Annotated in this window: 33 protein-coding genes (1 of these 33 running past the window's edge); 6 read left to right on the top strand and 27 right to left on the bottom strand. The window is 35.0% G+C overall.

All coding sequences use genetic code 11. The features are described 5' to 3' along the window. Nucleotides 1-1,611, top strand: partial view of a glycoside hydrolase family 2 protein gene (locus SD960_RS22035; RefSeq protein ID WP_318806008.1) — the 3' portion only. It extends 1,245 nt beyond the left edge of the window; only the last 1,611 of its 2,856 coding nucleotides appear in the window; the start codon falls outside the window, past its left edge; it ends in the stop codon at nucleotides 1,609-1,611. Nucleotides 1,612-1,913: 302 nt separating this feature from the next. Here the strand turns inward: SD960_RS22035 and SD960_RS22030 are convergent, their stop codons facing one another. The 7 genes from SD960_RS22030 to SD960_RS22000 form a co-directional block, all read right to left on the bottom strand. Further along, nucleotides 1,914-3,251, bottom strand: coding sequence for a glycoside hydrolase family 88 protein (locus SD960_RS22030; RefSeq protein WP_318806007.1), 1,338 nt, complete (start codon nucleotides 3,249-3,251; stop codon nucleotides 1,914-1,916). Between the two features lie 200 nt (nucleotides 3,252-3,451). Further along, the gene (rhaM, locus tag SD960_RS22025; RefSeq protein ID WP_318806006.1) at nucleotides 3,452-3,781 is read right to left on the bottom strand and encodes an L-rhamnose mutarotase; all 330 of its coding nucleotides are present in this window, start codon (nucleotides 3,779-3,781) and stop codon (nucleotides 3,452-3,454) included. Nucleotides 3,782-3,945: 164 nt separating this feature from the next. After that, nucleotides 3,946-5,889 (bottom strand): RagB/SusD family nutrient uptake outer membrane protein, encoded by a 1,944-nt coding sequence (locus SD960_RS22020; RefSeq protein ID WP_318806005.1) that lies wholly within the window; start codon nucleotides 5,887-5,889, stop codon nucleotides 3,946-3,948. A 19-nt stretch (nucleotides 5,890-5,908) separates the two neighbouring features. Beyond that, nucleotides 5,909-9,046 carry a TonB-dependent receptor gene (locus SD960_RS22015; RefSeq protein WP_318806004.1) on the bottom strand — a complete coding sequence of 1,046 codons (3,138 nt, stop codon included), beginning with the start codon at nucleotides 9,044-9,046 and terminating at the stop codon, nucleotides 5,909-5,911. 349 nt (nucleotides 9,047-9,395) lie between these two features. Then, complete coding sequence (locus SD960_RS22010) at nucleotides 9,396-11,246, bottom strand: rhamnogalacturonan lyase (RefSeq protein ID WP_318806003.1); 1,851 nt, start codon at nucleotides 11,244-11,246, stop codon at nucleotides 9,396-9,398. Nucleotides 11,247-11,485: 239 nt separating this feature from the next. Then, the gene (locus tag SD960_RS22005) at nucleotides 11,486-13,609 is read right to left on the bottom strand and encodes a hypothetical protein (RefSeq protein ID WP_318806002.1); all 2,124 of its coding nucleotides are present in this window, start codon (nucleotides 13,607-13,609) and stop codon (nucleotides 11,486-11,488) included. Nucleotides 13,610-14,554: 945 nt separating this feature from the next. Further along, nucleotides 14,555-17,971 carry a DUF4450 domain-containing protein gene (locus SD960_RS22000; RefSeq protein WP_318806001.1) on the bottom strand — a complete coding sequence of 1,139 codons (3,417 nt, stop codon included), beginning with the start codon at nucleotides 17,969-17,971 and terminating at the stop codon, nucleotides 14,555-14,557. Between the two features lie 190 nt (nucleotides 17,972-18,161). On the opposite strand from SD960_RS22000, the gene SD960_RS21995 reads away from it, so the two are divergent. Beyond that, nucleotides 18,162-18,311 carry a hypothetical protein gene (locus SD960_RS21995; protein ID WP_318806000.1) on the top strand — a complete coding sequence of 50 codons (150 nt, stop codon included), beginning with the start codon at nucleotides 18,162-18,164 and terminating at the stop codon, nucleotides 18,309-18,311. 167 nt (nucleotides 18,312-18,478) lie between these two features. Beyond that, the gene (locus SD960_RS21990) at nucleotides 18,479-19,867 is read left to right on the top strand and encodes a rhamnogalacturonan acetylesterase (protein WP_318805999.1); all 1,389 of its coding nucleotides are present in this window, start codon (nucleotides 18,479-18,481) and stop codon (nucleotides 19,865-19,867) included. 318 nt (nucleotides 19,868-20,185) lie between these two features. Here the strand turns inward: SD960_RS21990 and SD960_RS21985 are convergent, their stop codons facing one another. The 7 genes from SD960_RS21985 to SD960_RS21955 form a co-directional block, all read right to left on the bottom strand. Beyond that, complete coding sequence (locus tag SD960_RS21985) at nucleotides 20,186-20,362, bottom strand: histone H1 (protein ID WP_042566514.1); 177 nt, start codon at nucleotides 20,360-20,362, stop codon at nucleotides 20,186-20,188. Nucleotides 20,363-20,648: 286 nt separating this feature from the next. Continuing rightward, nucleotides 20,649-21,977 (bottom strand): glycoside hydrolase family 28 protein, encoded by a 1,329-nt coding sequence (locus tag SD960_RS21980; protein ID WP_318805998.1) that lies wholly within the window; start codon nucleotides 21,975-21,977, stop codon nucleotides 20,649-20,651. A 130-nt stretch (nucleotides 21,978-22,107) separates the two neighbouring features. Continuing rightward, a complete protein-coding gene (locus SD960_RS21975; RefSeq protein WP_318805997.1) occupies nucleotides 22,108-23,391 on the bottom strand; it encodes a DUF4861 domain-containing protein in 1,284 nt (427 codons plus the stop codon). 239 nt (nucleotides 23,392-23,630) lie between these two features. Further along, nucleotides 23,631-24,701, bottom strand: a complete 1,071-nt coding sequence (locus tag SD960_RS21970; protein ID WP_318805996.1) for a glycoside hydrolase family protein — start codon at nucleotides 24,699-24,701, stop codon at nucleotides 23,631-23,633. 179 nt (nucleotides 24,702-24,880) lie between these two features. Beyond that, nucleotides 24,881-26,413 carry a sialate O-acetylesterase gene (locus SD960_RS21965; RefSeq protein ID WP_318805995.1) on the bottom strand — a complete coding sequence of 511 codons (1,533 nt, stop codon included), beginning with the start codon at nucleotides 26,411-26,413 and terminating at the stop codon, nucleotides 24,881-24,883. 170 nt (nucleotides 26,414-26,583) lie between these two features. Further along, nucleotides 26,584-28,119, bottom strand: a complete 1,536-nt coding sequence (locus tag SD960_RS21960; protein ID WP_318805994.1) for a RagB/SusD family nutrient uptake outer membrane protein — start codon at nucleotides 28,117-28,119, stop codon at nucleotides 26,584-26,586. A 6-nt stretch (nucleotides 28,120-28,125) separates the two neighbouring features. Continuing rightward, nucleotides 28,126-31,269: a TonB-dependent receptor gene (locus tag SD960_RS21955; protein ID WP_318805993.1), complete on the bottom strand. Its 3,144-nt coding sequence runs from the start codon at nucleotides 31,267-31,269 to the stop codon at nucleotides 28,126-28,128. Nucleotides 31,270-31,628: 359 nt separating this feature from the next. Between SD960_RS21955 and SD960_RS21950 the strand changes: the two genes are divergently transcribed. Then, complete coding sequence (locus SD960_RS21950) at nucleotides 31,629-34,430, top strand: glycosyl hydrolase (protein WP_318805992.1); 2,802 nt, start codon at nucleotides 31,629-31,631, stop codon at nucleotides 34,428-34,430. A 15-nt stretch (nucleotides 34,431-34,445) separates the two neighbouring features. Beyond that, on the top strand, nucleotides 34,446-35,570 hold the full coding sequence (locus SD960_RS21945) for a glycoside hydrolase family 88 protein (RefSeq protein ID WP_318805991.1): 1,125 nt from the start codon (nucleotides 34,446-34,448) through the stop codon (nucleotides 35,568-35,570). Nucleotides 35,571-35,626: 56 nt separating this feature from the next. On the opposite strand, the gene SD960_RS21940 is transcribed toward SD960_RS21945, so the two are convergent. From SD960_RS21940 to SD960_RS21880, 13 genes are all read right to left on the bottom strand, one after another. Continuing rightward, nucleotides 35,627-36,079 carry a hypothetical protein gene (locus tag SD960_RS21940; protein WP_318805990.1) on the bottom strand — a complete coding sequence of 151 codons (453 nt, stop codon included), beginning with the start codon at nucleotides 36,077-36,079 and terminating at the stop codon, nucleotides 35,627-35,629. Nucleotides 36,080-36,775: 696 nt separating this feature from the next. Beyond that, nucleotides 36,776-37,693 (bottom strand): type IX secretion system membrane protein PorP/SprF, encoded by a 918-nt coding sequence (locus SD960_RS21935; RefSeq protein ID WP_318805989.1) that lies wholly within the window; start codon nucleotides 37,691-37,693, stop codon nucleotides 36,776-36,778. A gap of 907 nt (nucleotides 37,694-38,600) precedes the next feature. Next, nucleotides 38,601-39,344 carry a rhamnogalacturonan acetylesterase gene (locus tag SD960_RS21930; protein WP_318805988.1) on the bottom strand — a complete coding sequence of 248 codons (744 nt, stop codon included), beginning with the start codon at nucleotides 39,342-39,344 and terminating at the stop codon, nucleotides 38,601-38,603. Between the two features lie 98 nt (nucleotides 39,345-39,442). Next, on the bottom strand, nucleotides 39,443-40,792 hold the full coding sequence (locus SD960_RS21925; protein WP_318805987.1) for a glycoside hydrolase family 28 protein: 1,350 nt from the start codon (nucleotides 40,790-40,792) through the stop codon (nucleotides 39,443-39,445). Between the two features lie 128 nt (nucleotides 40,793-40,920). Continuing rightward, nucleotides 40,921-42,930 carry a pectate lyase gene (gene pelA / locus SD960_RS21920; RefSeq protein WP_318805986.1) on the bottom strand — a complete coding sequence of 670 codons (2,010 nt, stop codon included), beginning with the start codon at nucleotides 42,928-42,930 and terminating at the stop codon, nucleotides 40,921-40,923. Nucleotides 42,931-43,192: 262 nt separating this feature from the next. Continuing rightward, complete coding sequence (locus SD960_RS21915) at nucleotides 43,193-44,791, bottom strand: glycoside hydrolase 43 family protein (RefSeq protein ID WP_318805985.1); 1,599 nt, start codon at nucleotides 44,789-44,791, stop codon at nucleotides 43,193-43,195. A gap of 230 nt (nucleotides 44,792-45,021) precedes the next feature. Continuing rightward, the gene (locus SD960_RS21910) at nucleotides 45,022-46,248 is read right to left on the bottom strand and encodes a glycoside hydrolase family 88 protein (protein WP_318805984.1); all 1,227 of its coding nucleotides are present in this window, start codon (nucleotides 46,246-46,248) and stop codon (nucleotides 45,022-45,024) included. 22 nt (nucleotides 46,249-46,270) lie between these two features. Continuing rightward, nucleotides 46,271-47,485, bottom strand: coding sequence for a glycoside hydrolase family 88 protein (locus SD960_RS21905; protein WP_318805983.1), 1,215 nt, complete (start codon nucleotides 47,483-47,485; stop codon nucleotides 46,271-46,273). Nucleotides 47,486-47,504: 19 nt separating this feature from the next. Further along, nucleotides 47,505-48,746, bottom strand: a complete 1,242-nt coding sequence (locus SD960_RS21900) for a glycoside hydrolase family 88 protein (protein ID WP_318805982.1) — start codon at nucleotides 48,744-48,746, stop codon at nucleotides 47,505-47,507. 13 nt (nucleotides 48,747-48,759) lie between these two features. After that, a complete protein-coding gene (locus tag SD960_RS21895; RefSeq protein ID WP_318805981.1) occupies nucleotides 48,760-49,695 on the bottom strand; it encodes an alpha/beta hydrolase in 936 nt (311 codons plus the stop codon). Between the two features lie 101 nt (nucleotides 49,696-49,796). Next, on the bottom strand, nucleotides 49,797-51,488 hold the full coding sequence (locus SD960_RS21890) for a RagB/SusD family nutrient uptake outer membrane protein (RefSeq protein WP_318805980.1): 1,692 nt from the start codon (nucleotides 51,486-51,488) through the stop codon (nucleotides 49,797-49,799). An 11-nt stretch (nucleotides 51,489-51,499) separates the two neighbouring features. Next, entirely contained in the window at nucleotides 51,500-54,604 is a 3,105-nt protein-coding gene (locus SD960_RS21885; protein WP_318805979.1) for a TonB-dependent receptor, read from the bottom strand. A gap of 33 nt (nucleotides 54,605-54,637) precedes the next feature. Next, nucleotides 54,638-56,080 (bottom strand): glycoside hydrolase family 28 protein, encoded by a 1,443-nt coding sequence (locus tag SD960_RS21880; RefSeq protein ID WP_318805978.1) that lies wholly within the window; start codon nucleotides 56,078-56,080, stop codon nucleotides 54,638-54,640. A gap of 288 nt (nucleotides 56,081-56,368) precedes the next feature. Here SD960_RS21880 and SD960_RS21875 point away from each other — a divergent pair, with 288 nt between their 5' ends. Then, nucleotides 56,369-57,397, top strand: coding sequence for a LacI family DNA-binding transcriptional regulator (locus SD960_RS21875; protein ID WP_318805977.1), 1,029 nt, complete (start codon nucleotides 56,369-56,371; stop codon nucleotides 57,395-57,397). Nucleotides 57,398-57,671 lie beyond the last annotated feature (274 nt).

Below are 57,671 nucleotides of genomic sequence, written 5' to 3'. Positions count from 1 at the left end.
TGGAATTATGATGTCGATAAAGTTTTTGCAGAAAATGATCCGCAGAAAAGAATTGTGATTCATCCGTGGGCCGATTTTAATGGCTGGGACACGCACCACTACCCGACTTATTTAACGGGAATGCATCGTTTTAATGCGGGTGAAAATGTATTTTTTCCAACGGAATTTATGCACGGAACTTACGACAATGGTCACGGAGCGGCTCTGGAAGATTTTTGGAATCGGTATAAAGAAAGTCCGCTTTTTGCAGGCGGATTTATGTGGGCGATGCTCGACGAAGCCGTAAAACGCTCTGACTGGACGGGAGATGTAAAATTTGATTCAAAAGGTTCGCTTGCCGCAGATGGAATTCTGGGACCTCATCGCGAAAGAGAAGGAAGTTATTATACAGTAAAAGAAGTCTGGGCGCCGATTCAGTTTTTGCCAAAACAGGTCACATCAGCTTTTGACGGTTCATTTTTAATTTCGAATGATTATCTTTTTAGTAATTTGAATTCCTGCAAAATGGAATTTAAAGTTTTAAAATCAGAAAATAATGTTCTTTATTCTGATGGAACTTCAAAGGAAATTGGTTCAGGAAAAATTGAAATTCCAAGTATTGACCCGGGTGAAACGCGTAAAATTCAATTTGCTGTTCCGAATAATTTTGCTGATGGTGATGTTTTGTCTATCTCTGCTTTCGATCAATTCAATAAAGAAATTTATACCTGGACATGGCCAATTCACAAAGCAAAATATTATGCTGCTAAATTTTTAGCGGTTCAAAATACCAAGACAAAATCAACAGTTACAAAAACAGGAAATGAAATTATTTTAAAAGGAAATGATGTCACGATTAGTTTGGATGCTTTGACGGGCGAAATCTCTTCAATAAAAAATAAAACTTCAATAATTCCGCTTACAAATGGCCCGAGACCAATTGGTATGAAAGCGAAATTAAAAGATTTACAGATTTCGCAGGAAGGTGAAAAAGCCATTTGTACCGTAAATTATTCCGGCGGTTTATCTTCCATAAAATGGATTATGGAGCCTGACGGAAGATTCAAAATGGAATTAATCGCCTTGAAAGATGCTTCTGGCGGAGAAGGTTTTGACGGTGCTTTTTTTGAAGATAAAATCAGCGCTTTCGGTATCACGTTTAGTTTTCCTGAAAAAGAAGTTACAGGTATTAAATGGTTTGGAAGAGGCCCTTATCACGTCTGGAAAAACAGAATTAAAGGAACAACATACGGCATTTGGGAAAAAGCCTATAACAACACCATAACGGGCGAAAGTTTCGAGAATTTAATTTATCCTGAATTTAAAGGTTATCACGCTAATGTCTTGGCCGCTAATCTAAAAGCGGGAACCTCATCGTTTAAAGTGTTCAGCGAATCTGATAATTTATTTCTGAGATTATTTACGCCTGATTTGCCTAAAAATGGTTTTCAGGGAAGTTATCCGCAGCCGCCATTTCCGGATGGTGATATTTCGTTTATGTATGAAATTCCTGCGATGCGCGATTTCAAACCTTTAGAACAACAAGGTCCACAAAGTCAGCCCACTAATATTCGTATTAAAAGTGGTGATGATGGAATTAAAATGAATTTATGGTTTGATTTTAGGGGGTAAGGCTCGAAGGTTTTTGCCACGAAGGCACTAAGGCGCAAAGGTTTTGATTTAAACTTTTGTCTATAAACTAAAGTTTACACAAAGGTTTTTTCGCAATTTGTCATTTCGACGCAGGAGAAATCTTCGCAAGTAATTCCGCAACGAGAATCCAATCTTTGTCGAGCTTCTCGCGAAGATTTCTCCTGCGTCGAAATGACAAAACAATACGCTTAAAATCATTACTTTAAAAAAAAACTTTTCGTCTTAATGCCTTCGTAGCAAAAATAAACTTTGCGCCTTAGTGCCTTCGTGGCAAAAAAAACTTAGTGCCTTTGTGGCAAAACCTGTATAGAACTATCATTAATCTCAAACCGCGTATTTTTCAAAAGCAAAATCATTTCGGCTCCAGCCAATAAAACAGGACCGTAACCATGCGCGGCGTAGAGATTTACCGGACGATAATAATAAAAAGCAGGATCAAAACCCATACCGGTTCCTACGCAGGTTCCCTCTACCTGCCCTTTTGCATTTACTTTTGAGACTACTGCATTCCACGCTAAAACAACTGCGGGCGTGTAAGCCAGTTTGTCGACATAACCGCGATTAATGGCTCTGGCAATGGCGTAAGTGTATATGGCTGTCGCCGAAGTTTCTAAATAGGTATCATTTCTATCTAATAATTGATGCCAAAAACCGGTTCCGTCCTGATATTGCAATAAACCTGCAATGTGTTTTTGAAGCTGTGCCAAAACTTGCGGATATCCGGGATGATTTTTCGGTAAAACTTCTAATAATTCTACCATTGTCATCACCGCCCAGCCATTGGCTCTGGCCCAATGAAACTCAGGATGAACCTGCATAGATTCTACCCAACCATGCATATAAATTCCTTTTTGAGAATTGAACATTCTTTGAGAAAACTGATTGACCTGCTTTACGGCATCATCATAATATTTTACATCGCCTGTATAACTGCCCATTTGCGCAAGCGCGGGTACGCTCATAAACATGTCATCTAACCAAAGTGTATTGTCCTGAGGTCGGTTTCTGGCGAGTGTTCCATCTTTTAGTCGGAATTCTTTTTCGCTTATGTATTTGATAAAATTATTTATTACGGGATCGACATTGGCATTAATTCCTGCTTTTTTGGCTTTTATAAATGCGGCACACAAAGCGCCCGCATCGTCTAAAGCTCTTGGATTTAAAACCGTATGTACGGGAGAATCTTTTAGATTTTCGGGTTTATAATTCTCCACGACATCTGCAATGAGTTTTATGCGTTTATTGGTATAATCTGCATATTGTTTATTTCCTGTTGCTTCGGTTGCTAAAAGCATTCCTGCGTAGGTTACGCCCCATTCGTAACTTGTTAACCTGAAAGCGCCGGGAGAAAATTTGATTTTTCCTTTGGCTTTTTTTAAATCTTTTACTTCTGAATTATCACTTTCATTTACAACTTTTGAAGCTGTATTTTCTTCGAGAAAAATATAAACTCTGTTTAATACATTTTCGATATTATTTTTCTCGGGAATCACGTATGGCGTTACATAATCGGGCTGCATTAAATGCAATGGCGCTGTGGCATCTGTTGTTTGGGCATTTATCGAAAAACATATTCCGAAAGTAAAAAATATTATTATTTTGGCTGGTTTATACTTCATAATTGTAGTTTGTTAAAATCCGTTGGATGTAATTATTTTAACACATAGAAACATAGATTCTCTTTGCGAAAAAAGGCATTTCACTTGTTTAAACAAACATAGTTATGTGTGGAAAATCTTGATTTTCTTTAAATCCTTTTTATTAATATTTTATTCTATGTTTCTATGTGTTGATTTTTTTTGTCATAGATTAATACGAACTAATCTAAATGAAAAACTTCTTTTAATGAAACGGCAACTGGCGAATTATCCGGATTGGTTTCCATAATATCAGCCATATAGGCCCACCATGTTTTTACTATGGGATGATTGGGCAAATACTGCTGATCAAAGTCGGGACTAATTTTTTGGACTGCAAAAAGTATCAGGGTCTCTTCATCTAAAAAAATACTATAATCCTGAATTCCCGTTTCTGAAAGTAATTTTGCTAATTCCGGCCAAATTTCGTCATGCCTTTTTTTATATTCTGCTTCAAAACCTGACTTTAATTTCATTTTAAAAGCGTTTCGAATTGTTGCGTTGTTTAGCATATTCTACTGTTTTGAGAGGTTAATTTCAAACACGAATTTCACTAATTTGCACAAATCTGGATGGTAAACTTAATTTTTGAAATTAATTTCACGAACCAATAATTAGTGGCAATTTGTGAAATTCGTGTTTGAAATCTGTGTTTGAAATTCATATTCAATAAATCTTAATAACCCGGATTCTGCATGGCATCTTTTTCTGAGGCGGTCAACGGTCTTCCGTTTGTATAAACTCCGTCAAGGAAAGTTTGTGGAATAGGACGCAGATGATGGAAATCCTGAATGTTTGGATTCGCTTCAATATTATAGGCTTTTGCTCTGGCTACTAAAGTTTTGGTTCTGCTTAAATCTTCCCAACGGTGGAATTCTCCGCAAAGTTCTCTGGTGCGTTCATTCAGTATTAAACATAACATTCGGTCGTAATCACCTGCATATCCTAACTTCGAAATTACAGCCTGATCTTCTAAAGGCAAAGCTCCAATACTGGTAATTGCCAAACTTGTAGCAGCTGTTGAAACAGGAATGTTATTTGATTCATAATAAGAATTTTCAGGAACAAAAGAAATAGGAATTCCCGCCTGACCTGTGGTTGTGTATGCTGCAGAACCATCTGTGTAAGCAGCACGATTTTCTCCCGCTTTGTATTGGGCACGAGTCCTTACGGCGTTGATATAAGGTAATGCATCCGAAAATGTAGCGCCACCTATTTGTGCCAAACGTATTTTTGCTTCTGCAGCCTGCAAATAGGTTTCTGCAGAACGCGCTAAAATAATATCACGCGAACCCTTTGTGTTACTCAAATCGATTCTGTTTCCATCTAAATGTTTGCTTAAGGACGGAAATCTTACATCGGCCATCAAACCAATATTATCTGCGGCATAGGCTACATAAACACTCGGAATTGTTTTTCCGGTTTTTACATCAACTATGGCATCTGTATTTTTAGTTTTTGCAAAACGGGTGTCACCTGCATTATTAACGATATACATGATTCCTAAATCACCGTTGTTATAATAAGTCCCGGATTTGTTATTGACAATACTTTTGGTCTGGAAACTTTTCCAGAAACGGGAATCGTTTACATGATCGTAAACATCATATACAAAATAAGTTGGCGCTAAACGGCTAAAAGGTCTTCCTCCTGCAAGATTACGTCGCATTTGCGGCAGCTGATCATAAGTGGAAAGAAAATGCAAATGCTGTTGATTTCCTCCTGTCGTTAAGGTGCTGGCATTAAATTGTGCTGATAAAATTAACTCAGGAAGTTTTTCATTTGCTCCATCTGCAACAGTATAATTCCATAACTCCACAAAATTTGAAGCCAATGGATGGTGTGCAATTACTTCATCTGATAAGGCTACCACTTGTTGTAAATCTGCGAGTTTTGTGGCTGAATTCCAGGTGTCATTTATTTCGCTGGCACGTGTTAAATAGGCTTTTGCCAAATAATGTGCTGCGGCATCTTTTGTAATTTTTGCCGGAGCGCCTGCATTACTCAATAAGTTATAGGCTTGTGTAAAATCTGCAATTACCTGTTCTAAAACTTGTTGTGGCGTAGCTCTGGTAAATTCTAATTCAACTGTAGAACTTGTGGTTAATTTTAACGGAACACCTCCATATTGATTTACTAATTTTAAATAATTAAAAGCTCTTAAAAAATAGCCTTCGCCTAAAGCTGTTTTTTTAATCGCATCGTTCGTTGATGCAATGGCTATTGAAGATTCAATTAACTGATTGGCATTTCCGATTCCGATATATAAATTATCCCAATTGGTATTGGCAGCAATTGTATTTGCATTTGATACAGTTACAAATGCCTTAAATCCTGAAGAATACGAATTCCAGATCCAGTTGGATGGATCTCCTCCTGCATGAAATTCATCTGTTCCTGATTCTGTTGCCGTAAGCGGAACTTCGGTTGCAAATTCTGCAGCAAATACCTGATAATAAGTTCCAATTGCCAAAGCCTGAATTCCGGCTTCGGTTTTATAATAATCCTGAGTATATGCTGTAGTTAATTCTTCGTCAAGAAAATCTTTGTTGCATGAACTGCTTAAAAGTAAAACAGTAACAAGCATCAAACTGATATATTGTTTTTTATAATTTTTCATAATGATTTTTTTAGTTTAATTAGAATTCTACATTTAAACCTAAAGTCACACCTCTGTTTGAAGCTGTTGTCTGCGTATCCAGATCTGTCCATTTCACTTTGGAGAAAATCATTCCCGGATTTGTCGCCTGACAGTATAATTTCATTTTAGAAATTCCCAGTTTTTGTATTAAATCCTTATCAAAATGGTAGCCTAAAGAAATGTTTCTCATTTTTAAAAATGCTCCGTTTCGATACCCCAAAACAGGAAAATAAGGGTCTCCTGTTCCGGCAGAATAAATTGGTTTTTGATACTCGGCATTTGTATTATTATCAGTGTAATAATTAATGGCTCGCTGACTTCCTTTTGCGCCTTCGTTTTCTCCTAAAGTATCATACAAATAGCCGATTCGACCATACACAAAAAAGGATAATTCGACATTTTTGTACACGAAAGTATTGGTTAAACCCACAATATATTTTGGATCTTTTGAACCAATGATAACGCGGTCATTATTGGCATCAATTTTATAATCTCCATTTTGATCAACAGGTCTGGCATTTCCAAATGAAAAAATATTGGAACCCGCTGCCGTATTAAATTTTGCCATTTCTACTGCATCTTCGGGTTTCCAGATTCCGTTTGACGCAAAACCGTAAATTACATTTTGCGATTCTCCAATAAATAAATTGTTGTTGATATCATCAAATTTTCCATTTTGAAGCGATACAATTTTACTTTGCTGATACGATCCGCTAAAATTAGAACTCCATTCAAAATCTTTTAAGCTTATGTTTATGGTGTTTAAAGTAAGTTCGACTCCGTTTCCTTCTGTTTCACCAACATTTTGATACGTATCTTTTACACCAAGAACAGTTGGAACGCTGCTTTTTAATAACAAATCTGTGGTTTTGCTGGTATAATAATCCAAGGCGCCAGAAATTCTGTTATTAAACATAGAAAAATCGATCCCGTAATTAAACTGCGAAGTCTGCTCCCAGCCCAATTGTAAATTTCCAAAAGAAGTATTATTTGTAACACCGGATCCGTTTGGATAAACGATTCCTATCAAAGGCGGCTGCGTTGCATAAGCAGGAACTGCAGCATTACCGGTAACACCAAAACCTACTCTCATTTTTAATTGATTAAGCCATGTTACATTTTCCAGAAATTTTTCTTTGTTGATCACCCACGCTACAGAAGCACTCGGAAAAAAGGCCCATCTTTTGTCTGGAGCCAATTGCGAAGCCCCGTCAAAACGACCAGAAGCTGTTAGCAAATATTTGTCGTCATAGCCATAATTTACTCTTCCCATATACGACAGTAAACCTGTATCTGTTAAACCGGAAGAATAACCTGCAAGTGTAACATTAGCAGGATTTAAGGCATTCCATTTGTTGGCAGGATTTTTTATATCATTCGCAGACATTGAACTTTGCTCATTGTGATATTCTGTCTGGCTCATTAACAAAGTGGCTCCAAAATTATGATTGCCAACTGTTTTGTTGTAAAAAATCAGATTGTCCAGCGTATACGAAATTGATCTTTCATTGTATAAAGAAGCAAAACTTGTTCCGGATCGAATGGCCGATTTTCCATCTAAATAAACGCCATCGCGATAAGACGTAATATCGGGACCAAAATTAATTCGGTATTTTAAACCATCCAGTTTAGACGAAAAAGCACCAAAATCAAACTGTGCATATAAGCTACCAAAAGCACGTAATGAAACACGCTGATCCTGCGAATATTTATCTTCATCAACAGGAGTTCTTATTGTAGAATCTCCTCCGGGATTATCGATTCGTACTCCGTTATTGTCATACGGCACCGCGTATGGAAGATTGGTACGGGCTGTAGCATAAATTCCGGTAGTAGTTGTAACGGCAGTTCTCCCCACGTTTGATTGCCCATATTCATTAACACCATAACTTGTGTTAAGGCTTACTCCCATCTGGAACCATTTTGTTGGCGTAATGTCAACACTTGCTGTACCACTGTAACGAACATAGCCTTGTCCTTTTAATGTTCCGGTATTATTGAGATATCCAAAAGAACCGTAGGCTTTCATTTTTTCAGTTCCGCCGCTTACGCCAATGGTATGCTGTTGTGTAATTCCGGTTCGGGTTACAAATTTTGTCCAGTCTGTCGTTCCAACTTTTGAGCCATCCCAGGTTGCGGTTAAATTGCCTTCGGCATCTCTCCATCCTTTTTCAATATTGGCCCACGCAGAAGGATCGGCGGAAGCCAGAAAAATTAATTTGTCATTTTCAATTGTTGGCGCATCTCCTTTTGGAAAAGCACCGGGATTGGAATAATACCTTCCCCAACGTCGAAATTCGATATATTCGGCCGAATTCATCATGGGTGCATTTTCATGAATGGTTTCGAACATGATCGAAGTATCATAATTTAAAGTAAATCTTCCGTTTTTTCCTTTTTTGGTCGTTACGATAATAACTCCGTTTGCGCCACGTGAACCATAAATAGCTGTTGCCGAAGCATCTTTTAAGACATCAATCGTTTCAATATCCGTAGGGTTCAAAAAATCGATTCCACCAGAATTCGGATCCACACTAATTTTCCCCGTACTTGAATCGGTAATCAATCTTGAATTTAACGGAATTCCGTCTACAACATACAGCGGAGCATTGGATGCAGAAATAGAACGTGCGCCACGAATAGTAACCGTACCAACCGTACCCGGGCGTTCATTTGTGGTAATATCTACTCCGGCTGCTTTTCCTTGCATTGCCTGTACAGCATTTACAACAGGCCTTGAAGCGATTTCCTCAGCGCCTACACTCACAATAGACCCTGTAAGATCCTTTTTCTTTTTTACACCATAACCAACGACAACAACTTCTTCGAGAGAATTATCCTCTTCCTTAAGGGCAACATTGTAAACATTTGAATTTCCAACAGTGATTTCCTGTTTTTTAAAACCAATAAAACTGTAAACAAGAACGGCACCCGATGCAACACTTATGGAATAACTTCCATCCATATCTGTACTTACGCCATTCGGGGTTCCTTTAATGAGGACATTAACTCCCGGAACAGGCAATCCAGTTCCGTCTGTAATTGTACCTTTAACTACTTTGTTCTGTGCAAAAGCTGATGCATGAAGGAGTGCAATCAAAGCTATAGCCAGCAGAAAACTTAATTTGTTTTTCATAAAAGTTAATTTGGTTAATTAATAGTTAGCTACTCAAATTTATCCAGAAGTAATTTTCTTACCATCCTGTAGTATCCTGTTAGTTTTCAGTATATTACAATAAATATTTAAGTTTATTTTAACCCAAAAAGTCTTCAACTAACTGATTGTCAATAGCAAACAAATCACTCAACCCTTTAATTATGAATATAAAACCAAAACAATAATTTTATTATATATATGACATTTTTACAAACAAATAATTATTAAATAAAAATCCGATCATATAAAATGATAATTATTTGATATTTCAAAAATCATTATTTCTTAACTGCCAAAAAAAAGTCCCGATTTAAATCGGGACTCATTTTTATTTCTTTAACGGAACTAAAACAATATTAGGTTTTGGTGCAGGTTTCATGCCTTTTCCCATATAAAAACTCGTATGCGGCGGCTGGTTGTAACCCACATTTTGCCACGCAATACTCAACCTGTATTGTGGATCGTGCATTAAAGTATATTGCCTGATTTGGGTTGGAATTGTGGTCGAATAAATTCGTAATTCTTTATTGTCTTCAGATCTCAAAATCAGTTCTTCCCGCCAATCTCCCAAAATATCTGCAGAAAGCGCCGGAGTCGATTTTGTCCCGTTGTTGGAAGCCGCGCCCGTTGCTGTAAATAATCTGCCAACATTATACTTATCGATATAATTTGAATTCAACAATTCTCTCGAAGAATCTCCATCCCAATAAATTAAAAAATTAGTTGATGTTGGCGCTTTTCCAATCGGTTTGCCTTTTATATCATGTAAATCCGGAGATCCAGACCACCAGCATTGCGCTCCTTTTCGGGTTGGGTCAATATTATCAGCCACGCCACGGCCCACATCTTCATTTGGTGAATCAGTAAACAAAACTTTGCCATCTGCAGCAGCGAATAAAGTGACGCCCGGGCCTGTTGTTCCGTTTTCAATTTCATGAATTCCAAATGCTTCTAAACCCGGAATATCAGGATCAAGATCAGAAACATGCAACGCATCACCGTGTCTAAAACCTGTTGTGTACAAACCTTTTCCATTGTCATCAACGCACATTGCTCCGTAGATAATTTCATCTTTTCCGTCGTTATCAACATCAGCAACCGTAAGTCCGTGATTTCCCATTCCGGAATAAGGATTTTCGGCATCTTTACTGTCAAAAACCCATCTCGAAGTGAGTTTGTTATTTTTAAAATCCCAGGCCGCCAAAACCGTTCTTCCGTAATAACCTCGGCACATCACAACGCTCGGATGAATACCATCTAAATAAGCAACACAAGCCGTAAAGCGATCCATTCTGTTTCCTTTTGTATCGTTTCCTCCGCTGCCGCCTCTTCCGCCCCAGCCTGCGAGATCACCTCTTTCTGCAATGTAATCAACCGTTGTAATCAGTTTTCCGGTTCTTCCATTAAAAACCGAAAGATATTCAGCGCCTTTTAAAATTTTTCCATAAGTGGGCGATTTTTCATCCCGATCAACCCAATCTTTTGATGCATCGCCTACTATATTATTTGCACTATCAGTTGTTCCGTCGGCCGTTTTGCAAACCAATTCAGAAATTCCATCGCCATCCAAATCATAAACCATAAACTGTGTATAATGTGCGCCTTCGCGGATGTTCTTTCCTAAATTGATTTGCCACAAAAATTTCCCATCCAAAGTATATGCCTGAAATATAGGCGGATCTGTAATTCCGGTATGCGAGTTATCATGCGCTTTTCCCGTCATGTGTACAATCAAATCATATCGTCCGTCGCCGTCTAAATCTCCCACCGAAAGGTCATTCGGAATATAACCTTCAACCGGTTTCAAAACAATCGACAAATACTCTTTCTCAGGACTTGCTGCCGGAATTGTAAAGCTTCCTTTTGCAGCCGTCTCTTTTCCTTTTAAAACCGTTTTTACAAACCAGGTATTTTCTTCTTTAGAATTTGCCTTTTCATCAACAAAATTCGTAGCTCCTAATATTGGCTTTTCATTCAGTTTGATTGCTTTTTTTGTTCCGCTTTTTCGGTATAAATTAAATGCCAGATCCTCAGGATCAGTTCCCAAAACGCGCCAGCCTATAAAAAACTGATTGTTGCTTTTTACTGCGATTACGCCACGGTCAAGGTTTTCCATTTGTCTTTGGGCAAATACCGAACCTGATGAAAGTAATAACAAGAATAGAATTGTGTTTTTCATAATTAGTTTTTTTTTTGTTGGATTGTAATGGAACGCGGATGACGCGGGTTAGGCAGATTGTCGCTGATTTTTTTGTTTTCTTTCGCTGTATTGTCATTTCGACAGAGGAGAAATCACATAACGTAACCACACAGTTCGTTGCTCTCTGGGTGCAATTTCTCGTTCCTCGAAATGACAAAACAATAAAAAAATCCGCGTTAACCCGTTTAAATCTGCGTCATCCGTGTGCCATTTCTCGATCAAAACATTTTCTTAAATCCTTCGCTCTTCACTTTCCAGGTTCCATCCTTAGGGAATCCAGGATTTTCTTCAATCGATCCGTCCCAACCGGCGCACATCATGGCGACTGCGGTTAATAATCCTCCGTTTCCGGGAAGGTATAATGTTAGTCTTTCTGCCTGATAATTATGTCCGTTTTTTAAGTACGTATTTGTTGTTACATTCATAAAAAGGGCATCAATCGCTTTCTCCGGCATTTGCAAACGAGCTGCAGACATTGCCGTCATGGGGAAATCCCATCCCCACGTTTTATCCCACGACCATGTTTTCCAAACCAAATCAAATGTATTTTTCATGATTTTTTTATCTAAAAGAGAGGTTTCAGGAAGCATTCCGAAAGTTCCCAATACAGATGGATGATCGGTTTTAAATTCCGGATTTGTGTAGGAGTCTGTCGCGCTTTCCGTAGCCAGATAAACCTGATCTGAAACGGGTAATTTTGATAATTTAGCCAAAACAGTTTCCCATTTTTCGGGTACTTTCTGATTGAGTTTTTTCTTCCATGCAATTGCTGTTTTTAAGGCCCAATTCCAATATGCCAATTCATAAGTTGGATTAAAAGTTTCCATCGCCTTAAAGCGTTCTTGCGCCGGAATTACACCCGGTCCCAAAACATAGCGATCATTTTTAGCATCATAGTTAGCAAACGAAGCCATAAAATCTGCCGTTGCAAAAACGCGTTCGCTATACAAATTCAAGGTTTTATTCGTTGGATTTGCTCTGTATATTAATTCGGCATAAGTAATAAAATGCGGCTGTTGCCAAATCAAAAATGAACCCACAGACGACGGACTTTCATTTCCATCAGGATCAGTCATTTTTTGCCATCTTGCACCTTCAAAACCTTGCCTTTTGGCTATGTTTTTTGCCTTATCAAAAACCTTTTGATACCATGGCAGGCTTTTTTCTAATAGTTCCGGTCTGTTCCAAAGTGCAAAATGAACGCCATGCCACCAATGCATTTCTAAATGCGGTTTTCCGTACCAACTGTTATATGTTAATCCTGTTTCCTGTGGCGGCACTTTTCCTGTACATTGCACTTTGGTAAGATATTGCGATAGAATAACCCGTCTTTCTAATTCATTGGCACGCTTATCTGTACTTCCCGAAAAATCTACAGCTGCACCACTTTTCCAGAATTGTTCCCAGCCTTTTATACTGCTGTTTTCAATTTCTGCGAAAGAAGAATTTGCTGCTTTTTTTTCTGCTAAAGCAAAAAGACAGCTCAATTCTAAAACATTTGTATTCGAAGCTTCCACTACAAAATAATGATCCGAAGTTTTTTTAATCTGCGCATTTCCTTTCCACATCAAATTAACGTCGTACGAAATGCTGTCCATTACGTGCGTTACAACAGCTTCATTTTTAGACTTTTCTACAAGATTACTTTTATAATCCTGTTTTCCTTCCCATTGTGTTCCCATATCAGCCCAATCTCCGGTTGGAAACGGAATTCTTAAACTAATTTTCAGGCGTTTCTGCTGCAGTAAATCTGATTTCACTTTTACACCAATCGCATCTTTTTCCTGATGAGAAGCTGTTAAAACTGTTACCGGAATTCCTTCCACTTCAAAATAACTTTCGATTGCACCCGTCCATAAATTCAGTTTTTGAGTGATCGATTTGATATCTTCGGGTTTTGCAGGACTTCCATCTTTTTTGGTGATTTCAAAACCTAAATTTCCTAATTGTAACAAATGCGGATTTTGACGAAACCAATTCACCGCTTCAACTCTTCTCGAAGGTTCTTTGATCTGAACGGTATATGAAATATCTCTCCCGTATTGTTTATAATCTCGTAAAGTTTCAGAAAACTTATAACCTTTTGTGTTCTTATAACTATCCCAACCCCACTCTGACTGCGTTCCTAACGGAATTCCGTTTTGATATTTTTTTGGGAAAGTCTGTAAACCTGTGGCGTCTACCGTAAATGCAAAAGCACCGTTTCCAACTGTTAGCGAAGCCAAAGTATCGATTGCCGTAATTTGCACGTTATGTCTTGTTACCAATGCTTTTCTGTCTATTTTTTGGGCAAACAGCGAAGTGGAAAATAGAAATAGAGTAATTAATTGATATTTTTTCATAGTTATGATTAGTTTTATGGTATAGTTTTGTCATTTCGACGGAGGAGAAATCACACTCGAAACTCTACAAAGATTGGCAACTTCTTTACGGAGTTTCTTGCGGAGATCCCTCGTTCCTGGGGGATGACAAGATTGTGGTTACATTATTTTGTGTAGTCCCTACGGGACAAATTGTTTGCGGGTATCTTTTTTTTCTACCAACATGTAGCTCCTAATGGAGCATTTATTTTCGTAACGTAAGCTTTGTCAAAGTTTTAAAGTTTGACATACATTATCTAATTAATAATTTATATATCGTCCCTCTGGGACTTTAATTCCTGTGCGTAAAATGTTTCTATAAATATATTGCTCCTCTGGAGCGTTTTACATTATCTAATTAATAATCTATATATCGTCCCTCTGGGACTTTAATTCCTGTGCATAAAATGTTTCTATAAATATATTGTTCCTCTGGAGCGTTTTACATTATCCAATTAATAATCTATATATCGTCCCTCTGGGACTTTAATACCTGCGCATAAAATGTTTCTATAAATATATTGCTCCTCTGGAGCGTTTTACATTATCCAATTAATAATTTATATATCGTCCCTCTGGGACTTTAATTCCTGTGGGTAAAATGTTTCTATAAATATATTGCTCCTCTGGAGCGTTTTACATTATCCAATTAATAATCTATATATCGTCCCTCTGGGACTTTAATTCCTGTGCATAAAATGTTCCTATAAATATATTGCTCCTCTGGAGCGTTTTACATTATCTAATTAATAATCTATATATCGTCCCTCTGGGACTTTAATTCCTGTGCATAAAATGTTTCTATAAATATATTGCTCCTCTGGAGCTTTTTTCATCACCACCTAAGCTTTGTAAAAGTTTAAAACTTTGACAAAGCTCGCCACGCATTATCTAATTATCTCATTGACACATTCTCTAATTAAAAAATTATCTAATTAAACTCAAACTCATCAAACCAATCACAACATCATTGGCGATAGTTCTCAAAGTCAGGCTTTTTAATGTCTTATTTTTATCCAAAGGCAAATCTAAAATTGTTCCTGCGCCTCCCTCAACTCCGTAATTTGAGAAACCTTTTATGGTTTTGAAATCCTTAAAATCTCTTGTAATTTCTCCTGTTTTTAAATAAATTCTCGGTGGTTTTGGAGCATCTGTTGTAAACGCCAATCCGTCGATAAAATAATCCTGTTCTATTGGCCACCAGTTTTCAGGATTTTTTAATTCTAAAACATCCGAAGTTCCATCGGTATAATTTATTTTTATTTCTCCGTTTACAATTCGGCTTTGCATGGGGTTTGTCGTTCCCGCCATCATGAAATAAGCATGAGAAGCTTTTCCGTCAAGCGGAATAGCAATACTTTCGGGAAAATTATCCCACATCGAAGTGAAGATTATATTTTTTTGATTTTCATCAGAAGGCGTTTGAAACGGAATCCCGTTTGGAGTTGTAATTTGTCCGTTTGCTTTTGCTTTTTCACGCAATCCGCTATCATCAATTTTTACCGAGACATTTGGATAACACCAATTTCCAATCCCTTGTTTTGGTAATTGCAATGTTACCGTTTTTGGTCTTGGCGAAAGATATTCATAATTAAAAATATCAGTTACTTTTGAATTGAAAAATGACGAAAGCGGAATCGTTTCTATACGCGCGGATTTATGCACAGGAATATCCCAATTTGTTTCTGTTTTATTAAGTTCCTCAGATTTAATATTCAAATCAATAGGTTCCCACCAAAAGAATTCACCTTGTTTTAATTTCACGAAAAAACTCTTATTTCCTTCTCCGTTTAAGGTCGCATGAAGCATTTTTTCTTTATTCGATATTTCTCCCAAAACAGATTGCGGGTCATAAACAGAAACGATTTGAGATTTAAAAACAATCATGTTCAAATTTTCTCCCGAAGTGTAAAATGTTTTGTGACGCATTTGCTCTATAGTGCCTCCGCGCCAGGTAACAACAATATCATGAACTTTAGCGTACGCTGTTTCTATACTGATTTTCGGATTTCCAATACTTTGAGAAATAGCTCTATAACTTGCTATTTTACCATTTACCATAATGCTTTGAATGTTTTCGAAAGGTGCATTTAAAACCAAATTCAGATTCATTTGAGTCGGAAAACGATTCTCTATATGATAGGTTTCTTTTTTATTTTCTCTTCTAAAAGAAAAAGTAATATCCGGAATCTCTAAAGAAGCTTCATTCCATTTTGAAGGAAAACCGGGTTTAATAGTTAAAACCCCTTTTAGGGCATCAGGCTGAATTCCGTAAAGACCTTCGACTAAAGTTCGTGACGCCATGCCAATTGGATCTGCAAAATCGCGGTATAATTCTCCACGAATTGCATCCTGATACAACAATTGCTCAAAACCTCCGGGAGACGCCCCCAGATACATACTTTCTATCAAAACACTTTCCCACATTTTGTAAGCTTCTTCACTTTTTCCACCTTGCCAAAAAGCCAATGAAGTATGCAATTGTTCAGCCAGCGCCACATTATTTATTGACCATGTATAAGGCTGCCAATTGGTTGTACTTATTACATACAAATCTTTTTTATCCAATCCTTCTGCTGAAATTGGAATATGCGGAATTTGTTTATCGACATAATTCAGCATCTGATAACTTTCAAAAGGATTTGATAATTCGGAATCGATTGTATGATAAATACTCCAGATTCCGGGCACATCGTGTAATAATCTATTTCCTAGCGCGTCTTTATACTCGGCAAAAATCCCTTTTTTGGGAATCCAAAGCTGATCGTTTGTAGCTTTTAAAATCTTGTCGGCTTCATTAAAAAATGGCTTTGTATCCGCCTTTATAATTTTAGCAACTTCGGCAACTGTTTTATTCGCATAATAATTATATGCCGAAGAATGAATCACGCCTCCACCGCTGTATTGTAACGCATCGCTCGCCCATATAGATGCGTATGCATCATAAAGTCCATCATTATCGGGATCAAAATTTCGTTTTTCCCAGTTTAAATGTCTTTGAATTGTGGGCCACATTTCTTTCATAAAAGCAACGTCTCCCGTCCATTTAAAATGACGCAACATCTGATCAATAAAAACCAGATTCATATCATAATGATGCGCCAAAGTATTTTTATTTGGATTACGGCTAATGTAACCGCTGCTAAACATCGAAGTTCCGATTTCCTCTTTTTGACGCGCCAGATTTTTTTCTTCATCAAAAACAACCGGACCGCTTTCTGGCATTATTACCTGCGAATTACTGTAGCTTGTAAAATGCGTTTTTGCCCTATCATGCCAACCCAAAGGATCTGCTGTATAAGCGCCACGCCACGCATTGAGATACATTCTCCACGCAATCGCACCATGAAGATAAGCCGGACTTTCCCAAATTCCGTCGGCTGCAATTGAAAGTGCTGAACCTAGTGTATTTATATAAGGATCAGGAGTTGAGACTTTAACCCTATTCGCTAAAAGTTGTGTTTCGACAACTGATTTTTCGTAAAGTGCTGCTATTGATTTTTGGGTAAAATGATCTTTTGAATCTTCTGATAAAAATAAAAAATATTGTGCTTTTTCATCAATTGAGTTTCTCTTTCCTGTAATAACGGGCAATAATTCTGCAGTAGAATTAAACAATTCCAGGGGAGAATTTTGATTGTTCGCATTGGCTAAATGCATTTGAGATTCAGGAAAAAATCCGGTTATATTTTTATTATTTCCTGTTTTTTGTTTGTTGCTTTCTGAACCATATTCCAACAAAAATGAATCTTTTTTTAAAGTGTATTTATTATTGATACAATATTCGGGTTTTAAATAAAAAACAGATTCCGGATCGGCACCAATATCACCGTCACGACTGAACTTTTTGCCTGTTGCACCGCCAAATTCCCAAATTAAATTGGTACTCTTTGACACATTTTTACCGTATATTTTTACAATAAAACCTTCTTTTTCTTTTAAAGCAACGACATCAATAAACAATTTTCCGGATCCTAAAACCAGATCCTGAATTTGATATTGCATGATTCCAAAAACATATTGTGTTTCAATTTTTGAAGCTTCGGCAATCCATTTATTCTCTTTTCCGTTTACTAAGCCAAACTTTAAATTTCCGCCCATTCCGGGCATATACATTGCAAATTCCGGCAAATCTCCTGTTTCTACCCTAAATCCTGTATTGGAGCCATAAAGTGCTCTATTGAATTTTCGTGTACCATTTTTAAGCACAAAACTATTTCCGTCCGGCACATAATGTATTTTTCGGGACGTTTGTTTTTCCTGACTAAATAATAGCGCAGAACATAACAAAAATGTGCAAATCAAAATTGAAGTGTAATGTATTTTAGTAATGGTAAGCTTCATGCACGATTGGGTGTTACTTATAATAATCATCAACTAAATCTAAATTATTTGATAATATAACTGCAATTTCTTTGTTTTTTTATATTTTACCATCCTGTACCTACCTGATTTTTATAATTTAATAATTTATAATTCGATAATATTTTAACATCATAGCACAGGATAGTATATAAAAATGGAATAGTTAGTTTTGAAATGGTTGCAGGTTGCAGGTTGCAGGTTGCAGGTTGCAGGTTGCAGGTTTCAGGTTTCAGGTTTCAGGTTTCAGGTTTCAGGTTTCAGGTTTCAGGTTTCAGGTTTCAGGTTTCAGGTTTCAGGTTTCAGGTTTCAGGTTTACTAGCTTTGTCAAAGTTTTAAACTTTGACAAAGCTTGGGCTTCACATTATCTAATTATCTAATTGACAAATTATCTCATTCATGAAATCAATTAAAATATTTTCTGTCCTTTCTCTCGCTTTATTATTTTTCAATTTTTCATCAAATCAAGACTCCAAACCAACTGTGTTTATGGTCGGAGATTCTACCGTAAAAAACGGTAAAGGCGACGGAACTGGCGGACTTTGGGGTTGGGGAGATTTTATTGGTCAGTTTTTGGATACTACAAAAGTTAGTGTAGAAAATCACGCCTTGGGCGGAACAAGCAGCAGAACTTTTCAGGATAAAGGTTTATGGACGCCGGTTTTAAACAAATTAAAAAAAGGCGATTATGTTTTGATTCAGTTTGGACATAATGACGACGGACCAATAAATGATAGTCTTCGCGCACGCGGAACGATTAAAGGCATTGGAATTGAAACACAGGAAATTGATAATATCCTGACCAAAAAACACGAAACCGTGCATACTTACGGCTGGTATATTCAGAAAATAGTTAGCGAAGCAAAATCAAAAGGGGCGATTCCGATAATTTGTTCGCCAATTCCAAGAAACGACTGGAAGGACGGAAAAGTTCCTCGTAACAATACATCGTACGGATTATGGGCAAAACAAATTGCCGAAAAAGAAAAAGTTACTTTTATTGATTTGAATAATAAAATGGCTTTGGAAATGGAAAAATTGGGTGAAGCAAAAGTAACGGGAACTTATTTCTATAAAAAAGATCATACGCATACCTCGGCAAAAGGTGCTGTACTTTCGGCTTCTGTTATTATTAATGAATTAAGGGAAAGTAAAAATTCCCTGAAAAATTATATTTTGAAAGAGACTAAGATTGTGTTTCCTCCAAAGAAAAAAGTTTTCTTAATTGGAGATTCTACCATGGCAAATAATAAAGATGAAAATGCTGTAGGCTGGGGCGTCACTTTTCCTACATTTTGCGATACCACAAGAGTTGAAGTGATTAATAAAGCACGAGGCGGACGAAGCACAAGAACTTTTGACCATGAAGGCCTTTGGAATGATGTTAAAAACCAATTACAGCCCGGAAATTTTGTCCTGATTCAGTTTGGTCATAATGATGCAGGAGCTGTTGATAAGGAAAAATTGAGAGGTTCTTTAAAAGGAAATGGAAATGAAACTCAGGAAGTTGCTCTGCCAGACGGATCAAAGGAAATCGTTCATACTTTTGGCTGGTATATGGAGAAATTTATTCGCGAAGCCAAAGAAAAAGGTGCGATTGTAATTGTATTAAGTCAAACTCCAAGAAACGAATGGCCAAACAATAAAGTTGAAAGAAGAACAGAAACTTATGGAAAGTGGTCGAAAGAAGCGGCTGATAAGGAAGGTGTTCTTTATATCGATTTAAATGAAATCGTAGCACTAAAATACGAAGCGTTAGGAAAAGAAAAAGTAAAAGCCTTTTTCCCAAAAGATCACACGCACACTGGCTTTGAAGGTGCAAAATTAAATGCGCAAACCGTTGCAGAAAGTATTAAAAAGTTAGGTTATGAGTTTTGAGTTAGGTTATGGGTCAACATTAATGTTGTAGAGAAACATTAAAAATTTTACTTCCTGATTATTTTTTAACGCAGAGATCGCAAAGGTTTTTCGCAAAGTTCACTAAGATTTAAGTTGTGTTACACAATTTAAGTCCCCAAAGCTTTGTTTCCCGAGGCTTCGGGATGTTTTTTTACCAACTTTAGTATAGTTTTCATTATTGCTCAGAGTTATGCTCATTTACGCCTAACCCCTAACCTATAACTTTTAACAAGTAACTTAAAAAAGAAAACCTCGTTTAATTGCTTAAACGAGGTTTTATCTTTTGTTCAAAAAAGATTATTTTTTTGATTCTTCGATAGAAACTTTTCTGAATTCTTTTAAAAGTTTTTCAATTTCTAAAGTTGCTTTACGAGCTCTAGGTCCAGCAGCTTTAACTCCTTTTTCAGTTAATGATTCAGCCTCTGCTTTGAATGTGTCGATTTCGGCGTTGATTTTTACTAATAGATCTTTCATGCTTATACTTGTTAAATTAAGGCGCAAAAATAAAAGTTTGCTTGAAAGATAACGCAACTTTAGTGTTAAAATTATCACTCATTTTATCCCCAAAGTTAATATTTCATTAACCGATCTTCTTCATGATTCATAATCAAATCATTACGGAAATAACTTTTTGAAAAAAATTTCACCTTATCACTTAGTAATCACGGCATAATAGCAATTTTCAGACAATTTTATTATTGCAAAATCAGCAGAAAAAGCCATTACAAGCGTAAACTCTTACAACTTGTGGCTCTGCAAATTAATCAATTAGCTGTTTGTTTATGTAAACATTTTTAAAAGTAACTCCGTTGATTAAACTTTTGTCTATATCCGTTTTTACGGTTTCAATCTTTAAGTTTTCGAAAGTAAAATTGGATAAACGAACATTTGGATCATTTTCAACTCCGTAAAAAGTCTCACATTTTAAGGTGATATTTTTTAAGGTGATATTGTCTCCGTAAGAAAGCGGAATATCTTTTCGTCCTTTTAAATCAAAAAATTGTTTCCAGGCAAAAACCGCCAGACCAGTTTTTGCTTCTCCTTTAATATCTTCCACTCTAATATATTCATATCGCTGTGGTGTATCGGGACGCATTTTAAGCCATAACATTCTTGATGCGCCATCTATTTTACAATTGCGCATAATTACATTTCGGTTATGAATTGACTCGCTTCCGTTTGTTAGGGAAGAATGACAAAATCCGAAATTACAGTCTTCTATGATTATATTCGCATTGGGTCCGTTGTTTTTATCCTGATCTGCATACGGTCCTTTTCCGCCCTTTAAAGCAATTGCATCATCGTTTACAGACATATAACAGCTTTTTACTAAAAAATTAGTGCAAATATCAATATCAATAGCGTCTGTACTTGGTGCTTTTACGCCAACATGCGGTGAAAATATATACAAATCCAGCATTTTTACATTATTGCATTTGTAAAAATGATTGGTCCAAAAACCCGAATTAATAAGTTTTACATCTTGCAATTGTACGTTGTTTGAATTCCATACAAAAACTAATCTTGGTCTTGAAACTTCAAGATTGGTACATTTTGGATTTTCTTTTCGTCTTTGCCAGAATGCTTCCCAATATTTTTTACCGTTTCCGTTGATGGTTCCTTTTCCCGAAATTGAGAAATTATCAACTCCGTAAGCGTTTACCAAAGCCGGAAAATAATCCAGATTTTGTCCTTCCATTCTCGATGGCATTATCGGAAAATCAGCAATATTATCTGAGCCTTTTAAAACTCCTCCTTCTGAAACGTACAAAGCTGTTTTTGGTTTAAAAAACAAAGCTCCGCTTAAATAAACGCCATTCGGAATCACAATTACGCCTCCGCCATTTGCCGCGGCTTTGTCAATTACTTTTTGAATTGCTGTGGTTTGCATTTTGGTGCTGTCTTTGCTTACGCCGAAATCTGTGATGGTGTATTGTTTCCCTAAATCTTTTAGCTGCAGTTTGGTATAATCTTTAAACCAGTTTGTGATTGGTGATCCGTCGGGGAATTTGTCGTTTGTATAATTTTGAGATAATGACACTTGCGTGAAAGCGAGAATGAAGATTATCAGGGTTAGGATTTTTTTCATTTTTTTGGTTTGGTGTTAGTTTAGTTATTTTTTTGTCTTTGCGAGGAACGAAGCAATCCCACTTGCTGGATCAACTTTGTGTCTTTTGTTCGTGAGGTTGCTTCGTTCCTCGCAATGACATCCTTTGTACTTACTTTACCTCAACTTTAATCTTTGCCGAAAGCTGCTTCGCTAAATCCGTAACATAGCTAGTAAAATAAGCTGAATCTTTAAAGTTTTTATCGGCACTTAGTTCCCATCCGGCGATTGGGTAATAACTAATTTGCTGATTATTTTTTACGTTTAATTTTATTAGAAAGGAATCTGTTAATTGTCCGTTTTTTGGTGCTTCGATATATCCTTTATAAACATCTTTCGGAATAATTACGGCCGTTCCCAAAATCCATTGGCGATCGTAGGTTAATTTATCGTGTTGAATAAAACACACAAAATCTCCTGAATCGATTACTTGCAATGGGTTTTTATTGTTTAGGTTAGAAAGTGTTATAAGCAACATTTCGTTTCCTTTTAAACCATTTAAAGAAACTGTGTTTTTGTAACCGTACATTCCCGGCCAGATCGAAGAAGTTTCTTGTGCGTCGTAATTATTTCCATCTATTTTCCAGTTGTGGTAATTATAGCTTAAAACGGAGTTCACCGCACCTTCGCTCACGATTTTGAAAGTCGTTTTTTCAATATTATTTACTGTATCGTTGGCAATAATCCCGAGTCTGTTGATTTTATCGTCTTTTAATAAAGCAAAACCGCCTAATCCTGCCGAATTTCCAACGGGAAAAATATCTCTTCCCCAATCGTACATCACATGATAATTGTCTTCAACGGCACCTTTGCTGTTTACACCAACATCTTCCGGAGTAATTCCCGGTAATTTTTTTCCAAAAACATCTTTAGAATTTCTTCCATCCAAATAATGTCTAAAGCCTACTTTGTCGTTTTCCCAGCTTGGCCCGTCGGTTTGGTATTTTTGATACCCTAATTTTTTATGTACCTGATTTGCCATCAAAACTTCTTGTGTGTCAGGATGAACCGGTAAATCTTTTCCGTCTCTTTTTCCAAAACGAACGCTTGTTTTTATTGGGAATTTGGGATCTGTTTTCGACCATTTTAACTCTACCATTTTGCTTTCGTTTGGAGAAAAATCAGCAACTAAAAATAATTCATCCCATTGTCCGTCTCCATCAAGATCATTTACCTGAGCCGGAATTGTATCTTTTTTATAAATTAAAATTGGATACTGACTTGCTTCATCTTTAATGGAAAGCTGATTTCTTTTAATTGAAATTGCTTTTTGAGACAATGCTGTTTTTGAAGAATTCTTTAAAACAATTTTGTTTCCGGTTGTTTTTTGCTGTGCATTACTGCTTGCAAAAATCAATGCTGTTAATGCGATTGGGAAATATAATCTAGTTTTCATTGTTTGTTTTTTTTCTGTTTGTTTGTGATAACAATTTACTTATTTTAAACTGTTGGGTGTGATTTTTTAACACATAGAAACATAGAATTATTGAACTCGAAAAAGGCGTTTCACTTGTAACAACAAACATAGCTATGTGTGAGAAACGAGTTTCTTTTGATTTACTTTTTCAAAATCATAAAATCTATGTTTCTATGTGTTTAATTAAATTTTTATGTATTATAGCCAACATATTCATTTTATACTATTTTAAAAATAAAAGCCGAAGCTGTTTCGTATTTTCCTCCCTGAGAAGCAGTAAACAAATAGGTTGCTTTTCCGTTTTGAAATAATAATTGCGGACGTTCTACACGGCCGTATCGGTTTAAATGTTTAGGTGCTTCGGGCTGTTTTATATATTTATCTAATGGCTGATAGGCTATTGAAGGATCGCTCCAGTGAATGCCATCATCAGAATCCATATAGAGCCCGTGATCAATGCCAAAAACACCCATATCTCTGGCTAACATTTTAAATTTCTTGTTTTCGTACCATACAAAAGCATCTTCGCATTGCTGGTTGTTTCCTAGTTTAGAAAAATCAATTAGCGGATTGTTTTCATATTTAACATAGGGTCCTTCTAAAGATTTTGAAATGGCCAATCCGTATTTTCTGTTTCCTTTGATTTGGAATTTTGGATGCACATAATTTTCTGTATCCAATGATTTATAATACAGCCAATATTCGCCGTTTGGATGTTTTAAAAAGGATGGGTTTGTGGTTAAAAGATCGTCCCATTCTCCTTTTTCTCCCGGCAATAATAAAGGTTTATCCGGTCTTTTCCAAGGGCCATAAAGTGAATCTGAAATGGCTAAACCAATGCGTTTGGTATCCATTTTTCCGTTTGAATTTCCCATAAAAAACAAGGCATATTTTCCATCTACAAAATGAATACTTGGGTTATGGCAGGTTGTGGCGTCCCAAAATCCTTCTCCACGCGGTGCCAAAATGGTACTTATATATTCGTATGGCCCTTCGGGTTTGTCGGCAACGGCGTGTGCAATTTCTGAACTGTTGATCCAGCCGCTCATTCCTTTTGATTTTTTCCACCTTGAAAAAAACACATGGATTTTTCCATCGGGACCTTCAATCGGGCTGTTGCACCAAACATAATAATCTTCAAATTCGAGTGCGCGCCCAACCGGACGAAGCTTTTTTTCAAAATCTGAAAGTTTGGGATCAGCTGAAAAAGTATTGCTTCTAACGGGAAATGGCAAACATAAAGCCATTAACGCGAGGGAATTTCCGATTATGAATTTTCTTCTGTTCATTTTTAGATTTCAGATTTTAGACTTTAGATTTTAGATTCAATACTATTTGGTATATGCATTTTGTCATTCCGAGGAACCAGGAATCGCACTAGAAACTCCGCAATCAAAATCGCCAATCTTTGTCGATTTGCGCGTGTGATCCCTCGTTCCTCGGGATGACAAACTTCGTGCTTACTTTCTTATTTCTTCTCAACTTTATCAACCCAATCATCTGTTCTGAAAGGCGATGCAGGTAAATTTTCATTATTGAACAAATTGGGTTCGGGAACTGCTTTCCAAGCAAAACGAACGGCTGCGGGATTTTTTACTTTTGATGAAGAAACTACAATTGTTTTTCCGTCAATTTTGGCATCGGCGGGATAAAAAATTCGATCTTCTCCGGCAATTTCAAATTCTTTTAGCGTTTCTCCTTCCTTCTTTAAACCCGAATCAGCATTATCAAAAAACAATTGAACTTTTTGTTTCTTGATTTTCATAGTATTGTAAATGGGTCCTGAATAGACCAATTTATTTTCGTTGTAGGTTTTGGCACGAGCCAATAAAGCAAGGCGATGTCCAACGGTTTGTTTGTCTATTGGGTGAATATTGTTTGCATCACCAACATCTGTGGTAACCACCATTCCGCTATTTGGTATCGTTTTTAAGGATAATAATTGTGCTTCGCGAATGTCGGGAGTTTGTCCTTTGTGAGGTGTAATTTGTACATAATAAAAAGGGAAATCGCCTTGTTTCCAATCGTCTCGCCAGTTTTTTACCATTGCCGGAAAAAGTGTTCGGTATAAATTTGCCTGACCGGAATTGCTTTCGCCCTGATACCAGATTACGCCTTTCATCGTATAATTTATGAGTGGATATAACATCGCATTATAAAGCACATAAGAAGTTTTATTGGCTTCTTTTTTCGGCTTTTTTAATTCTGGTTTTGGAGCATTTGCAGCACTTGCAATTTGTTGGTTTATGGAAGCTAAATAATAGGCTTCGAGTTTTTCCTGATACAATTTTTCGTTCTTGGCGTCTTGCTGTAAAATCGGCAAAAATGAAATGTTATTTTCTAACACATTTTGAGACGTCCAGGCTTCTGCTTTTGTTCCTCCCCACGAAGTTGAAATTAATCCGATTGGTACGTTTAGTTTTTGATACAATTCTCTTCCGAAAAAATAGGCAACGGCAGAAAATGTATTGATACTTTCCGGCGAACATGGTTTCCATGAACCCATTACATCGTCTAAAGGTTTTGGCGAGGCATTCGTTAAAACCGTAAACAATCTGATATTGGGATAAGAAGCATTTTTAATTTCTTCCTGATAATTTTTAACTCCGGTTTTCCAGGTTCCTTCTTCTTTTCCTACGGGAAAATACATATTTGATTGTCCGGAGCAAATCCAGACTTCGCCAATTAAAATATTGTTTAATACAATTTTATTATTTGCGTTTATGGTAATTGTATAACCTTTTTCGCTTGCGCCTGGTGTATCAACGGTGACTTTCCAATTTCCATCGGCATTTGCTGCCGTTTCTATTGCCGCATCTGACCATCCTAACTGAATATTTATTTTTTCGTTTGGCGATGCCCATCCCCATAAATTAACTTTTGCGTTTTGCTGCAAAACCATATTATCACTTACTAAAGCGGGTAGTTTGACCTGAGCTGTAAGGGAGAATTTTGCGCTAAATATCAATAAAAATAAAAGAAGCTTTTTTAAGTAAATCATTGGCATTGCGTTATTAAATCCTGAACTTTAAATTTAAAATAATTAAACACAAAAAGCATCCTGTGCTTTCCTGTTTATTTAGTATTAGAAAAATGCAAAAAAGCTGTCAAAAGAGACAGCTTTTTTCAAAAAAAACAAAATATAAAAAAAAAATTGGGGGCAAAGTTTTTTTAGTCGTAACCAATATTCTGGTCATAAAGTCCCGGAACGGCAAGTATTTCAGATAACGGAATTGGGTAAATTAGCGCATTTTTATCTATTGTTCTTATTTTTCCATCTGTATCTTCAACCGCTTTCCATGCATTCATTATTTCAACTGCTTTACCAGATCTGATTAAATCGAACCATCTGTTTCCTTCAGAGAAAAATTCTTTTCTTCTTTCTGCAAACAATTCATCTAAGGTAATATTTGCAGCATTTGCCGCTACTCCTGCTCTTGTTCTAACCTGGTTTACAATGTCATCAACATCGGCCTGTGAGCCTCCGCCACCATGAAGTGTACATTCGGCCATCATCATTAATACATCTGTGTAGCGAATCACCATAAAATCTACGCCCCAGTCTTCGCGACCGTTTCCGTATCTTGTCGGATCAATATATTTTTTGAAAACCGGTAGCGTATAACTTCCTTTGTATGTTCCTGAAGCCACTGTATAACTTGTAGCTATACCAAAAGTTTTTCTTTTATCGGTTGCTGCAAACATGTTTAAGAACTCGGTTGAAATTTCTTTGGCTTCCAATGATCCCTGTGCTGATAAATTGAAAGAAGCAAAATAAGGTTCATAACCTAGTTCGACCATAAAATTACCTCCTACACTAAGTGGTAAACTTTGAGTGTACGGAATAGTTAAAACATTTTCTTTGTTTGCATTTCCTTCTACTTTAAAAATAGCTTCATAATCTGCTCCAAAAACGTATAAACCACTTGTTTTTATATCATTTAATTGCTGATAAGCTTTATCCCATTCGTTTAAGCCTAGTGTAGCGCCGTCAATTCCGTAGGTTGGACTTGAGCGTGTCATGTAAACAAGGCCTAATAATGCTTTTGCTCCAAATTTAGAAACTCTTCCGTAGTTTGCAGCATCGTATGATGGAGGAAGATCAGGTATTGCCTGCTCAAGGTCTGAGATTATAAAATCATACACTTCTGTAACCGGAGTTCTTGGTATTTTAGCAGCTTCAGGAGCTGTCATTGTTCTTTCGATTAAAGGAACACGACCAAACCATCTGATTAAATCAAAATAACAAAATGCTCTTAGAAAACGGGCTTCGGCAGCCATTGCTGCTTTATCAGCAGGATTGGTGAAAATCTGATCTCCCTTTTCTGCGATTTTTTCCAGTAACTGATTTGCTTTATTGATCGCGTTATAATTGCTTGTATACGCTTCTTTTATGTATGAATTAGAACTAATGTTGGTATAAAAACTATTAATTCCTTCCCACTCTCTTGATGCGGTTGTAGTGGCATACAAATTATCAGATCTGGTTTCACTTAAATTCAATACCCTGTTGGCATAACCGTAAGTTCCGGCGCCATGAAAAGCTACAGAATAAGTGGCGTTTCTGGCCTGAGCGAAATCGCCCGGAGTAGCATAAAAATTCTCTATTGTTCCCTGAGACAAAGGCAACTGAGTCAATTCATCTTCGCAAGAGGCAAAAGCAAATAATGCCAAAGCGCTTGCAGCTAAATAAATATATTTTTTCATTTTCTTTTAATTAAAATTAATGTTAAGACCTAAAACAAGTGACTTTGCAAGAGGTGCTCCTCCATAATCTACCGGTACAGAAAAATCACTATTTGAACTTGCAGATGTATTTACGGCTTCAGGGTTGAAACCCACTTTGTACTTGTTCCAGTTGAACCAGTTTTCTGCGGTAATATAAAGTCTTGCATTGTCGATTCTGCTAAGGCTTTTTACAGCTTCTCTTAAGTTAAATCCTACCGAAATACTTCTGATACTTACATAATCTGATTTATACATCCAGTCAGAGTTCGCCTGATACCCAAACGAAGTTCTCCAGTTTCCTCTTACAGCCGGATCAACGTCTAAAGAATTTTCTACAGATCCCATTCCTGTACGGTCAATAGCTCTTCCTGTTAATCCGTAAACTGATCCTCCATTTTGACCTTGTACCAAAATATTCAAATCAATATCTTTATATTTAAAAGTATTGGTGATTCCCCAAGTGTATTTTGGTGTTGGATTCCCTAAATCTACACGATCTTCTGAGTTGATTTTTTTATCTCCGTTTTGGTCAATATATCTCGGATCTCCCAAAACTAGTTTGTTTCCTCCAATTGTAGTTCCGCCTCCATCAATATCCGCCTGCGTTACTACACCATTTTGCTGTAATCCGAAAATCGTATACATTGGTTTACCCACTTCTAATTTTATAAACGGAACTCCTCCATCAAACGAATTACTAATTTCAATTTTAGACTGATCCGGACCTAAAGCCAAAACTTTATTTTCGTTATGGCTTATATTTGCTGATGTTCTCCATTCGAAATTATTTGTTTTTATGTTTAAAGAGTTTATCTCAAATTCCCATCCCTGATTTTGTACTTCTCCAACATTGGTTAAATAACTTGTAAATCCGGTTGCCCCAACGATTGGAACTCTTAAAAGCAATTCGCTGTTGTTTTTTCTATATACTTCGAAAGTTCCTGAAAGTCTGTTTTTTATAAATCCGAAATCAATACCTGCATCAATACTTCTTGATTCCTCCCAGTGCAATGAAGGGTTAGCAATAGATGATGCGCCCTGCCCGATTGCAGCTGCTCCGCCAATTGAATAATTATAAGAGGCAAGTGTGGCATATGAAGCATAACTTCCAATATTATTACTTCCGTTAATACCTGTACTGGCTCTCAATTTCAAATCACTAAGCCATTCAACATCTTTCAAAAATTCTTCTTGTTTTACTCTCCAGCCTAATGAAAGAGAAGGAAATACTCCCCATTGTCTGTCTGATCCAAATTTTGAAGAACCATCATGTCTGATACTGGCCGAAATCAGGTATTTTTCTTTGTAGTTGTATTGTAATCTGGCAAAATAAGAAAGTAATGTACTTTTTTCTGCATTTGTAGAACCCAATGATCCTGTTGGCAATGTTTCTACGGTAGAACTGTTGTAAAGTGCCCCGGATGACAAGGTAGATCTCATGATTTCATACGAGCTGAAAGACTGACCTAAAAGCAAATTGAAATTATGGTTTCCAATAGACTGATCGTAGTTTAAAGTGTTTTCATTTACTAAATTTTGTCTTCTGTAGGTATTGTATGCTCCTCTAATACTGGCCTGAACATCGTTTGGTGTATAACTTTCGTTGGTATTATCTGAGTTGTCAAAATTAATTGTGCTTTTAAACGTAAAACCTTTTGCAAACTGATAACTGGCATAGGTAGAAATCAAAGTTCTGTACATGGAGTTTTTTCCTGTTCTTGCCAACGCATTTAGCATGTTGGTTGTACTGCTTCCCCACGCATATCTGGTGGTGTATTTTTCTCCGGCAGCATTTGATGCACTTTCAAAAACAGGAGTTGCAGTAAGAGCTTTAAATAATGTATTGTCTTTTCCTTCAACACCCGGATCATTTTTTACAGAGTACGAAGGCGCTATATTGATTCCCATTTTAAAAGTATCCGATAGCTTAACATCAACGTTTGCTCTGGCAGAAAATAAAGTATAATCAGTACCTACAATATATCCGGTATTTTTTTGATAATTCGCCGATACATAATAATTTACCGCTTCTGTAGCTCCCGAAACAGACAATTGATAGTTACTAAATTCTCCTGTGCGGAAAACTTTATCCTGCCAATCGATATAATCTAATCCCGGATGTCCCGGCATATCCCATCTGTCATCATACAAATAGGTATAATATCGTGAATTTGTGGTTGTAAGCGGAGCCGTTGGATTTACTGCATTATAAGCTGCAATACGCTGCGCCGTGTTTTGACTCGCTGATGCTCCTGCTATACCAGAACCAACCCATTGTGAATCGATCATGGTTTTGGCTCTACCGATCCATTGTTCTGACGATAACATATCTACTCGGTTGGCTTCTTTGTTAACTCCTCCGTAAGTATTAAACGTAAATTTTGGTTTTCCTATTTTACCTCTTTTGGTGGTAATTAATACAACTCCGTTTGAGGCTCTTGATCCGTAGATTGCTGCTGCCGCGGCATCTTTTAAAACTTCGATCGAAGCCACATCATTTGGGTTCATATTATCGAGCGGACTACCGCTTGAAAAGCCTCCGTTGCTGTTTGATCCTTCGGTATAAATTGGAAATCCATCTACTACATACAGCGGTTCATTTCCTGCCGTGATAGAACCTGCTCCACGAATTTCGATACTAAAAGGCTGTCCCGGTAAACCTGTAGTTTGCTTGACACGAACTCCGGCTACCTGCCCTACTAATCCCTGATCGATTCTTGAAATAGGCCTTTCGGTAAAATTCTCTGTTTTAATACCCGAAATTGCTCCCGTTGTTAATTTTTTCTTTTGAGTTCCGTACCCAATAACTACAACTTCATTTAAATTTGAACTTTCAGTATCCAAAACAATGTTGTAAGTATTTGAAGCTCCAATTTTTACTTCTTTGGTTACAAAACCTATGAAAGAGAAAACAAGTGTTTCTCCTTCTGAAACCTTGACACTGTATTTACCATCAAAATCGGTACTGGCTGCCCTTTTTGTACCTTTTACAAATACATTTGCTCCCGGTACCGAGAGTTTGGACGGATCTGTAACTGTTCCTGTAACCACTTTTTCTTGCGCATAACCCGCAGAATGGAATAATCCAAACAGGGCTATAATCAGCAATAGATTAAAATTATTTTTCATAAAAAGTTTAATTTGGTTAATTAATTAGTTTAACCAAATTTATTTAGAAGGGAATCGCACAGCATCCTGTAGTATCCTGCTAACTATCAATATCTTATATTTTTAATTGTATTTTATTTAACAAAAAATCAATATAAGTAACTGATTTACAATGCGAAAAATATAAATATCATATTAAAAATTTTATGCATTTATTTTTTTTAAATCCGTATTGAAATTCGCATAAATATAAATTATGATAAAAATATTAGCCAAATTTAAGATTATTTCATATTTTAAACAGGACGCTACAGGATAGCAATTTCATGAAGGTCTTTTACTTTTACTTTATTGGATAATCATCTTTTGAATCTTAAATAATGAGACTAATCAAAACCTATTTTTTTATATTCTTTTGCTTTGTATTGAGTTGTCATTCTTTTGCACAGAATAAGGCTGAATCTCCTTGGCCAAATTCCAGCAATATCAATCAGCCGTGGGCACGCTGGTGGTGGATGGGAAGTGCGGTTGATCAACCAAATTTGAAGAAAAGCCTTTTAGATTTTCATAATGCCGGAATTGGTGGTGTAGAAATAACTCCCATTTATGGCGTAAAAGGAGAAGAAAATAATTTTATAGATTACCTGTCTCCAAAATGGCTGGAAATGCTGGATTACACCATTCATATTTCAGACAGTCTGCACATGCAGGTCGATATGGTTTTAGGAACGGGCTGGCCATACGGCGGATCTCATGTTACACTGCAAAATGCCGCCACTAAACTCATTATCGAGAAATATCAGCTTAAAAAAAATGAAACCATTGATAAAAATATAGTACTCGAAAACACAAAAGAAAAAGTACCTGCCGAACTTTTGTATGTTGTAGCTTATGGAAATGATGGAAGTTATGTAAACTTAACAAATCTGTTAAAAGATAAAAATTCAAAAGTAAGCGACAAAGGAATTGAAGGAAATCCTGTTTCGCTGCAAAATCCGCTAAAACCAAATAAATTAAAATGGAAAGCTGGTAAAACAGATTATACGATATATGCTGTTTTTAGCGGAAAAACCGGTCAACAGGTTAAAAGAGCGGCTCCGGGAGGAAGCGGTTATACTTTAGATCATTATTCTGAGGAAGCATTGAATGCTTATGTTGTTCCGTTTAATAATGCTTTTAAAGGTCACGAAGGAAAAATAAGAGCTATTTTTAATGATAGTTATGAAGTTTACGGAACTGATTTTACTCCCAAATTCTTTGAGGAATTTAAAACTTTAAGGGGATATGATTTAAAACAACAAATGCCTCTTTTATTAAACGAAACCGATAATGAAATCGGTAACCGAATAAGAAGTGATTATAAACAAACGATTGCCGATTTATTACTCAATAAATTTGACAAACCATGGACAGCCTGGGCAAATTCTAAAAACTTTAAAACAAAACTTCAGGCACACGGTTCGCCGGGAAATCTGATTGATTTGTACGCTTCTGCCGATATTCCGGAATGTGAAACTTTTGGTTCTATGCCTTTTGATATTCCGGGATTTCGACGCGAGAAAGATGACATCCGCGAAGGCGATGCTGATCCGGTTATGCTGAAATTTTCCTCTTCGGCAGCACATATTTCAGGAAAAAATCTGGTTTCGTCTGAGACTTTTACATGGTTAAGAGAACATTTTAAAACGGCTTTATCACAATGCAAACCAGAGGCAGAAGATTTGATGTTAAATGGCGTGAATCATATTTTTCTGCACGGTTCTACTTATTCGCCAACAAGAGCTGTGTGGCCAGGCTGGCAATTTTATGCTTCGGTAAATTTTAATGCCAATAATAGTATTTGGGAAGATGCTCCTGCCCTTTTTTCTTATATTTCAAATTGTCAATCGTTATTACAACAAGGAAAACCAGACAATGAAATTTTACTTTACTGGCCCATTTTTGATGTTTGGGATAAATACCAAAAAGGCAACTTATTTTTTCAATTTAAAATACATTCTTTATCAGAATGGTTACACGGAACATCTTTTTATAATACTACAAAAAGCCTTCTGAAAAAAGGATATGGAGTTGATTTTATATCGGATAACTTTATTGCAGAAGCTAAAGTTATGGATGGAAAAATCAGTTTGCCAGGCGGAACTTTTAAGTCATTAATTATTCCGTCCTGTAAAAAAATGCCGCTTGCCACTTTGCAAAAATTAATAGCCTTAAAAAAACAAGGTGCCATTATTATTTTTGAAGGATTACCGGAATCGGTTCCCGGATTTAATGATTATAAAAAACAGGAACAAGAACTTCAAAATCTTTTAAAGACGAATAATGAATTTGTAAAGCCGGTTTCGGATATTTTTATTGCTTTAGAAAATGAAAAAATAAAGCCGGAAACACTTGTAAATTCTGGTTTAAAATTCATCAGAAGAGATGTAAACGGAGAAAAAATCTATTATTTGGTAAACCACACTCCCGAAACTGTCGACGAATTTATTCCGCTACAAATTGGCAATAAAGAAGTTATTATTCTTGATCCCTTAACGAAAGAAGCTGGAAATGCTATTGTAAAAAAATCGAGTTCAAATACTTTAGTAAAAATTAAAATCGAACCGGGACAATCTTATTTTTTAAAAACAGAAAATACAGCATCTCAAAAAAAATGGAATTATTATGAACCTGTAACTGAAGCCATTTCTTTAAAAGGAAACTGGAAAATTAACTTTGATAAAGGCGGACCAAAATTACCGTCAGCCGCAACCCTTTCAACTCTGGAATCCTGGACAAAATTAAGTCCGGAAGCTGAAGCTTTTTCAGGATCTGCTACTTACACTTTGGAATTTGAAAATCCGAATAATAAAATAGAAAACTGGAGTTTGAATTTGGGCGATGTGCGCGAAAGTGCAAAAGTCTGGCTTAATGATGAATTTATTGGAACTGCATGGTCTGTTCCTTACAAACTGAATATCAAAAATTTAAAATCCGGAAAAAATATTTTAAAAATACAGGTTACCAATCTTTCTGCCAACAGAATCAGGGATAAAGAATTAAAAGGCGAAGAATGGAAGATTTTTTACGAAATAAATATGGTCGATAAAGATTATAAAAAGTTTGACGCGACAAAATGGAATCCAATGCCTTCGGGATTGTTGGGGCCAATCACGATTACGCCATTAAAAACTACAAATTAATTAACCGAATATAAGATGAGAAAATTACTTTTAAGCTTTACGATATGCTTTATGTGCACCAATATAATAAGTGCTCAACAGCCATTTGATAAAAAATTATTACTAAAACAAATGATTTTGGCGAATGATTATTTTATGCAAAAATGGCCTGAAACCGGTAAAACTATCATTACCAACAAAGAACGCCCAAGTAACATCTGGACAAGAGGGGTTTATTATGAAGGACTAATGGCATTGCATGAAATTTTTCCTAAAGATGCTTATTATGATTATGCTTATTTGTGGGCTGAATTTCATAAATGGGGGTTTAATGGCGGAAACACGACTCGTAATGCTGATAATTATTGCGCTGCTCAAACTTATATTGATTTATATAATTTAGAACCTGATTCTAAAAAATTGAAAAATACAATCGCCAATACCAATATGCTTTTAAACACTCCACAATTAGAAGATTGGTCCTGGATAGATGCGATACAAATGGGAATGCCTGTTTTTGCCAAAATGGGTGTTTTAGAAAAAGACAATCGCTATTTTGAAAAAATGTACCAAATGTATATGTACACCCGAAATAATCATGGAGATCATGGTTTGTTTAATGTAAAAGATGGTTTATGGTGGCGTGATGCCGATTTTGACCCTCCGTATAAAGAACCAAACGGCGAAGATTGTTATTGGAGCCGAGGAAATGGCTGGGTAATTGCAGCCTTGGCAAAAGTATTAACCATAATTCCTGAAAACGCACCACACAGAGAACAATATGTAAAAGATTTAAAATTAATGGCCGCTGCATTGGTTCCTATTCAAAGACCTGACGGATTCTGGAATGTAAGTCTGCATGATCCAACAAATTACGGAGGCAAAGAATTATCAGGAACAGCGCTATTTGTTTACGGAATAACTTATGGCATAAATAACGGAATTTTGAAAAAGGAAACTTATTTACCTGTTATTCAAAAAGCATGGAATGCCATGACTACAGAAGGTTTACAGCCAAACGGTTTTCTTGCTTATTTACAATCCACAGGAAAAGAACCAAAAGACGGTCAGCCCGTAACCAGCGATAAAATTCCGGATTTTGAAGATTACGGATTAGGTTGTTTTTTATTAGCAGGTTCAGAAATTTATAAAATGAAATAAAAAAACAGGATATTCTATAAAGAGAATATCCTGTTTTTTTTTAAAATTAATATCGTTTAAACATCTGATAATATTAATCTTTTTAATGATGAATAAGATTGCTTTTTCTGTGTATAAAAATTAGAAAAACCGGATTCAGAAATTTGTTGTTTAAAACCTAATGCGTTTATAAAGCTGGATTTTAAATCGTTCATGATTTCATTTCTGGTCTTTGAACCGTCTAACAATAACAAATCATTAAAATCTTCTAAGAAAATTAAATCTGTGTATAATTTTTTATTGAAAATACATACTAAGATATTGGTTCCTTTTTTATAAAATTTTAAAAATTCGATCAATTCAAACTTATTGTAGATGACAAGAACTATCCTGTCGAAATTTATTATTTGATCTTCGGTATGATCTAAGACTGCACTTTCAGTAAATTCAAACTCATTACTAAATTTTCGCTTAAACATTTTCATGAAGACTTTTTTATTGTCACATACTAAAATATTTTTCTTTCCCATCTTTATATTTTTTATTATTCGTGAATAATAAACCGGAACTAAGTAAGGCCTTATGGCTTTGGTTATTTTAAAAGAAATAAGGAGTATTACATTTTTGTAATTTCAACTACATTGTGTTCTACAAATGCAATTAATTCATTTATATTTCTGCCATTATTAAATTTATTCGAAATAGATATAATATGATGGTCTTCATCTTTTACATATAAAAAGAAAAAATCTTTAGTGAGAACAGCTCTTTCTATCTGGCTCCATTTATGTGCAAAAGCTCCTAGAGGTGCTAGGGTTTTTTGTTCCGATACCTACCTGCGAATGAGCAGAATAAATTCCTAGAACAAAAAATAAAGGGAGTAATCTATTTTTCATAACATCTTAATTATTACTTATTTAATTTGTTGCTTAAGTGTTTACATTCCAAACATCTAAGTTTGAAAGTGCAAAGTTCCCCCTAAATACCTTTTTACCATACCCTCATAAGTTTTAAGAATTACAGATTAGGGTTTTTAGATATTACTATGTTATTGACTGTAAAGATTTTGTTTTTATTTTCTGGTTTTTACTCACAGCCGGTTGAAAATAAGTTCCCATTTAATGGGTTATTAAATCACTTCTTTAATTTTAATACTATTTATCTCTTATAATTTTACTTTAATAAATAACTTTACGGAAAATGAAAAATAATGAATGTGCTATTTTTTAAAAGAAACGAGGATTTACCATTCTGCTATTATTCCTCAAAAATTCGAAACGAAGAAATATTTCATGCGATCCCAGATTATAATTATTGAGCTTAGTGGTTTCGCGATCATAACCGTAACCTATATATATACCTTCTGTAATTTGAAATCCTGCCATTGCACTTACAGAAGCACTCCATCTGTAAGCCAAACCCAATACAAATTTATCGTAGATCATAAAATTTGCTGAAACATCTACTTGCAAAGGAGCTCCGGCGACCATTTTAACTAAGGTCGCAGGCTTAATTTTTATATCTTGACTTCTATCTAAATCAAACACATAACCTCCTATTAAATAATAACTTATTTTATTTATATAAATAGCATAGCTATTATCATCAAAGCGATTCGTTTCAATAAAATTGGGTACAGAAAGACCTATATAAGCTTTATCAGAATGCCAGTAAACACCAGCTCCTATATTGGGTGAAAATTTATTGTCAAAATCCTGAAACGACGGATCGCCCTGATCTTCGATGTTAACTTTGCTGATATCTAAGTTGAATATATCAAGAGTTCCTTTTACACCGAAAGAAAGTTTAAAATTGCTTGATGTTTGAAGTGTGTATGAAAGATCGGCAGATAAGCTATTTTCGTTGGTAGGGCCAATTTTATCACCAACCAGTGAAAGACCTATTCCTAAATTACTATTATTCAATGGCGTATTGAAAGAAAAAGCACTAGTTTCCGGTGCGCCATCTAGTCCAACCCACTGTGTACGGTATAAACCAAAAAGACTTAGTACACCACGAGAACCAGCATAAGCCGGGTTTATATTTATAGTGTTGTACATGTATTGTGTATACTGAGCATCTTGCTGTGCATAACTTTTAATAACAGTAAATATTAAAATGAAAAAGAATAATTTTGTTAACATATCCCTTAAATTTTATTTCAGAAAGAAAAAGTCCTTCTTATGCTAAATTAATTGCTACAAGAATCTGCTATATTTATACTGATACAGATTATGTTCGCAAAACAAGATGTGGTCTTTTAACCCATTGGTTAATATATTTTAATACCCGAAGAGTAATAAAATGGACATCGCTACAAAACAGTAACTACTATTTCAAACTAATTTAAACTAGTTGTTTACAATTAGTATTGACACACGGGGCGGGTGTTGTAAAAAAGATAAATTAAAGGGTGCGTGTAATATTTAAAAGAGAGAAGAATTTGATAGAATACTATAAGTAAATTTTATTTTAGGATAAAATCTATTATAATGTATGGCATTTAACAATACTAAGTTACTGATTTTCAGTAAAAAAAATAAGAATTTATACATATTTTTATGTTTTTATGTTCACAAGAACTTTGGATCAACACCAAATGTTGTGGAAAAACATAAAAATATAGTCGCTAATTATTTTTTACTATGGAGATCGCAAAGATTTTATCTGAGTATGGATCAAAAAGGACAGAAGTTCGCAAAGCTAAATCAATACTAAGCTTTTTTTATAAAAGTTAACAGTAAAAAAAACTTAGCATATTCTACGGTATTTTTTCTCTCTTCACAGGTTTTTGGACTGATCTATTAATTGTTATAATGAAATTTGAAAAAAGAAAGCAAAAAAAAAGAGAACCAAAGTTCTCTTTTATCATGTGAAAAAAATTATCAAAATATTAATATATATTAATATTTACAACAACTTAACTATACAAATATGGTAACCCACTTACCGATGGCAAAGATTATACTTTATTAAAACAATTAATACCTCAAAAAGGTTTTGAAATTATAAAATAAGGTTTTTAATAAAAGTGATCTTTTTTATATTAAACTACTTAATACTTTTTTTTAGTTTTTCTACAGAAGAATCCTCTAAAAGCTTAATCTGATCAATTACAATCTGAGCGATTTTTGTTGCACCCAGTAAAGAAAGATGTGTATCATCTGCCTTATCCTTATCATAATAAGCGTTTTCGCCAGCTTTAAAATGCAAATGCAATTGTTTTGATTTTTCGGGTCCGTACGACTGCTCTAACAATTCTGTATAATATTCTAAATCTATAAAGGGTACTTTGTATTCTTGTGCTGTCAATCTGGTTTCCAAAGGATATTCACCATGAGTAGGTACCAATACTCCTTTTTCATTAAAATTGCGTCTGGCTATAGAAGTCAGCAAAATTGGAATAGCGCCTTTTTCCCTGCTCTCTTTTATAAACTTAATTAAATTGTACCTATAGCTCGTATGCGGATTTGTATACCTTGTAGAGTCTTCTATTTTTTCGTCGTTATGACCAAATTCTATAAAAACATAATCTCCTTTTTTTAATTTTTTATAAATAGAATCCCAACGTTTTTCATTTATAAAACTTTTAGTACTTCTGCCATTTACAGCTTTATTTTCGACAACAATATTGTCTTTAAAAAAAGGCTGCAAAACCTGCGCCCATCCATGCTCAGGATTACGATCAGAATCTTTTTTGTTTGCCATTGTAGAATCGCCAATGGTATAAACTGTTGTTTTTTGCGCAAAACAAATACTAGATACCAGACAGATTATTATTAATTTATATTTCATCTTTTATATTATATAAATAGTTAGTCAACTTCAATTAAGCTTGTTACTAAAAAACCTCTGCAACTTTGAACCTTTGCCTCTTTGAAACTTAAAAAAAACTATTTTGCTGCAGAAGGAACAGTTGCTCTCTTACCAATAAAAACATCGGTCATTAAAACATTTTCAGCATTTTCATTTGAGATGGCATTTTTAGCCGATTTAATTTCAATATTCTTCAAAGATATATTTCGGATTTTTTTCTCTGGGAATCCCTGAATTACAATTCCGGATTCTGATGCTTTATTACACGTAATATTCGAAAAATGAATATTTGAAATATCCGATTGATAGCCGTGACCTTCTCCATGATAATTAGCCGTCATATACAAACAATCTTCGACTTCGTCTAATTGTATATTTCGAACAAAAATGTTTTTTATAAAGCCACCGCGATCAGCATTTGTTTTAATATAAATTCCGCGTTTTAAATATCCGACTGTTTTACAATTTTCAACATAGACATTCTGAATTCCGGCTGACATTTCGCTGCCCAAAACAACACCGTGAAGTCCTTTAAAATTACAGTTTCTGATTACAATATTCTCGCTTGGCGTAGCCGAATTTGCTCTTCCTTCATGATCTCTGCCGGCTTTTATAGCAACATTATCATCACCATTATCAAAAGTTACATTTTCGATCAAAACATCTTTCGCATATTCAGGATCAATACCATCGTTATTATAATTCAGCGATTTATAACTTACTCCGCGAACTGTAATACTTTCAGATTTTAAAAGATGTAAACACCAAAATGGGGAATTTTCGATACGAACGTTTTCAACCAAAATATTTTTGCACTTAAAAAACTGAATCATTTGTGGTCGCAAAAAATAACCTTCGCCAAACTTTCTATCTTTCAGAGCTACATTATTATGATTCATCTCGCGACTCAAATCTTTTCCTTTTCCTTCTTTGGCTTTAAAGGTTTTCCAGGTTTTTCCCCCTTCTCCATCAATTGTTCCTTCGCCGGTAATAGCAATATTATGGCATTGGTAAGCATAAATTAACGGACTGTAGTTGTATAACATTGTACCTTCCCAACTCGTTAGTACCATTGGCAAATAATCCTGAGGGTTATCGCTAAACTTAATTTTTGCACCTTTTTCAATTTTAAGATTAACGTTGCTTACAAAATGAATTGGTCCATTGATCTTATAAATTCCTTTAGGCACAATAATCGTTCCGCCATTGTTCTTTTTACACAAAGCCATTGCTTTGTCAAATACAACTTTATTATTGGTTACGGAATCGCCTTTCGCTCCTAATTTTGCCACATTTATTTGATATGCAGGAAAAACAGGCAATTGAATCCTGTTAACAATTGAATCGACTTTTGCAGTTGGAAATTCACTATTCTGTGCAAATGAACTTATGCAAATCAACAGAAAGATAAAATACTTTAAATTCATATTTATTATTTAATATATTGCCCACGGGTTTTAACGGATTAAACGGGTTTCCGCAGGTTTATTTTCTAAATTTCAGTGATCAAAATCAGCGTAAGCCCGTTTAATCCGCACAATCCGTGGGCTTATTTTTATTTCGAATACCAATTAGCAATCGAATCTTTTAAAATATTTTCTATTGCATATTTTTCAGCTTCTTTTTTAGAAAGCTGATGTGACCATGCCACTCTTGTTTTGGGCTGAAAACCTTCGCCTTTACAATTGTATTCTGCATAAAAAGCATTTTTTTCAGCATCGGGTTTCGACCAGTTTTCCCAGCCTTCCGGTTTGATATGTTTTCCCATATCGCAATTTACAAAAACTGTTTTGGCATAAATTCTCCAGGGTCTTCCCAGATAAACAGCTGTGGCTTCCGGATTTGCAGTGAGTTTACAATTCTTAAAAACGAAACCAAACGGAATTCCCTCAGGCGTTGAAGCTGCCGTTACGTAAGAACTTTTGATACTGTGAATTTCACAATTTTCGAATAAAGCCGTAGCTCCCCCGAAAATAAAATCGGTTGTACCTTCGATATAACAATTTTTAAAATATTGTTTTGACTCCTTTCCTGATAAATATAAAGTGTCCTGATTTCCCAGAATATTGCAATTTGAAATTTGAACACGATTCGACACAACAGACAGCGCAATTGCCTGTCCATTATCGCCTGAAGTATTTTTAATAGTTAAGTTTGATGCCGAAAAATCATCGCCTTCTACCAAAACTGTAGGCGTATAAAAAGTACTGTTTCGACCTAAATTGATTTTCTTAAAGTTATCATCAAAAGCAATAATCGTGTTTTCTTTGCTTTCTCCTATTAATATCAAATGCGTATTCCACTCAGGAATACGCACTTTTTCATTATAAGTTCCGTTTTTTATGTTTATGATTACTTTTTCATAAGGAAAAGAAGGACTTGCATTTATTGCATCCTGAATTTTAGTAAAATCGCCAGAGCCATCTTGCGCTACCGTTATGAAATTATCTTTTTTTTTTGAAGAAGTTTCTACAGCTGAAACTTTTACGCCGTTTTTAATTGCCCAGGCCGAATATTTCTTTAATACTTCTTTTGGTGCATCAGAATACCAGGCGTATCCATTTCGTCTTTCAGACCCAATTTGATCCAAAGATTTTTTTCTGATTCCGTCACGGTCACAAAAGAAAGGTTCATTGGTTTCCAAATCCATAAATCTTGCCCAAATTGGTGCTGCATTTGTAGTTGGAATCATCTTTTTATCTATAATTTTTCCGGCATCATTTAGCACTCTTTTCTCTTCCAGATTAGTGATTTTTGATTTTTCAAACCAATCGTGAGCACTTTTAACAGAAGTAATAATTTCAGGTGAAGGTTTTTCGATCGACATTAAAAGCAATACAATTTTTGCCGATTCAAATCCGCTTAAAGATGCCAATTCAAATGCTCTGGCATTGGCAGGAGCCAAAGTAACTTCGTCATGTTGCGCGCACCATCCTGTTAGAACACCGTTTTGTTTGTACTGTGTTTTTAAGATACAATCTATTCCTTTATCAAATGATTTTTTGGTTTTTTCGACAATTTCTTTTGATGGTTTTATGCTGTAATAATCAGACTCTTCACTGATCTCTTTCATAATAATCAAAATATTTACCATCGAATTATCATTGTACGTAATATGCGTATAGTATCCTTTTTTTAATGGAAAAAACTGTGGCCATCCACCATTATCATATTGCGCTTCAAGTAAATAATTCAATCCTTTTAAGAAAGATTCTTTATATCGCTCATCCTTTACCTGAGCATACATTTTAGACATAAAAAGCATCTCCTGACAAGTTGCTCCGTTATCGGTTGTAATATCATGCAAATCAGTTTTCAGATCGATCAATTTTTGTTTTTCAGCTTCACTAAGCGGATTCTGCATTTGGATATTTTTTGGCCATCCACCAATGTTTCGCTGGTAAAGCAATACATTTTCTGCAATAGTTTTCGCTTCTGCTGTGGCAAACCAGGATGCCTCGTTTTTACGAATAACATCTGGCCAGTTTTTATACGTATTTTGAGCATTTACCGCAAAACCAACAACGACTAAAATAAATAATGTTGTTTTTTTTAATTGAATCATGTTAATATGTTTTTAAACTCGTTGTTTTATAAATACTTCTGTTTTTAATTTTCCTGTTTTTATCATTAAAAAAGATAAAAACTAAGGAGTGATTTTCTCTTTTTAAAATTAAAAAAGCATTTAAACTTATTTTAAACTAATTTTTTTCCTACAAATGTATTGTGATATTAATTTTTAAAAATAATTCAACACGCTTAATTTATACGCGTCGTTTTTTTTCAAAAATCAAAATATTTCCCGACTTACTCCATTTTTAGATTTTTTATTTTGTAATTCTAAACCAATCCACCGCAACATTTCCGGAGTCATTTGTCACTTTTTCGCTCAAAGCAAAAAGTCCCACTTTTGCTCCAATCCATTTTCCTTCTTTAGCGATAAACTCATTACCAATCGTTTCATATTTTTTATCATCAAAACTATAGAAGAAATTACAAATGCCGCCTTTCTTAATTTTCACTCTTAAATAAATTGTATTGCTTTTTATTAAAACCGGAGCTGTTTCTGTTTCAGCAACTTTTTTATCAAAAGTTCCTGTTTTCTGATTCAGATATAATTTTCCGTTATCATTTCTTAGATTCAAATAACTATAATCTAATCCCATTATCAAAAGTCCTGTAGACTCGCCGTTTAATCTTGTATTAAACGTTAATTTGGTTGTTGTTGTAAATTCTTCGGCAGGAAATTTTTGCAATAACAAATTTGGTGCTTCAAATATCTTATTGCTTTCCTTAATTGTTGGTAAACAGAACAAATTTAAATACCCTAAACTTGTCGGGAATCCCCAGTTTATTTGGGCATTTGCCTGCCATTGCCATTGTAAACCTAATTTCGGTAAATTAAACTCATCTGATTCTGCAGGGGTTTCGATTGGATATTTCTTGCCAACGTTTGGTTTTTTATAAGTCGTAACCGGTTCTCCAATTCCGTTTTTATCAAAATCCTGTCCCATAACCGGCCAGTCGTTTTCCCATTTCATGGGCTGAAGATGCACAATTCTTCCGTATGCTCCTTTGTCCTGAAAATGTATAAACCAATCCTCACCTGTTTGCGTTTGAACCCACGCACCCTGATGTGGTCCGTTTATATTTGTTTTTCCCTGCTCTAAAACTTTCTTTTTTTCGTAAGGACCAAAAACATTTTTAGATCTTAAAATGGTTTGCCAACCTGTAGGAACTCCTCCTGCGGGAGCAAAAATGTAATAGTAATTGTTTCTTTTATAAAACTTTGGGCCTTCAATAGTTCCTTCGCTTTCATGACCGTCAATGACCATAACTTCATCATTATTAGCAATGGTTCCATCACTATTCATGGTACAAACCACAATTAAACTTTTAATTTTTGCACGACTTCCTGCAAAGGCATGAACGAGATAATTTTTTCCGTCATCATCCCATAACGGACTCGGATCTATTAATCCTGAACCGGCTTTTACCAAAACAGGTTCAGACCATGGCCCTTCTGCTTTTTTGGCTTTTATCATATAAATTCCAAAATCAGGATCCGGATAATAAATATAAAATTCATTGTTATGAAAAGTTATACTTGGTGCCCAAACGCCGTTTCCATGCTGGACTTTATCAAAATTTTCGGTTGGAATTTGTTTGGTTAAAGCATAGCCAATAATTTTCCAGTTTACCAAATCTTTAGAATGCAAAATTGGCAATCCCGGAATACAATTAAAAGACGATGCCGTCATGTAAAAATCATCACCTACCCTAACCGCATCCGGATCAGAATAATCAGCATGAATTATTGGGTTCGTATACGTTCCATCTCCATTATCCGGCACCCAAACCTGAGCAAAATTCTCTTGCAGGGAGATTAGTGATAATAGGATGAAAATGGCTTTTATATTTTTCATTTTGGTTATAATACTTTTATACGCCTTTTTTGTCATTAATTCTCTACGTTAAACCTGACAGGTTTTAAAAACGTGTCAGGTTTCGTTGTACATGGTGAACTCATTATCTTGTGTCTTTCGAGGAACGAGAAATGAATATCTTTATCTTTATTCCTGATCCTTTGTCATTAAGTGTTACTCATAACGCATAACTCTTAACTCATAACTCATAACTCATAACTCTAGAAAAACTATCTATTCAACTCTAAAGCAGCCAAAATAAAAGGACCAGTTGCTTTAGGATCGTTGTCTTTTTTTCTTTCGTTTACATAATAATCATAAGAACCATCTCGGTACGGAGTACCGCCTAAACCTGCAACCTGACAGCAATTTGTCAATGTAATTCCTCCATTTTCATCTACTTTTTTGATTAAGACTTTAGTCAGACCGTCAAAAGCTTTGTTGGCTAGTTTTTTATATTCTGCAGGCAAATATCCTTTGTTTGCTCCTTTTGCAAAAGCATAAGCAAACATCGAAGATCCTGAAGCTTCAAGGTAATTTCCTTTTTCACCGCCTTTATCCGTAACCTGATACCATAAACCTGATTTTTTATCCTGAAATTTCGCCAAAGCAGCCGAAGCATTGTTTAAATACTTCACCAATTCTTTTTGTTTTGGATGCTCTTTTGGCATATAATCCAAAACGTCAACAAGTGCCATTACATACCAGCCTAAAGCTCTTGACCAAAAGTTTGGCGAATTTCCTGTTTCTTTATTGGCCCACGGCATTTGTTTGCTTTCATCCCAACCATGGTACAATAAACCTGTTTTTGGATCTGTTGCGTGTAATTGAATCAATTCAAATTGTTTTGCGATATCATCAAAACTTTTTCCTCCTTCAAAAGTAGCCGTGTATTGTGCGTAAAATGGTTCTCCCATATATAAACCGTCTAACCACATTTGGTTTGGGTAAATTTGTTTGTGCCAAAATCCTCCGCTTGCCGTTCTTGGCTGTTCTGCCAATTGTTTACGTACTAATTGTAATGCTTTCAAATATTTATCTTCTTTAGATTCGGCATAAATATCAAAAAGCAAACGTCCCGGCACCACTAAATCAATATTGTATTTATCAAATTCATAGGTTTTAATAGTTCCGTCAGCTTGTACCAATTCATCTACATAACCTCTAATGTAAGCTTTATAACGAGGATCAGGATTTTTTTTGTTCAGCTCTTCTATAGAATGCAAAACCAGGGCGTGAACATAGTCCCACTTCGGTTTTTTAGAATCATCAATCATATAAGCTTCAGGATGACGTTTCATCAACGTTAAAGCCATTTTATCAGACCATTTTAAATCTTTAGAAATAACTATTTCTTTTTTTGAAGGTTCCTGCGAAACCACTTTACAACTTGTAAAAGCCATCGCGCAAACTAATAAAACCGACACAAAATAACCTTGCTTTCTATTATTTTTCATTTTAAAATATATTTAAATTCTACTATTTTTCTAATTCAACTGCAGCTAAAATAAAAGGCCCCAATCCGTGTGAATTGTCTGTTTTTATTTTCTCTTTAATATAATATTCATAAGATCCATCTCGATACGGATTTCCGCCTAAACCTGCGCTAGCACAAACCTGTGTAATGTGTATTTCACCATCTTCATCAACTTTAATGAGATTTTTTACGATTCCATCAAAACCTTTTTCAGCCAGTTTTTTATATTTTGCAGGCAAATAACCTTTGTTTGTTCCTTTTGCAAAAGCGTAAACAAACATTTCAGATCCTGATGCTTCCAGATAATTTCCTTCCTTTTTTCCGGCATCCGTAACCTGAAACCATAATCCTGAAGTGTCCTGATATTTTGCTACAGTTGTCGATATTTCGTTTAAATATCCAATCAATTCTTTTCTTTTTGGATGTTCTTTTGGCATATAATCCAAAACATCAACCAAAGCCATCATATACCAGCCAATAGAACGTGACCAAAAATTAGGCGAAGTTCCCGTTTCTTTGTTTGCCCATGGCATTTGTTTGCTTTCATCCCAGGCGTGGAATAATAAGCCTGTTTTTTTATCAATAGTATGTAAATGAACCTGTTCAAATTGTTTTGCAACATCATCAAAATCTTTTCCGTTATCGAATGTTGCAGTGTATTGTGCGTAAAAAGGTGCGCCCATATACAAACCGTCAAGCCACATTTGGTACGGATATATTTTTTTATGCCAAAATCCGCCCGAATTAGTTCTCGGATGCGTCTCTAACTGTTTTCTTAAAGTTTGCAAAGCAGTAAGATAACGATTATCTTTTGTTCTGGAATACAAATCAAAAAGCATTTTTCCGGCGTTGATATTATCTATATTGTAATCTTCCAATTTATAATTCAGAATTTCTCCTGAGCTGTTAATAACCGTTTCGGCATAACCTTTTATATAATCTGCATAAACAGGATTGTTTGTTTTTTTATAAAGTTTTTCAAAAGAGGCCATTAACAAACCAATTTTATAATCCCATTTTGTTTTTTCGTTATTGTCTACCTGCCATGCAATTGGAGCGCGTTTCATGATCGAAAGTGCCATTCTTTCTGACCATTTCAAATCCTTAGAAATAATAATTTTTGAAGATTCCTGAGCTATGATTTTACTATTTGCAAATAGCAAAATACAAGTCAGTACTAATAGTATCAAATAATTTTTATTTCTATTTTTGATCATCTTGAAGAAGCTTACATTATTATTTATTCAGTTGAGTTGCACTTAGTAAAAATGCGGCTAGAGCAGGCGAACTATTGTCTTTTGTTTTACTTTTGATATAATATTCGTTTGTTCCATCACGAAAAGGTTTTCCGCCTAAACCCACATTCGATGAAACATTTGAAATAATTACTTCTCCATTTTCTCCTTTTTTTACAAACACTTTTACAAAAGCTTCAAATGATTTTTGTGCGATCTTTTTATAATTTGAAGGTAAATATCCTTTATCTGCAGCTTTTGCCAAACTATAAATAATCATGGCCGAAGATGAAGATTCCAGAAAATTATCTTTCATTTCCGGTTTATCGGTAACCTGATACCACAAACCGGATTCACTTTTATACTTAAGTACATTTTTTGAAATTTCATTCAAATATCCTACCAGAACTTTATAATGTGGATTTGTTTTAGGATAATAATCTAAGGTTTCTACCAAAGCCATCATGTACCAGCCAATGCCACGGCCCCAAATAGTTGGCGAAGTTCCTGTTTCGGGATTTGCCCAGCCAATTTGTTTGCTTTCATCCCACGCCTGATATACTAAACCTGTCTTTTTATCAACCAAATGATTTTGAACCAATTCGAATTGTTTCGCAACTTCATCTAATGCTTTTCCATTTTCATGGGTAACTGTGTATTGTGTATAAAAAGGTTCTGCCATATACAAGCCGTCAATCCACATTTGGTCAGGATAAATTTGTTTGTGCCAAAATCCGCCGCTAGACGTTCTTGGCTGTGTTTCAAGCTGTGTTCTTAATTGTTGAATTACTCTTTGATAGCGATTATCTTTTGTTTCATCATATAAATTAAAAAGTAATTTTCCCGGATTTACATAATCGATATTATATTCTTTAACATCATATTTTTTAATGTTTCCGGAACTATCGATCATTTCATCGGCGTATTCTTTTATATAATTGAAATACTTTTTATCGTGTGTTTTTTGATATAATTTTTCAAAAGCAGTTAAAACCAAACTCATTTTATAATCCCATTTTGGCTTTTCGGTTCCGTCGATCTGCCATGCTTTTGGATATTTGTTAAGAATAGTCAATGCCGTCCTTTCCGACCATTTAAGATTATCAGCAAGCGCTTTGTTTTCATTAGTCTGCGCCATTATTTTACTGCCAAAGATTAGTAGCAAAACAATTACGCTTTTTCTGTAATTTGTGTTTATAACATCAAATAAAACTAAAGCTGTTCCTGCGATTTTTGTTTTCATTTTATTTGTAGTGTTATTTAAATATTTTGTCTAAAAATTGTGTTGTATAAGTAATGGTTTCAGTAAACCACGGTTCAAAAAACCAAAATGAATGCGGTGAATCGGGAATTGTTTTAAATTCACTATAAATTTTGTACTGATTTAAAATAGCAATCATATCATCTCTGCCTGAATGAAATCTTTCAAAACTACTGTTAATAAATAGTACTGGTGGTGTATTCTTGTCTGTATGGCTTAAAGCCGAAGCATTTTTCCAGTTCTCCGGTTTTTCATCATACGAACCTCCCAGCCAAAAAGATGCCATTTCACCTTCTGAAGATTGTGGATGCTTAAAAGCTAAAACTCCATCTATATCAATAATTGCATTTACTTTTGAAGAAGATTTACTTTTAAAAAAAGCTTCTTCAAAACCCGAATTTTCATTTGTTGTACCAATCAAAGCTGCCATTTGTCCTCCCGAAGAGCAACCTAAAACCGCAATTTTGTTTGGATCTACATTAAATTTTCGTGCATTATCTTTTATAAATTTAATTGCATTTTTTACATCATAAACTCCTTCCGGATATTTTGCTTCTAATGATAATCTGTATTCTACAGCGAAACAAGAATAGCCTTTTGAAGCTATTTCCTGAGCCATAAGATGCATTTGATTTTTATTTCCTGATCTCCAGCCTCCACCATGAATCATGATTACCGCCGGATTTGATTTTTGCTTCTTAAAATAAAAAGCATCAAAATGTAATGTTCTGTCTTTTCGCTGCTGATAAATAACTTCTTTACTTTCAGCCACATTGGTATTATTCTTTCCCTGCGGAATTGTGATAAAAGGATATTTTTTGATTAATTTATTATACGTACTTTTTACGGTATAGGAAGTATCAACACTATAATTGCTTTGAGCAAAAATGGCATTAGAAATCAATAAAATAATAAAAAGCATTTTTTTCATCTGAAAAATCCATTTAGCAGTTAAGAAAGGAGTTTGAAATAATATCAAACTCCTTTTTAACTTCTTCAAAAAACTAAAATCTCAAAAAAATTATCAAATTACTAATAACCAGGATTTTGAGGAAAATCTTTATTTTGATTTAAATCTAATGCAGTTTGTGGTATAGGTCTTAAAATTTTAAGTGCTCCGTCTACGCCAACAAAATTTGCTGCTTTTATTTTATAATTGTGTGCAGAAGCTCTTTCAACAAGAGTTCCTGTACGTTTCAAATCAAACCAACGTTTGTATTCTCCAAGTAATTCTCTACCTCTTTCATCTAAAATATAATCGATATTGAATTCTCCGATTGTAGCATTGGCAACACCGGCTCTTCTTCTCACTTCATTTAAACGGTCTAAACCTGTAGCAGGAACTCCTGCTTTTAAATAAGCTTCGGCAGCGATTAAATACGTTTCTCCAAGTCTTGAAACAATAATATCTCTTGTACTTACAGGACCTGTGCTTGATGGTGTAGTTAGATTTGCATCATCAAATTTCCTAACCGGAATTGTATAACAATCTAAGTTTTTGATTAATGTATGCGCCGCAGAATATTCTCCCCAAGGATGATAAACAAAAGTTGCTGCTTTTCTTGAAGCATTTGCTGTTTCCCAAGCCAATCTGTCTGCAGGAGTAAACCATTTTGGCTCATAAAAATGTTTTACTTTTAACGCTGCAGGATTTGTACTTCTGTAATATGGATAGTATAAAACCGTTTTGACAATTCCATTAACTGTTTCAGGACCTTCAAGAATTTCGGTCATGAAAGTAGCTTCCCATCTTTTATCTCCTTTTTCATATAATCCTAAAGCATAATCTGTTGGACATAAATTGTAACTTCTTAAAGGAGCTCCGGTTTCTGCACCACCCAAATAAGAACTGAAATAATAAAATTGGTTGTTTCCTAATGTTGTAGGGCTCGTGCTTGTAGAAGCTTTATCATATTGAACAGAAAAAATAGTCTCTGCATTTAAATCGTTATCAGTACCATTAGCACTCGTAACAAATAATTGATTAAAAGGAATATTTAATGCCTGACCAGCAATTGCAGCATCAGCATACGCTGCCGCTTTTGCAAAATCATCTGGTTTACCAAAAGTTTCGTATCCTCTTGTTAAGTATACTTTTGCTAATAAATCGTTTACGGCTCTTTTGTTTACTTTTCCTGTTGCACTATAAGTTCCGGTTCCCACATTTTCAAGAGCTGCGTCTAAATCAGCTATAATTTGTGTATAAACTTCTTCGGCAGTATTTCTTGTAAATGACAATACAGGAGTAGTAATATGTTCGTTTACGATGGGAACTCCACCATAAGTCTGAACCAATAAAAAATAAGCATTGGCTCTTAAAAACTTAGCCTCTCCAACAAGCATATTTAAATTTGATGTTTGTTCTGTTACTGTCGAATAATACACCGTTTTGTTTACAGACTGAATCAATTGATATGCAGAAATATACAATTCGTCTACATTACTTGAAGAAGGAATCAATAATGTATATTGGCTTAAACCAGCAGGTTCAGGAGTTCTTCCTTCTGCATACATATCTGTTCCTGCCTCAAACAACCAGGGATTGCCACCATATATTCCTTTAAGTGCTGCATAATTAGAATTTACCAGCAACTGAAATCCCGATGCTGTTTTATAAGTTGCATCAGCAGGAACGTTAGAAAGACTTTCTTCTTCAATATAATCACTGCAACCGTTAAAGGCAACAGCAATTATTCCTAACATTAATATAATTATTTTTTTCATTTTATATCTTATTAAAATTTAACACTTAATCCCAATTGCGTAGTAACAGATGCCGGACGGTTTACACCAAAAGCAGAACCAGCCCACTCCGGATCGTATCCATCAAAATTTGTAAACACAAATGGATCTAAAACATTTACATAAATTCTAAAATTGCTCATTTTTAATTTCTTAAGTAAATCTGAGTTAAAAGTGTATCCTAGAGAGATATTTTTAATTTTCACATAAGACACATCTCTGTAATAACCAAACAAAGATGTCCAATAAGCTCCTGCACCTGTAGCTACAGGACCTGGTCTTGGGTTTTCATTATTAGCATTTGCTTCTATACCTGTACCGTTTGTTGGTATAAAATAATCCATTTTAATTTTTTGGCGACCTCTGTCACTTACGTCAGCAAAATTTTGGTGAAAAGTACTTAATACTGTTTGCCCCTGACTTGTAATTACTGAAAAATTAAAGTCAAACTGACCTACCGTTAATTTAGAATATAAACTTCCCTGCCAATCCGGATTTGCATTACCAATTACCGTTCTGTCATCCTGATTAAATTTACCGTCTCCGTTTAAATCTTTCGGTCTTGCCTGACCCGGAGCCTGACCGTATGAAGCTGCCTGAGCTGCTTCGCTTTCCTGCCATACACCATCATAAACATAGTTATAATTAGGATTTAATTCTGAACCAAGAATTAATTTGTTTCCAATATCACTTACCTGATCCTGATTGTAAATTGATTCCAGTTTATTTACGTTTTTAGTAAAAGTAAAAGTCGTTTCCCAATTTACATTTTTAGATTTTATATTTTTAGTTGTTAATAAAACCTCTACCCCTTTATTACTTACAGAACCAACATTGGCAAATGTATTTTTGTAACCTGTTTCCGGTGGCAATTGTTGCTTGTAAATTAATTTATCAGATAATCTGTCGTATACGTCAACACTACCGGTAATTCTATTGTTTAAGAAACCATAATCAAGACCAAGGTTAAGTTCTCTTGTTTTTTCCCAGGTTAAAGCCTGATTTGCTAAATTTTCAGACTGCCATCCCGAAACAACATTTCCTCCGTTTGCGTAAAATGTCTGCTGATTTAATAATGCCTGAGAAGTATATGGAGCAACGTTATCGTTTCCTGTATAACCTAAACTCGCTCTCAATTTTAAATCAGAAACAACACTGTTACCTTCTAAAAATGATTCTTTACTAATTTTCCATCCTAAAGCAACAGATGGGAAATTTTGCCATTTATTACCTTCAGATAATACAGATGAACCATCCCATCTATTAGAAGCTGTCAATAAATATTTATCTCTGAATGTATAATTTAAACGAACAGCGTAAGAACTTAAAGTATTTTTCGCATATCCTGAAGTCAAGTTATAACTTGTCTGAACACCTGAACCCAAATTATCTGTCCCAACATCAAAAGGCTGGTTGTTAGAATATAAATAAGATGTTTCATCAACATTTGAATACAAACTCTGTAATAATAAAACACTAACATCGTGTACGTCATTAAAAGTATGTTTCAAATCAATTTGGTTATCCCAGGTATAATTGAAGTTATTGAAATTTTTTATTGATGCTGAATTTTTTCCATTTAAGGTAACTCCGGCATTTGTTTGCGCTTTGTTTGCAATACTTGTAACTGTATTTTCAATTCCTGCAGAAAATGTAGTTTTGAATGAAAACCATTTCATTGGCTGATACTGAAGGTAAATATTACCAACTGTTTGCCATGTTTTTTCTGATTGAGATGAATTAGCAATCTCTACTAATGGATTTACAGTACTCGTTTTATTGATCGCCCATGAACCATCAGGATATGTTAATTTTCCAGGTAAGAAAAAATTCGTTCCAACTAATTCATTTCCAGCGGCATCAATTGCCCATGGAGACATTAACGGGCTTAATCTAAAAGCATCCTGCATTGCCAAATCACTTCCTAACTGATTATCAACACGAGCAATTGTAACATTGGCACCTGTAGAAAATTTATCATTAATTTTATGATTCAATCCTAATTTAAAAGAATATTTATCTGTTGAATCATTCTCTATTAATCCTTTATCACTCTGTACACCAAAGCCTAAGTTATAACTCAAACCAGAATCAGAACGTCCGGAAATGTTTAAATAATTATTCTCTGTCATTCCTGATTTCAGTACGGCATCATACCAGTCATAGTTATAACCGCTATTTGCTCTTGATACTAATAATGGACTTTGATTTCCTGCCAATGCCGCTAATTGTGCCGGAGTCTGAGTTGCCGGAGTTGCGCTCATATAAGCTGTTTGGTGAAATTTCCACCATTCCGCTCCAGTCATCATTTCCGGTAATCTTGCAGCTGTTTTAGTTCCGTATGAAGTATCAAACGAAACACTAATTCCCGATTTGGCACTTACACCGCTTTTAGTAGTTACGATAATAACCCCACTAGCTCCTCTTGAACCATATATAGCAGCAGAAGAAGCATCTTTCAAAACGTCCATTCTGGCAATATCCTGTGGATTTAAAAAGTCAATTCCATCTGTTGGCACACCATCAACAACGTATAATGGAGAAGATCCCACTAATGAATTATTTCCTCTGATTACTACTTTAAAACCATCACCGGAACGACCTGTGCTAGATGAAATCTGAACTCCGGGAGTACTTCCCTGAATTGCCTCTAATGGGTTTGTAGTATTTCTTTCTGTAATAGTTGCTGCACTTATGGTGCTTACAGAACCTGTAAGGTCTGTCTTTTTTACAGATCCATATCCTACAACAACAACTTCATTTAGTGAGTTTGATGCTTCTGCAAGACTTACATTAACTTTGCTTTTCCCCGCAATACTTACTTCCTGCGTTTGAAAACCTAAATAACTAATAACCAGAGTGGCTTTATTATTAGTAACGTTCATTTTAAAACTACCTTCAAAATCTGTTGAAGTTCCGTTTTTAGTTCCTTTTTCCTGAATATTTACCCCTGGTAAGGATAATCCTGATGCATCTGTAATTTTTCCTTCAATTACAGTTGACTGAGCATTCGCAGTAGCACTCAACAGAAAATTCAGGAAAAATAAAAATACAAGATTGCATTTTAAGTTTTTCTTTAAAATTTGTTTAATCTTCATAGTTTGGTTTATTGGTTAAAATTGTTAGTTCCTTTAAAAGTTTTTACTTGATTCTACTTTTTTGTCATTGATATAAGTGTTAATAAAATTGATATTCTTTACATTTTTTAATAGATAAATCGAATCTACTTTTTTAATTACAACATTTTTTAATGTAATATTTTCCACCGGTGATTCTGCATAACCTTCTGCCCTAACACTATATTTGCCACCGTTTTTTACATTAATATTTTCAAGAGATATATTTCTGATGACTGGTATAAAGTTTCCAGTCTGCGAGCCATATACGTTGTAAAACATGTTTAATTTTAAAACACATTCCTTTACGGTTCCCACTTCCAGGTTTCGAACATAAATATCTTCGATAATCCCGCCTCTTCTGGAATTTGTTTTAATGCGGATTGCCCTGTCCAGATTCGGACTGTCCATTACGCAGTTTTCTACAAAAACATTATTTACACCAGCAGAAATTTCACTGCCAATTACAACCCCACCGTGACCATCAATCATTTTACAGTTTTGAACAATGATATTTTTACTTGGTATTGCAACTCTTCTACCATCGGCGTCTCTTCCTGCTTTGATCGCAATACAGTCATCTCCGGTATTAAAAGTGCAGTTTTTGATAATGATGTTTTGAGAATATTCAGGATCACAGCCGTCATTATTTGGTCCATGGCTGTTGACCGTTACACCATCAATAATAATATTGTTTGATTTTAAAGGATGAAGAATCCAGAAAGGAGCATTTATTACGGTAATATCTTTGATTAAAACCGTATTACATTCAAAGAATTCTATAAAACTTGGGCGTAAATAACGTCCGTCACCAAAAACTCTTTCTGTAACCGGAACATTTTTCTCAGCCATATCTACTAAAACCTCGCGATTTGTGGGATCGTTTTGCGACGGAATTCCTTTTTGCCAGCCATAACTTTTTCCACCAGACCAAACCCACCAATTTGTACTGTTAGCCTGACCGTTTAAAGTCCCTTTTCCGGTAATGGCAACATTGGTTTTATTTTTTGCATATATAAGAGGAGAATAATTCATTAATTCTGTTCCTTCCCAGGAAGTATGAACTATTGGATAATCTTTTGGATCTGTACTAAAAAGAATTTCTGCCTGATCCTCTAAATGTAAATTCACATTGCTTTCTAAATGTATTGCTCCGGTTAAATACTTTCCATTTGGCACCATTACTTTTCCGCCGCCATTTTCTGTACAAGCTTTGATAGCTTTTGCAAAAGCAGCTGTATTTAAAGTCTTTCCATCTGCAATAGCACCAAAATCATTTATGTTATACGTTTTGTCCGAAAAGTGAGTTTGAGGAATACTTTTTACAATTAAATCCATTTTTTTCCATGGATTTGCTTCTGAAATAGTCGAAACTTGCTTACCACAGGCTAAAACCAATGTAATAATTACAGTAAAAAAGGCAATCGATTTAAACGTTATAAGCTTATTTGTAGTCATTTACGCAGTAATTTATTATTCTATTCAACTAAAACACAATATTCATGTAATCGATTACACGAAAATATAAAATTACAATGGATGCACCAAATTTATTTAGAAAAAAATTATATATTTAATTTTTATTACTAATTTTATTTACACATTGCGTAAAAAAAGACATAATTTATTATCATTGTAGAATAGAAAACGTTTTAGATATAAATTATGGTAATCGATAACAATTTATATTAGAATATCTAAAAAAAATGTATTTTTGTCTGTAAATTAATCAAAAACTATTTTTGAATGAGCGAAAAAATAACCATCTATGATATTGCAAAAAAGCTAAATATCACTGCAGCTACGGTTTCAAGAGCGTTAAACAATAACCCTAAGATAAAAGAGAGTACGCGCGAATTGGTTATAAAAACCGCAGCCTCAATGAACTATAAGCAGAACAAATTGGCGCTAGCATTAAAAAGTGGTCGCAGCAATAACATTGGTGTAATTGTTCCTCGTATAGATAGTAACTTTTTTGCCTCTGTAATTCGTGGCATTGAAGAAGAACTTCATCCTCATGGTTATCAAGTAATTATATGCCAAACTCATGAAGATTCCAAAAGAGAAAACGAAAACCTTTATACTTTAATAGACGCTCAGGTTGATGGAATACTAATGTCTGTAACTGCGGTTACGACCGAAAATGACGGTGCTTTCCATAATGTATTAGAAAAAAATGTTCCACTTATCTTTTTCGATAGAAGCAAACATATTGATGGAGTAAGTTCTGTAACCATTAATGACTTTAAAGGCGGTTACATGGCAACCAAGCATCTTATTAATGAAGGCTGCAGATGTATTGCTCATTTATCAGGAGATCAGTCACTTGAAATTTTTAAAAACAGGTTTTTAGGCTATAAACAAGCTTTATTGGATAACGGAATGATTTTTAAGGAAGAACTTGTTATTCCTGTAAAGAGTAGTGTTGATGCAGGAAAAGAAGCCGTTGATACTTTATTACAACTTCAAACCAGACCAGATGCTATATTTTCTTCGAGTGATTTTGCTGCTTTAGGAGCTATTCAGGAATTAAAAGAAAGAAATATCAGTATTCCAAAAGAATTTTGTGTAGCAGGTTTCAGTAATGAACCTTTCACTAAATTCATGGAATTATCGATTACATCAGTAGATCAGTCGCCACTTGAAATGGGAAAAATGTCAGCACGCGTTTTCCTTGAACAAGTAGATAAAACAGAAACCATCAAAATCGAGAAAAAAGTTGTCCTTGCTCCGGAATTACACATTCGTAAATCTTCTTCGAGAACTAACTCGTAATTTTTTTCACCATATAAGTTATATAAGTTCATTTAATTTATAGACTATCGTTTAACAAAAAAAGCAGCTCATTTAAAGAGCTGCTTTTTAGGTTTTATCCATATTTATCATTTTCTAACAAACTTTCTGATTTGAATTTCATACAAATCTTATTCTCATTTTATGTCATTTCGATTTCTATGATAAAACCAAATCTTTTTGATAAGGGATTTGGTTTTTTATTACCGCAAAAACCCGATGGATTATTTTATTTCTTACAGCGTTTAAAATGCTC

It is taken from the genome of Flavobacterium sp. MMLR14_040 (assembly GCF_033657265.1).
Lineage (GTDB): Bacteria > Bacteroidota > Bacteroidia > Flavobacteriales > Flavobacteriaceae > Flavobacterium.
Note: the sequence above shows the minus strand (reverse complement) of the source record. Positions and strands in the feature narration are given on the sequence as shown.

What these genes read in the sequence shown, in the direction of transcription:
- SD960_RS22030 (WP_318806007.1), bottom strand. Translation starts at nt 3,251, where the DNA reads ATGAAGTATAAACCAGCCAAAATAATAATATTTTTTACTTTCGGAATA.
- SD960_RS21940 (WP_318805990.1), bottom strand. Translation starts at nt 36,079, where the DNA reads ATGGGAAAGAAAAATATTTTAGTATGTGACAATAAAAAAGTCTTCATG.
- SD960_RS21915 (WP_318805985.1), bottom strand. Translation starts at nt 44,791, where the DNA reads ATGAAAAATATAAAAGCCATTTTCATCCTATTATCACTAATCTCCCTG.
- SD960_RS21930 (WP_318805988.1), bottom strand. Translation starts at nt 39,344, where the DNA reads ATGAAATATAAATTAATAATAATCTGTCTGGTATCTAGTATTTGTTTT.
- SD960_RS21950 (WP_318805992.1), top strand. Translation starts at nt 31,629, where the DNA reads ATGAGACTAATCAAAACCTATTTTTTTATATTCTTTTGCTTTGTATTG.
- SD960_RS21875 (WP_318805977.1), top strand. Translation starts at nt 56,369, where the DNA reads ATGAGCGAAAAAATAACCATCTATGATATTGCAAAAAAGCTAAATATC.
- SD960_RS22005 (WP_318806002.1), bottom strand. Translation starts at nt 13,609, where the DNA reads ATGAAAAAATATCAATTAATTACTCTATTTCTATTTTCCACTTCGCTG.
- SD960_RS21935 (WP_318805989.1), bottom strand. Translation starts at nt 37,693, where the DNA reads ATGTTAACAAAATTATTCTTTTTCATTTTAATATTTACTGTTATTAAA.
- SD960_RS21990 (WP_318805999.1), top strand. Translation starts at nt 18,479, where the DNA reads ATGGTCGGAGATTCTACCGTAAAAAACGGTAAAGGCGACGGAACTGGC.
- SD960_RS21975 (WP_318805997.1), bottom strand. Translation starts at nt 23,391, where the DNA reads ATGAAAACTAGATTATATTTCCCAATCGCATTAACAGCATTGATTTTT.
- SD960_RS21980 (WP_318805998.1), bottom strand. Translation starts at nt 21,977, where the DNA reads ATGAAAAAAATCCTAACCCTGATAATCTTCATTCTCGCTTTCACGCAA.
- SD960_RS21955 (WP_318805993.1), bottom strand. Translation starts at nt 31,269, where the DNA reads ATGAAAAATAATTTTAATCTATTGCTGATTATAGCCCTGTTTGGATTA.
- SD960_RS21895 (WP_318805981.1), bottom strand. Translation starts at nt 49,695, where the DNA reads ATGAAAAAAATGCTTTTTATTATTTTATTGATTTCTAATGCCATTTTT.
- SD960_RS21925 (WP_318805987.1), bottom strand. Translation starts at nt 40,792, where the DNA reads ATGAATTTAAAGTATTTTATCTTTCTGTTGATTTGCATAAGTTCATTT.
- SD960_RS21890 (WP_318805980.1), bottom strand. Translation starts at nt 51,488, where the DNA reads ATGAAAAAAATAATTATATTAATGTTAGGAATAATTGCTGTTGCCTTT.
- SD960_RS21900 (WP_318805982.1), bottom strand. Translation starts at nt 48,746, where the DNA reads ATGAAAACAAAAATCGCAGGAACAGCTTTAGTTTTATTTGATGTTATA.
- SD960_RS22020 (WP_318806005.1), bottom strand. Translation starts at nt 5,889, where the DNA reads ATGAAAAATTATAAAAAACAATATATCAGTTTGATGCTTGTTACTGTT.
- SD960_RS21985 (WP_042566514.1), bottom strand. Translation starts at nt 20,362, where the DNA reads ATGAAAGATCTATTAGTAAAAATCAACGCCGAAATCGACACATTCAAA.
- SD960_RS21885 (WP_318805979.1), bottom strand. Translation starts at nt 54,604, where the DNA reads ATGAAGATTAAACAAATTTTAAAGAAAAACTTAAAATGCAATCTTGTA.
- SD960_RS21970 (WP_318805996.1), bottom strand. Translation starts at nt 24,701, where the DNA reads ATGAACAGAAGAAAATTCATAATCGGAAATTCCCTCGCGTTAATGGCT.
- pelA (WP_318805986.1), bottom strand. Translation starts at nt 42,930, where the DNA reads ATGATTCAATTAAAAAAAACAACATTATTTATTTTAGTCGTTGTTGGT.
- SD960_RS22015 (WP_318806004.1), bottom strand. Translation starts at nt 9,046, where the DNA reads ATGAAAAACAAATTAAGTTTTCTGCTGGCTATAGCTTTGATTGCACTC.
- SD960_RS21965 (WP_318805995.1), bottom strand. Translation starts at nt 26,413, where the DNA reads ATGATTTACTTAAAAAAGCTTCTTTTATTTTTATTGATATTTAGCGCA.
- SD960_RS21910 (WP_318805984.1), bottom strand. Translation starts at nt 46,248, where the DNA reads ATGAAAAATAATAGAAAGCAAGGTTATTTTGTGTCGGTTTTATTAGTT.
- SD960_RS22010 (WP_318806003.1), bottom strand. Translation starts at nt 11,246, where the DNA reads ATGAAAAACACAATTCTATTCTTGTTATTACTTTCATCAGGTTCGGTA.
- SD960_RS21945 (WP_318805991.1), top strand. Translation starts at nt 34,446, where the DNA reads ATGAGAAAATTACTTTTAAGCTTTACGATATGCTTTATGTGCACCAAT.
- SD960_RS21960 (WP_318805994.1), bottom strand. Translation starts at nt 28,119, where the DNA reads ATGAAAAAATATATTTATTTAGCTGCAAGCGCTTTGGCATTATTTGCT.
- SD960_RS21880 (WP_318805978.1), bottom strand. Translation starts at nt 56,080, where the DNA reads ATGACTACAAATAAGCTTATAACGTTTAAATCGATTGCCTTTTTTACT.
- SD960_RS22000 (WP_318806001.1), bottom strand. Translation starts at nt 17,971, where the DNA reads ATGAAGCTTACCATTACTAAAATACATTACACTTCAATTTTGATTTGC.
- rhaM (WP_318806006.1), bottom strand. Translation starts at nt 3,781, where the DNA reads ATGCTAAACAACGCAACAATTCGAAACGCTTTTAAAATGAAATTAAAG.
- SD960_RS21905 (WP_318805983.1), bottom strand. Translation starts at nt 47,485, where the DNA reads ATGATCAAAAATAGAAATAAAAATTATTTGATACTATTAGTACTGACT.